This window comes from Pseudoalteromonas sp. S1650 (genome assembly GCF_005887195.1).
Lineage (GTDB): Bacteria > Pseudomonadota > Gammaproteobacteria > Enterobacterales > Alteromonadaceae > Pseudoalteromonas > Pseudoalteromonas simplex.
In genome coordinates this window covers 1-57,671 of sequence record NZ_PNDF01000065.1, presented here as the reverse complement: position 1 = coordinate 57,671, position 57,671 = coordinate 1, and the positions used below count along the sequence as shown (strand labels likewise).

General features: G+C 41.2%; 48 protein-coding genes. 20 read left to right on the top strand and 28 right to left on the bottom strand.

The window, feature by feature from the left end:
- Positions 1-170: 170 nt before the first annotated feature.
- Entirely contained in the window at positions 171-2,714 is a 2,544-nt protein-coding gene (locus CWB80_RS17480) for a TonB-dependent receptor plug domain-containing protein (RefSeq protein WP_138599361.1), read from the top strand.
- A gap of 191 nt (positions 2,715-2,905) precedes the next feature.
- On the opposite strand, the gene CWB80_RS17475 is transcribed toward CWB80_RS17480, so the two are convergent.
- Positions 2,906-3,226 (bottom strand): hypothetical protein, encoded by a 321-nt coding sequence (locus CWB80_RS17475; RefSeq protein ID WP_054553447.1) that lies wholly within the window; start codon positions 3,224-3,226, stop codon positions 2,906-2,908.
- A gap of 444 nt (positions 3,227-3,670) precedes the next feature.
- On the bottom strand, positions 3,671-5,548 hold the full coding sequence (locus CWB80_RS17470) for a monovalent cation:proton antiporter-2 (CPA2) family protein (protein WP_054553448.1): 1,878 nt from the start codon (positions 5,546-5,548) through the stop codon (positions 3,671-3,673).
- Between the two features lie 234 nt (positions 5,549-5,782).
- Between CWB80_RS17470 and arfA the strand changes: the two genes are divergently transcribed.
- The 5 genes from arfA to CWB80_RS17445 all read left to right on the top strand — a co-directional run bounded on the left by arfA (position 5,783) and on the right by CWB80_RS17445 (position 15,167).
- A complete protein-coding gene (arfA, locus tag CWB80_RS17465) occupies positions 5,783-5,974 on the top strand; it encodes an alternative ribosome rescue factor ArfA (protein WP_054553449.1) in 192 nt (63 codons plus the stop codon).
- Positions 5,975-6,436: 462 nt separating this feature from the next.
- Positions 6,437-9,601: a glycosyl hydrolase family 18 protein gene (locus CWB80_RS17460; RefSeq protein WP_138599360.1), complete on the top strand. Its 3,165-nt coding sequence runs from the start codon at positions 6,437-6,439 to the stop codon at positions 9,599-9,601.
- 52 nt (positions 9,602-9,653) lie between these two features.
- The gene (locus CWB80_RS17455) at positions 9,654-11,261 is read left to right on the top strand and encodes a lytic polysaccharide monooxygenase (RefSeq protein ID WP_138599359.1); all 1,608 of its coding nucleotides are present in this window, start codon (positions 9,654-9,656) and stop codon (positions 11,259-11,261) included.
- A gap of 65 nt (positions 11,262-11,326) precedes the next feature.
- Positions 11,327-13,960, top strand: coding sequence for a glycosyl hydrolase family 18 protein (locus CWB80_RS17450; protein ID WP_138599358.1), 2,634 nt, complete (start codon positions 11,327-11,329; stop codon positions 13,958-13,960).
- 454 nt (positions 13,961-14,414) lie between these two features.
- On the top strand, positions 14,415-15,167 hold the full coding sequence (locus CWB80_RS17445) for a substrate-binding periplasmic protein (protein WP_138599357.1): 753 nt from the start codon (positions 14,415-14,417) through the stop codon (positions 15,165-15,167).
- An 18-nt stretch (positions 15,168-15,185) separates the two neighbouring features.
- On the opposite strand, the gene CWB80_RS17440 is transcribed toward CWB80_RS17445, so the two are convergent.
- From CWB80_RS17440 to CWB80_RS17430, 3 genes are all read right to left on the bottom strand, one after another.
- Positions 15,186-16,691: a phospholipase effector Tle1 domain-containing protein gene (locus CWB80_RS17440; protein ID WP_138599356.1), complete on the bottom strand. Its 1,506-nt coding sequence runs from the start codon at positions 16,689-16,691 to the stop codon at positions 15,186-15,188.
- 129 nt (positions 16,692-16,820) lie between these two features.
- Positions 16,821-17,222, bottom strand: a complete 402-nt coding sequence (locus CWB80_RS17435) for an Hpt domain-containing protein (protein ID WP_138599355.1) — start codon at positions 17,220-17,222, stop codon at positions 16,821-16,823.
- Positions 17,223-17,276: 54 nt separating this feature from the next.
- Positions 17,277-18,218 carry a GGDEF domain-containing response regulator gene (locus CWB80_RS17430; RefSeq protein WP_138599354.1) on the bottom strand — a complete coding sequence of 314 codons (942 nt, stop codon included), beginning with the start codon at positions 18,216-18,218 and terminating at the stop codon, positions 17,277-17,279.
- 145 nt (positions 18,219-18,363) lie between these two features.
- Between CWB80_RS17430 and CWB80_RS17425 the strand changes: the two genes are divergently transcribed.
- Positions 18,364-20,811 carry an EAL domain-containing protein gene (locus CWB80_RS17425; RefSeq protein WP_249362631.1) on the top strand — a complete coding sequence of 816 codons (2,448 nt, stop codon included), beginning with the start codon at positions 18,364-18,366 and terminating at the stop codon, positions 20,809-20,811.
- Here the strand turns inward: CWB80_RS17425 and CWB80_RS17420 are convergent.
- The 3 genes from CWB80_RS17420 to CWB80_RS17410 all read right to left on the bottom strand — a co-directional run bounded on the left by CWB80_RS17420 (position 20,808) and on the right by CWB80_RS17410 (position 25,020).
- A complete protein-coding gene (locus CWB80_RS17420) occupies positions 20,808-21,380 on the bottom strand; it encodes a manganese efflux pump MntP (protein WP_054553622.1) in 573 nt (190 codons plus the stop codon). The two genes, CWB80_RS17425 and CWB80_RS17420, sit on opposite strands and share 4 nt — an antisense overlap.
- Before the next feature lie 85 nt (positions 21,381-21,465).
- Positions 21,466-23,595, bottom strand: a complete 2,130-nt coding sequence (locus tag CWB80_RS17415; RefSeq protein WP_138599353.1) for a hypothetical protein — start codon at positions 23,593-23,595, stop codon at positions 21,466-21,468.
- Between the two features lie 120 nt (positions 23,596-23,715).
- On the bottom strand, positions 23,716-25,020 hold the full coding sequence (locus tag CWB80_RS17410; RefSeq protein ID WP_054563253.1) for an NAD(P)/FAD-dependent oxidoreductase: 1,305 nt from the start codon (positions 25,018-25,020) through the stop codon (positions 23,716-23,718).
- Between the two features lie 258 nt (positions 25,021-25,278).
- Between CWB80_RS17410 and CWB80_RS17405 the strand changes: the two genes are divergently transcribed.
- Complete coding sequence (locus CWB80_RS17405) at positions 25,279-27,222, top strand: RecQ family ATP-dependent DNA helicase (protein ID WP_138599352.1); 1,944 nt, start codon at positions 25,279-25,281, stop codon at positions 27,220-27,222.
- Here the strand turns inward: CWB80_RS17405 and CWB80_RS17400 are convergent.
- From CWB80_RS17400 to CWB80_RS17385, 4 genes are all read right to left on the bottom strand, one after another.
- Entirely contained in the window at positions 27,212-28,132 is a 921-nt protein-coding gene (locus tag CWB80_RS17400; protein WP_054553460.1) for a nucleotidyl transferase AbiEii/AbiGii toxin family protein, read from the bottom strand. The two genes, CWB80_RS17405 and CWB80_RS17400, sit on opposite strands and share 11 nt — an antisense overlap.
- Before the next feature lies 1 nt (position 28,133).
- The gene (abiEi, locus tag CWB80_RS17395; protein WP_235372680.1) at positions 28,134-28,700 is read right to left on the bottom strand and encodes a type IV toxin-antitoxin system AbiEi family antitoxin; all 567 of its coding nucleotides are present in this window, start codon (positions 28,698-28,700) and stop codon (positions 28,134-28,136) included.
- 69 nt (positions 28,701-28,769) lie between these two features.
- Entirely contained in the window at positions 28,770-30,137 is a 1,368-nt protein-coding gene (locus tag CWB80_RS17390; RefSeq protein WP_138599351.1) for a TrkH family potassium uptake protein, read from the bottom strand.
- On the bottom strand, positions 30,134-30,793 hold the full coding sequence (locus CWB80_RS17385; protein ID WP_054553462.1) for a potassium channel family protein: 660 nt from the start codon (positions 30,791-30,793) through the stop codon (positions 30,134-30,136). Before CWB80_RS17385 ends, CWB80_RS17390 begins: the two co-directional genes overlap by 4 nt.
- 177 nt (positions 30,794-30,970) lie before the next feature.
- Between CWB80_RS17385 and CWB80_RS17380 the strand changes: the two genes are divergently transcribed.
- From CWB80_RS17380 to CWB80_RS17370, 3 genes are all read left to right on the top strand, one after another.
- Positions 30,971-32,275 carry a DUF4118 domain-containing protein gene (locus tag CWB80_RS17380; protein ID WP_249362629.1) on the top strand — a complete coding sequence of 435 codons (1,305 nt, stop codon included), beginning with the start codon at positions 30,971-30,973 and terminating at the stop codon, positions 32,273-32,275.
- Entirely contained in the window at positions 32,268-32,936 is a 669-nt protein-coding gene (locus CWB80_RS17375) for a response regulator (RefSeq protein ID WP_138599350.1), read from the top strand. The genes CWB80_RS17380 and CWB80_RS17375 overlap by 8 nt, the downstream gene beginning before the upstream one ends.
- Before the next feature lie 93 nt (positions 32,937-33,029).
- Positions 33,030-33,932, top strand: coding sequence for a diguanylate cyclase (locus CWB80_RS17370; RefSeq protein ID WP_138599349.1), 903 nt, complete (start codon positions 33,030-33,032; stop codon positions 33,930-33,932).
- A gap of 1 nt (position 33,933) precedes the next feature.
- Here the strand turns inward: CWB80_RS17370 and CWB80_RS17365 are convergent, their stop codons facing one another.
- The 4 genes from CWB80_RS17365 to curA all read right to left on the bottom strand — a co-directional run bounded on the left by CWB80_RS17365 (position 33,934) and on the right by curA (position 37,009).
- The gene (locus tag CWB80_RS17365) at positions 33,934-34,629 is read right to left on the bottom strand and encodes a class I SAM-dependent methyltransferase (protein ID WP_138599348.1); all 696 of its coding nucleotides are present in this window, start codon (positions 34,627-34,629) and stop codon (positions 33,934-33,936) included.
- A gap of 124 nt (positions 34,630-34,753) precedes the next feature.
- Positions 34,754-35,257: a GNAT family N-acetyltransferase gene (locus tag CWB80_RS17360; RefSeq protein WP_138599379.1), complete on the bottom strand. Its 504-nt coding sequence runs from the start codon at positions 35,255-35,257 to the stop codon at positions 34,754-34,756.
- 55 nt (positions 35,258-35,312) lie between these two features.
- Complete coding sequence (locus CWB80_RS17355) at positions 35,313-35,930, bottom strand: glutathione S-transferase family protein (protein WP_138599347.1); 618 nt, start codon at positions 35,928-35,930, stop codon at positions 35,313-35,315.
- A gap of 47 nt (positions 35,931-35,977) precedes the next feature.
- Positions 35,978-37,009: an NADPH-dependent curcumin/dihydrocurcumin reductase gene (gene curA, locus CWB80_RS17350; protein ID WP_138599346.1), complete on the bottom strand. Its 1,032-nt coding sequence runs from the start codon at positions 37,007-37,009 to the stop codon at positions 35,978-35,980.
- Positions 37,010-37,175: 166 nt separating this feature from the next.
- Here curA and CWB80_RS17345 point away from each other — a divergent pair, with 166 nt between their 5' ends.
- Positions 37,176-37,610, top strand: a complete 435-nt coding sequence (locus tag CWB80_RS17345) for a hypothetical protein (RefSeq protein WP_054553470.1) — start codon at positions 37,176-37,178, stop codon at positions 37,608-37,610.
- Between the two features lie 11 nt (positions 37,611-37,621).
- A complete protein-coding gene (locus tag CWB80_RS17340) occupies positions 37,622-38,464 on the top strand; it encodes an SMP-30/gluconolactonase/LRE family protein (protein WP_138599345.1) in 843 nt (280 codons plus the stop codon).
- Here CWB80_RS17340 and CWB80_RS17335 read toward each other — a convergent pair.
- The 3 genes from CWB80_RS17335 to CWB80_RS17325 form a co-directional block, all read right to left on the bottom strand.
- Positions 38,461-38,694 (bottom strand): helix-hairpin-helix domain-containing protein, encoded by a 234-nt coding sequence (locus tag CWB80_RS17335; RefSeq protein WP_138599344.1) that lies wholly within the window; start codon positions 38,692-38,694, stop codon positions 38,461-38,463. The genes CWB80_RS17340 and CWB80_RS17335 overlap by 4 nt on opposite strands.
- An 18-nt stretch (positions 38,695-38,712) precedes the next feature.
- On the bottom strand, positions 38,713-39,057 hold the full coding sequence (locus tag CWB80_RS17330) for a VOC family protein (protein WP_138599343.1): 345 nt from the start codon (positions 39,055-39,057) through the stop codon (positions 38,713-38,715).
- 136 nt (positions 39,058-39,193) lie between these two features.
- Positions 39,194-41,929, bottom strand: coding sequence for a TonB-dependent receptor domain-containing protein (locus CWB80_RS17325; protein ID WP_138599342.1), 2,736 nt, complete (start codon positions 41,927-41,929; stop codon positions 39,194-39,196).
- A gap of 259 nt (positions 41,930-42,188) precedes the next feature.
- Here CWB80_RS17325 and CWB80_RS17320 point away from each other — a divergent pair, with 259 nt between their 5' ends.
- Complete coding sequence (locus CWB80_RS17320) at positions 42,189-43,394, top strand: anhydro-N-acetylmuramic acid kinase (RefSeq protein WP_138599341.1); 1,206 nt, start codon at positions 42,189-42,191, stop codon at positions 43,392-43,394.
- 3 nt (positions 43,395-43,397) lie between these two features.
- Here CWB80_RS17320 and CWB80_RS17315 read toward each other — a convergent pair whose 3' ends face one another.
- Together CWB80_RS17315 and CWB80_RS17310 are read right to left on the bottom strand one after the other, a co-directional pair.
- Positions 43,398-43,874 (bottom strand): hypothetical protein, encoded by a 477-nt coding sequence (locus tag CWB80_RS17315; protein WP_138599340.1) that lies wholly within the window; start codon positions 43,872-43,874, stop codon positions 43,398-43,400.
- 191 nt (positions 43,875-44,065) lie between these two features.
- The gene (locus CWB80_RS17310) at positions 44,066-44,857 is read right to left on the bottom strand and encodes a helix-turn-helix transcriptional regulator (RefSeq protein ID WP_138599339.1); all 792 of its coding nucleotides are present in this window, start codon (positions 44,855-44,857) and stop codon (positions 44,066-44,068) included.
- Between the two features lie 147 nt (positions 44,858-45,004).
- Here CWB80_RS17310 and CWB80_RS17305 point away from each other — a divergent pair, with 147 nt between their 5' ends.
- Positions 45,005-45,904: a DMT family transporter gene (locus tag CWB80_RS17305; protein ID WP_138599338.1), complete on the top strand. Its 900-nt coding sequence runs from the start codon at positions 45,005-45,007 to the stop codon at positions 45,902-45,904.
- A gap of 8 nt (positions 45,905-45,912) precedes the next feature.
- Here CWB80_RS17305 and CWB80_RS17300 read toward each other — a convergent pair whose 3' ends face one another.
- Positions 45,913-46,797, bottom strand: coding sequence for a LysR family transcriptional regulator (locus CWB80_RS17300; protein ID WP_138599337.1), 885 nt, complete (start codon positions 46,795-46,797; stop codon positions 45,913-45,915).
- Positions 46,798-46,907: 110 nt separating this feature from the next.
- Here CWB80_RS17300 and CWB80_RS17295 point away from each other — a divergent pair, with 110 nt between their 5' ends.
- The 3 genes from CWB80_RS17295 to CWB80_RS17285 are packed head-to-tail and all read left to right on the top strand — an operon-like array spanning position 46,908 to position 49,403.
- Positions 46,908-47,813 (top strand): DMT family transporter, encoded by a 906-nt coding sequence (locus tag CWB80_RS17295; RefSeq protein ID WP_212751201.1) that lies wholly within the window; start codon positions 46,908-46,910, stop codon positions 47,811-47,813.
- A 15-nt stretch (positions 47,814-47,828) separates the two neighbouring features.
- Positions 47,829-48,155 carry a gamma-glutamylcyclotransferase family protein gene (locus tag CWB80_RS17290; RefSeq protein WP_054553479.1) on the top strand — a complete coding sequence of 109 codons (327 nt, stop codon included), beginning with the start codon at positions 47,829-47,831 and terminating at the stop codon, positions 48,153-48,155.
- Positions 48,156-48,185: 30 nt separating this feature from the next.
- On the top strand, positions 48,186-49,403 hold the full coding sequence (locus CWB80_RS17285; protein WP_138599336.1) for an MFS transporter: 1,218 nt from the start codon (positions 48,186-48,188) through the stop codon (positions 49,401-49,403).
- A gap of 65 nt (positions 49,404-49,468) precedes the next feature.
- Here CWB80_RS17285 and CWB80_RS17280 read toward each other — a convergent pair whose 3' ends face one another.
- The 5 genes from CWB80_RS17280 to CWB80_RS17260 all read right to left on the bottom strand — a co-directional run bounded on the left by CWB80_RS17280 (position 49,469) and on the right by CWB80_RS17260 (position 55,399).
- Entirely contained in the window at positions 49,469-51,811 is a 2,343-nt protein-coding gene (locus tag CWB80_RS17280) for an arylsulfatase (RefSeq protein ID WP_138599335.1), read from the bottom strand.
- 215 nt (positions 51,812-52,026) lie between these two features.
- Positions 52,027-52,269 (bottom strand): diguanylate cyclase domain-containing protein, encoded by a 243-nt coding sequence (locus CWB80_RS17275; protein WP_212751200.1) that lies wholly within the window; start codon positions 52,267-52,269, stop codon positions 52,027-52,029.
- Between the two features lie 149 nt (positions 52,270-52,418).
- Complete coding sequence (arsH, locus tag CWB80_RS17270; protein ID WP_054553483.1) at positions 52,419-53,129, bottom strand: arsenical resistance protein ArsH; 711 nt, start codon at positions 53,127-53,129, stop codon at positions 52,419-52,421.
- A gap of 63 nt (positions 53,130-53,192) precedes the next feature.
- Positions 53,193-53,729 (bottom strand): RNA polymerase sigma factor SigZ, encoded by a 537-nt coding sequence (sigZ, locus tag CWB80_RS17265; RefSeq protein WP_054553484.1) that lies wholly within the window; start codon positions 53,727-53,729, stop codon positions 53,193-53,195.
- 95 nt (positions 53,730-53,824) lie between these two features.
- Positions 53,825-55,399 (bottom strand): arylsulfatase, encoded by a 1,575-nt coding sequence (locus tag CWB80_RS17260; protein ID WP_138599333.1) that lies wholly within the window; start codon positions 55,397-55,399, stop codon positions 53,825-53,827.
- Between the two features lie 313 nt (positions 55,400-55,712).
- Here CWB80_RS17260 and CWB80_RS17255 point away from each other — a divergent pair, with 313 nt between their 5' ends.
- Positions 55,713-56,534 (top strand): hypothetical protein, encoded by an 822-nt coding sequence (locus CWB80_RS17255; RefSeq protein ID WP_249362627.1) that lies wholly within the window; start codon positions 55,713-55,715, stop codon positions 56,532-56,534.
- Between the two features lie 42 nt (positions 56,535-56,576).
- Positions 56,577-57,053, top strand: coding sequence for a hypothetical protein (locus tag CWB80_RS17250; RefSeq protein ID WP_138599332.1), 477 nt, complete (start codon positions 56,577-56,579; stop codon positions 57,051-57,053).
- 34 nt (positions 57,054-57,087) lie between these two features.
- On the opposite strand, the gene CWB80_RS17245 is transcribed toward CWB80_RS17250, so the two are convergent.
- Positions 57,088-57,423, bottom strand: a complete 336-nt coding sequence (locus CWB80_RS17245; RefSeq protein WP_054553487.1) for a hypothetical protein — start codon at positions 57,421-57,423, stop codon at positions 57,088-57,090.
- Positions 57,424-57,671 lie beyond the last annotated feature (248 nt).

Below are 57,671 nucleotides of genomic sequence, written 5' to 3'. Positions count from 1 at the left end.
CATTTTGTGGATTTGTTGATAGGATGTTTTGTAAAGGTTAACTCGCAGGCTTGAGTTAGCTTTCAAACTTGTGATTTTAAAATCAATAATACGTGCTTAGTGCTTTTCTAAATTTCTCCAAAAGGGGCGTCTTTTGTTTTAAGGAAAGCCAGAATATCAACAGGATACACATGACAACACATTCTTTAAGTATGCTGGCCGTTGCGGTCAGTGTGGCTGTTTCTGCGACTTCAGTGCAGGCAGCTGAGCAAGCACCTGCTGCCAAAGCAGATAAAAACATCGAACAAATCTCTGTATTAGGCTCTCGGGTTGCTAATCGTACGGCTACCGAATCAACATCACCCGTTGATTTAATTGATGCAGATGACCTAAACAAAGGTGGTTTTACTGAGCTCGGCCAAAGTCTGCAAGCGACGGCTCCTTCATTTAACTTTTCACGCACGCAAGTGTCAGATGGCTCTGACTTATTTAGACCAGCGACTCTTCGTGGTTTACAGCCTGACCAAACGTTAGTGCTTATCAATGGTAAGCGCCGTCATAACCAATCTATTTTTGGCTTAAATGGTACTGTAGGTGCCGGTGCTGCAGGTACCGATATGAACGCGATTCCGCTTACCGCTTTAAAAGGCGTTGAAGTACTTCGTGATGGTGCTGCGGCGCAATATGGCTCAGATGCGATTGCTGGTGTTATCAACTTATCGTTAAACGATTCAACTGGTGTAACAACGGGCTATGTGCAAGCGGGTAGTACAGGTGAAGGCGATGGTGACACTATTTCAATGGGTTTAAACCGGGGTTTTGATTTAGGTGATGAAGGCGGCTTCATTAACTTTTCTTTAGAATACCGTGATGCTGATGGCACCAACCGCGCAGAGCGTGATACTGGTGGCTCAGTTGATGTACCAGCAGGTACGCTGTCTGACGAGGTTCGTTGGGGGCAAGGTAATGCTGATAGCGAATTTACCTCTGTGTTTTATAACATGGCGTTACCATTTGGTGAGACTGAGCTTTACTCATTTGGCGGATACTCAAACCGTACTGCGCTAGGTAATGGTTTTTATCGTAACTTTGACCAAGCAGCGAAGAACGTGGTGCAAGTATATGGCGATGGCTTTTTACCTCGTATCGATAACGAAGCTGAAGATATTTCGTTTTCACTTGGTTTACGCGGTGAGTTAAATCCAGATTGGAGCTATGACGTATCTGCAGTATATGGTGAAAACAGTTATGATTTTACGTCAAAAAACACCCTAAATGCGTCGTATGCTGCTGAATATGTTGCGAATAACCCTGATGCAAGCGATGCTGATATTGTTGCAAATGCAGGCCCTAATGGTGGCTACTCAGGTGGCTTTAGGTTTGATCAAACAACAGTAAATGCAGACCTGAATGGTATTGTTGATATTGGCCGCAGTGAGCCTTTATATGTATCAGTGGGAGCTGAATACCGTAAAGAGAATTATGAAATCGTGCCGGGCGAAGAAGCGTCTTATGCGTGTGGTTTAGCTAATTCAGATACTTCATTCCCAGCGGTAAACGACAGCAGCGTATTTGCTGAGTGTGGTTTCCAAGCTTATAACGGTTTACGCCCTGAAGCGTCAAATAAAGAGAGTCGTCACAGCTATGCATTTTATGTGAATGCCGAAACGTTGATCACGGATGCATGGCAAGTAAGTACAGCGCTTCGTTATGAAGACTTCTCTGATGCCGGTGATGACATCATTGGTAAGCTAGCAACGCGCTATGAAATTACCGATGACTTTGCCGTGCGTGGTGCGATTTCGTCTGGCTTTAGAGCGCCATCATTGCAACAAAGTGCGTACACTGCTTACACTACAAACCTAGGTGCTGGTGGTGTGTTATTGCAGTCATTCACAGCAACTGCGGGCTCTGATTTCCCATCAGCACTTGGCGTTGATAGTCTAGGCCTTGAAAGCTCTGAAAACTTAAGTGCAGGTTTTGTTTATAACGTAACCAGCGATTTATCATTAACTGTTGATTTTTATCATGTAGAGATCAAAGACAGAATTACCCTTGGCAGCTTAATGTCGGCGGACGATGTGGCATTTAGTGCCGAGGCCGTGGCTGCGCTTAATGCAACAGGGGCACAGCAAGCCAACTACTTCTCAAACTCAGTTGATTCAACCACTAAAGGGGTTGATATTATTGCTTCGTACCGCACTGATTTGTACGACGGTAATTTCTCAGCAACTTTCGCGGGTAACATTAACGAAACTGAAATTGATGATGTAAATGCACCAGAGGGTATTCCTGAATCAATCGCCCTTGATGATTTACAACGTAGTTTCTTAACCGACGGTCAACCAGGTGAGCGTGCAACGCTAACGTTTGAATACGATCGTGGCGATTTCAACAGCATGCTACGCTTTAATTACTATGGTGAAACAGACGTTAAATACTTTGGTAATGACCACATTGGTTTGCCTGATGAGCTATCACCTACCGGTGAGTTTAAAGACACAAGCACGGTAGAATCGGCGGTATTAGTGGATGTTAATGTGGGCTATCAGCTAACTGACGAACTCATGCTATCGGCGGGTATTGATAATATCTTTGATGTAACGCCAGACGAGCTAGGTGAAGATGAAGCGCTTGATTTTATTACGAATAAAGCATTCAAATACCCTGTTCGAGCACTACCTTATGGTTTTGATGGTATGACCTACTACGCAAAATTAAGTTTTAGTTTTTAATTCCTAAGTTGATATGAAACTTAAATAGCGCCTAACGGCGCTATTTTTTTGCTGAATTGTAGTGTCCGACATTTGTCTTTAATTAGAGAGTTGCAAGGGGAAAGTTTGCGAGTTTCGAGATACTAGATGCGAGTCTGTAGCAGCGATTTCATATCGCGTTTTATTTCGCTTTTTTGAGTTTTCATCTGCATTTAAGCACTCCAGAATCTATTTAGTAGAATGCTTCCAAATAACAAAATCCAACCTGCAACTATAATTGTGTAGTAGACAGTCGAATTAATTATTGGCTCTAAAGTGAAGCGTGGTGAAAATAATTTTTTTACCGGTTTAAAGAATAGCTTTGGGTTTAAGCTACCCGCTAAAATTATAAGTGAAATTGCTAGACAACTAATGAACTCTAACCAGTCTAGGCCTTGTAATATAAGCGAATAAACACCGACAGTTAAATTAATAATTGCTGCCAATCCGAACAAAATTGATAGCAGCTTTTCCTTTTTATTAAGCCTTTCCATGCTGTAATACTCCTTATTACATTATTTAATATCTTCACATTCAGGTAAGTTACGAGAAACGAACTTGTAGCTGCGATTTTAATCTCGCACCTTATAATTCGCATCCATCACCAATGTCGCGGCATAAAGCCGCTGCTACGTAGGCGTTATGCTTGCATGGCGCGCGAAATAAATTTCACGCCTACGTCTAGTCGTTTTACATAGGTGTGGTGTTTAAGAGTTCATGGCTGAAGCCATTCCTACGAACGACATCAAATTTGTAGCAGCGATTTCATATCGCGTTTTATCCTATTCAATGCGCAGCCTCTTTGAGAGTTTTTGTTTTCTCTGTGTACCGCGAAGCGCCTCTTTGTTGTCTGTGGTTAAAATTATTTTCACAAAGAGAAGTTTATGAGAAGAAAAAGAGGAAGTGAAAACACCTCCTCCATAATTGTAATATTTTTGCTATTTCGAACCATTAACCACTCGGTCGCAAATCTCGCGCATTTGTTGTTTTATTTCGGGTTCTTTTTCATCGAATATCTTGTTGATCCGCTCGATATAGGCATGGTTTTCTTCGAATGGCACGCCGATTTCGTAGACATCGGCGGCTTCGCGTAGCATTTCTTTATCGAACTCACTGAAAATATCGACCATCTCTTGGGCTTTCTCTTGCTCAATACCGAGTGCTTCAAAAGCTGAGCGGCCCATACGCATGGTACTGTCGTATGTTTCGCGAATAATATCTCGACAGCCGTAAGCCCATAAATCGTATACATGATGGCGGTCTACAGCGCGGGCAACCACATGTAAATGCGGGTAATTTTGCATCGCATAACGAACTAATTTAGTGATTTGTTCGGCATCATCAAGCGCAACAACCAGCAGTTTTGCATCTTCAATGCCTGCAGCACTGAGTAAGTCTGGTCGAGTTGCATCACCAAAGAAATTACGAATACCAACACGCTCTAAGGCTTCGAGTTGCTTGTAGTTGTAATCAATCACAGTCGTTTTATAGCCGCCAGCTTGTAAAATACGGTCAACCAGCCCACCCATTCTGCCTGAGCCTGCAATGATCACATGGCTATCATCGGGAAACTCGTCTGTTTCTTTTCCTGGTTGCTCACAAATGAAACGGGGTGCTATCACACGCTGATAAAGGATATATAACCCAGGTGAAAGTAGCATGGATAAAGTAACAACCAGTAAAAGTTGGTCGGCGATGTTGTCTGCCAATACATTATTAGAGACACTGTAAGCAAGTAGTACAAAACCAAACTCACCAGCTTGAGCAAGCCCCAGTGCTAGCAACCAGAGTGCGGCGCCTCTAAGACCAAAAATACGACCTAAAATAAGCAGTACAGCTGTTTTTGTTACAATCAATGCACTGGTTAAGAGCACAATGGTAGCTAGGTTATCTGCGAGTAATTGAAAATTGATACTAGCGCCAACGGTGATAAAGAATAATCCTAGCAACAGCCCTTTAAAGGGATCGATATTACTTTCGAGTTCGTGTTTATAAGGTGAATTTGCAAGCACAACACCCGCTAAAAAAGTACCAAGTGCAGGTGATAAGCCTACTAACGACATCATCAAAGCGATACCAATAACAAAGAATAGGGCTGTTGCAGTAAATAATTCGCGAAGCCGTGCTTGTGCTACAAATCTAAAAATGGGTGCGGTTAAGTAGTTACCACCAAAAACAACGAGCGCTATCATACCTAAAGTAACCAGCGCTGCTTGCCAGCTCTCAAGACCCGCCACCAAGCTTAAACTAGCATGAGTGTCTTCACTTGTATGGGCTGTATCTGCAATGGCTGGCGCTAGTTCAGGTAAAGCAAGCAAGGGAATAAACGCAAGCATAGGAATAACGGCTATGTCTTGAGTAAGTAATACGCTAAATGAGGCTTGACCACCATCTGACTTTAATAGCCCGCGCTCTGAAAGCGTTTGCAGCACAATCGCGGTCGATGAAAGTGATAAAATTAAGCCTATTGTAAGTGCTGTTTGCCAAGCATGACCAAATGCTAAACCAATACCCGTAAAGGCGGCAGCAGATAAAACCACCTGTCCGCCACCAAGTCCAATAAGCTGTTTTCGCATTGACCAAAGCGCTTTGGGTTCAAGCTCTAAGCCAACAATGAACAGCATCATTACCACACCAAATTCAGCAAAATGCTGGATGGCAATCACATCAACATTTAAAAATGTCAGTGTTGGCCCAATAACAATACCAGCGAGTAAGTAGCCAAGTACTGAGCCTAACCCCAGTTTGCTGGCAATAGGCACGGCAATAATGCCTGCAATAAGGAAAATATAGGCGATTAAGAGAAAGTCAGTCATCGTAATCCTGTTTGTTTTTAATTAACTATGGATGGTTTCGCTAGTTTTGCCAGTAGTTAGGTAGTGAATGCAATCAAAAAGCGAATTTAGTCAGTAAAATGACAACAAGGAATGGTGTTTAGTCAAAACGAGTAAGACAAAATAAGGGGTAAAAAATCATCGTTTTTTTATTAAAAATACTTGCGTAGCGCTAGGCTAGGTATATACTCGCAGCACGTTTAATAGGAGTAAAAAATGAGTAAAAAGAAACAACGCGCGCAAGGCCAAGTTGATACTGGTCGTGGTGTAATCAACGACAATGTGTACGCCGCAATGGTGACATCTAAGCTGTTCACAGCAAAAGTAGAGAAACCTAAAAAAGGTAAAGGTGCATATCAACGTAAGGCTAAACACGCAGGACGAGAGTCCTATTTAATCGCTGCTTAATTAAGTTGTGATCAAATAGGATTTTTGTGAAAAGCAAACACTGAGTGTTTGCTTTTTTATGACTAAAATTCGTGTTAAGAATAAATTTCCCCCAATTTTAATAGAAATTTTTACCTAAAAACTAATTTATTCGTTATATACCCAGAATCGATACAGTAATTATTTTTGTTTTACCTCACATAACCTCTGACTATTTTGTGCGCAAACCAGATAAACCGTACTTTTGTGGTTAAAATATTGTTAATTTTATGTTCATTTTTACACTGTAGAATCATCCTCGTTTTTGCTTTTCAATAAAAATAATTAATTCTTTTTTAGTGTTTATATTTAAATTTTGCATCAAAAAGTGTGTTTATTTTACCCTTTATAGGTAAATGCAAACTTGACGTAATAGCACTTTGTGTTACTTTAAAGTTGGATTTGTAAAATAAATGTTATTAAAATTTTGGGCGGAGGGAGCGAATGAGCTCGCATAAATTAATAAAAAATGCCTTTAAACTGAGTGCGCTGTCACTAGGTTTATACGGCTTTACAGCACAGGCTGCGATTGATTGCAGCAACTTAGAAGTGTGGCAACAAGGGCAAACTCATGTTGGTGGTGATCAGGTTCAAGCACAAGGTAGCGCTTATGAAGCCAAGTGGTGGACGCAAACTAACCCTGTGGAGACTTCTGGTGTCGATCAAGAGTGGCGTTTATTGGGTGTTTGTGACAGCGTTGTCAATGAAAATAAAGCACCTCAAATTAGCAGCTTAACACCCGCAGAGGGTTCTTTATTTACCATAAGTGACAGCGTTGTCATAAGTGCGATCGCTGCTGATCCTGATGGTAGTGTGGCAAGTGTAGAGTTTTTTGTTGATGGTACTTCGCTGAGTGTTGTGACAAGCGCACCTTATTCAGCGAGCTGGCAAGCAACCCAAGGCAGCCATGTAATCAGCGCGGTCGCAACGGATGATTTAGGGTTAACCTCTACAGCGGTTGCACATTCAGTGAGTGTGTCTGATGACGTTGAGCCGGTTAACCAAGCGCCAGTAGCAAGCATTGAATTTAGCTCACTGCCATCACAAGTAACGGTGGGTGACAGTGTGGTGTTTGCGCTTTCTGGCACTGATAGCGATGGCCAAGTGACTGCGTTATCGTTAACTGAAAACAGCACTGAAGTTCATCAAGCAAGTGCCGCTTCTTCAAGTTACACGTGGCAGGCTCCAGCACTTGGGCAATTTTCATTTACCTTAACGGTGACCGATAACGAAGGCGCGACGGATACACAAAGCAAAGTTGTGAATGTTGTTGAAGCAACAGAGCCTGGCACAGATTGTAAACCGCAAGGTTTATACCAAACGCCGGGTGTAAATACCCCATACTGTAGCGTGTATGATGCAAATGGCCGCGAGAAAATGGGCCCAGATCATCCACGCCGCGTTATTGGTTATTTTACGAGTTGGCGAAATGGTGCCAATGGTCAGCCAAGCTACTTAGTTAACGATATTCCTTGGGACAAGATCACCCATATTAACTATGCCTTTGCGCATGTTGATGGTAATAACAAGGTCTCGATTGGTGATCCAAATGCAGCTGGCAACCCAGCGACAAACATGACTTGGCCGGGCGTTACAGGCGCTGAAATGGATCCAAGCTTTAGTTACACAGGTCACTTTAACTTACTCAATAAATTCAAAAAACAACACCCAGATGTAAAAACCTTAATCTCTGTAGGTGGCTGGGCTGAAACAGGTGGTTATTTTGGTGAAGACGGTACTCGCGTAAACAGCGGTGGTTTCTACACGATGACAACCAATGCCGATGGCTCAGTGAACCAAGCGGGGATTGATGCCTTTGCGAAAAGTGCCGTTGAGTTTATTGAAACCTACGGTTTTGATGGTGTCGATATTGATTACGAATACCCATCGTCAATGAATGACTCAGGCCACCCTGATGATTTTCCTATCTCTAATGCGCGTCGCGCAGGTCTTAACGCCTCGTATCGTGTATTGATGCAAAAACTACGTGAAGAGCTTGATATTGCAGGTGAAAAGGCAGGTAAACATTACTTACTAACGATTGCTTCGCCATCTTCAGGTTACTTATTACGTGGCATGGAAACATTCCAAAGCGTGAAGTATCTCGACTACGTTAACATTATGTCTTATGACTTACATGGTGCATGGAATTCACATGTAGGCCATAACGCAGCCTTGTTTGATACCGGTCTTGATTCTGAATTAGCGCAATGGGGCGTTTATACCACCGCTGAGTTTGAAGGTATTGGCTACTTAAATACGGATTGGGCTGTGCGTTACTTCCGCGGTGCGGTCTCTGCAGGTCGAATCAATATTGGTATTCCATATTACACCCGTGGCTTTAAAGATGTATCCGGTGGTACTAATGGTTTATGGGGCCAAGCAGCGCTGCCAGATCAATCAAAATGTGCGAAAGGGACTGGCGTTGGTGAGAAAAATCAATGCGGTAATGGCGCACTCGGCATTGATAACCTATGGCACGATAAGAACGATGTTGGTGAAGAAATGCCAGCAGGTTCTAACCCACTATGGCATGCGAAAAATCTTGAAAATGGCATTAACCCTTCTTACCTTGAAATCTATGGTCTAACGCCAGAAACCGATGCAGATGATGTATTAACGGGTACTTATACACGTTTTTACGATGATGTAGCGGTTGCTCCATGGCTTTGGAATGCAGAGAAAAAGGTATTCTTATCAATTGAAGATGAGCAATCAATGGCAACCAAAGTTGATTATGTTATCAACAATGGTCTTGGCGGCATCATGTTCTGGGAGCTTGCCGGTGACTATGATTATGACTCAGCGAAAGGTGAGTACTTCATGGGCTCAAGCTTAACCACACTTGCTTACGATAAATTTAACCAAAGTGGTGTGGCTTACAACACTCATCAAGGCAATGTTGATTTCACCCTGCCAAGCGAAGCGGTTGACGTAAGCTTTACAGTGAAAGACTTCCCAATTGGTGATGATAACTACCCAATCGCACCTACATTCGCATTCACCAATAACTCAGATATCGACTTAAGCGGCGCGAAAATCAGCTTTGATGTGCCCGTTTCTACCTCGGCAATTTTCAAATCAAACTGGAATGCACAAGAAAAGCTCGGTATGGCTGTTGAAGCAAATGGCTCTAATGCGGCTGGCGATAATATCGGCGGCTTTGAAAATGAGTTTCATCGTTTTTCAATCACCTTAGTGAATGAGTGGGGCGGTATCGAAAAGTCATTTAACACAGGTGAAACCGTTGAGGCGCAAGTTATGTACTACATGCCAATTACGGGGCCAACTAACTTCACGATTGAGAAAAATGGCAAAACTTACGCCTTCAAATACGAATACCCAATGCTACCAGATGGCACTGCAGGTAGTGGTGATACTGGCGGTGACACCGGTGGTGATACGGGTGGCGAGGGAAGCTGTAATGGTGTTGATGTAGCAAGCATCCCAGTGTATCCAAATTGGCCGCAAACTGATTGGGCTGGTAATCCAAGCCATGCTGTTGGCGGCGACCTAATGAATCACAACAACGTGATTTACGAAGCAAAGTGGTGGACGAGCACAGAGCCAGGCACATCTGCTGACTGGACGGTGAGTTGCACGCTTTAACCTACTAAGCGGAGCAAGGACTTTGCTCCGCATTTCTACAGCGAGAACAACAATGAAAGTAATGAAATCAAAGGCATTGTCTTTATCGGCAGTGGCAACCAGCATGCTGATTGCCTGTGCATCAAGCCATGTGAATGCCCACGGATTCTTAGAAAGCCCAAAGGCACGCCAAGCTTTTTGTAATGCCGATGGCGGGTACTGGTGGCCTGCTGATGGCACAGGGATCCCTAATCTTGCTTGTCGCGCAGCGTTTGTTGAAGCAGGACATGTGCAGTTTGTGCAAGATATTGAATACTCGGCAAATACGGTTAACTACACTGACCTTGAAGCCGTAAAACAAAGTGTACCTGATGGCCGATTATGTGCCGCAGGCGACCCAGAAAAACGCGGTATGGATTTACCTTCAGCGCATTGGCAACGCAGTGAGGTTATTCCTAATGCAAATGGCGATATTTTAGTGCGCTTTTTAGCGAGTACGCCGCATAACCCGAGTTTTTGGCAGTTTTATTTAACAAAACCGGGCTTTGATAGTGCGACTCAAGTGCTTACTTGGGATGACCTAGAGCTTGTTGAAGAGTACGGTAATCTTGATTTTAGTATTGATGCTAACAACGACCGTTACTATGAAATGAGCGTGTCGATTCCACAAGGGCGCAGTGGCGATGCCATATTATATACGCGTTGGCAACGAGATGATGCTGGTGGTGAAGGCTTCTACAACTGTAGCGATATCAATATCGTTAGCGATGCGACCCCAACAGAGCCAAGCGATTGGACAGCAATCAGCTACTTTGTTCGTCAAGGACAAGACGCAGAGGTTGGCGGTAGTGTGTCAGCTCGGTTATTTGATGAAAATGGCCAAGAGTTACTTACTCAACAAATGCAGATCACAGCTGATAATCAAGCTAATTGGCAGGCTGAATTTGCGGCGCTGTTAAACCTTAATTACGCGCACTTAGTTAATATTGGCGTGCAAAATAGCGCCGGAGATATTGCCTTTGATGCGTCTGATTTAATGACTAATCAGGTCTTTACAACGAATGCAAATTACAGCTTTGCACTAAGCGTACAAGCGGCTCCTGACAATACCGCGCCAATTATTCATCAACCAGATGACCTTCAAGTCGAAGAAGAAAGCAGCACCGCGATACACCTACACGCCTTTGATGATCAACAAAGCACATTAACTTATAGCTGGGATGTACCTTCACCACTGAGCTTTACGGGGAATGATGCCAACATCACGCTAAATGCCCCCTCTGTAGATGCTGATACAAGCTACACCGTAAGTGTATCGGTGTCAGATGGCGAGCTCACAAGCCAAGTAAGTTTTACAGTGACTGTGCTTAATAGCACTGTTGTCGACCCTGACCCTGTTGATCCGAGCGTGCCTGCTTGGAATAGCACAAGCCAATACAACACGGGCGATAAAGTGAGTTTCAACGGTGGAATCTACAGCGCGAAATGGTGGAACCAAGGCGCACAACCAGACAGTAGTGATTCATGGCTGCTTGAATCTGGCAGTGCATCAATCGAGTGGAACAGCGGCAAAGCCTATCAAGGCGGCGACGAAGTAACCTATCAAGGACAGCGCTATCGAGCGCAGTGGTGGACCCAAGGAGATGTACCGGGTGCCAGCCAAGTATGGACAGAAATCTAAAGTTTTGTAGTTCAAACTTTATCAATAACAGCGTAACGCTATATAAAAACAGATAAGAGAGAATCATGAATATAAAACAATTAAGCGCAGCCATTGGTGTTGCACTCTTTGCAAGTGCAGCGAATGCAGCACCTTCAACACCAACCATTATTTGGGAGCCACAAGAGTACTCATTTGTTGAGGTTGATCTTGAAGGTACAGGCTCATACAAGAGCTTAGTGAACCGCGTTGATGAAGTCACTATCAGCATTGAATGGAACGCATGGAGTGGGGATGGCGGCGACAGCTATAAAGTGTACTTCGATGATATGTTGGTTAATGAAGGCTCGCTGGCAGTAGGCACTAAAAGTGGTGTTATTAGCTTCCCGTATGATAAAGCAGGTCGTCACACATTATATGTAGAACTATGTGAAGGCGGTACCACCTGTGCGCGCAGTGAAGGTAAGCCAATTGTTATTGCCGATACAGATGGCGGTCACTTAGCGCCATTGCCGATGGATTATGATCCAAACAACCAAGATATTGGCACCAAAGATGGTCTTGTTACCGGTGCCTACTTTGTTGAATGGGGTATTTATGGTCGCGATTTCGACGTAACCAATATACCAGCACAAAACCTCAGTCATATCTTGTATGGGTTTATTCCAATTTGTGGACCTAATGACTCGTTAACAGGTGGCCCTAAAAACGCGTTAAATACTGCCTGTGCGGGTTCGCAAGATTTTGAAGTTGTGATCCACGACCCATGGGCTGCGATTCAAAAAGCGCTACCGGGTGTTGATAGTAATGACCCAATTCGTGGTACATATTCGCAGTTAATGGCGTTAAAGCAGCGCTATCCTGATCTGAAAATTTTACCATCAGTGGGTGGTTGGACTTTATCAGACCCATTTGCCTACTTTACCGATAAAGCAAATCGCGACACGTTTGTGGCATCAATGGAAGAGTTTTTAAGAACGTGGAAGTTCTACGACGGTGTTGATATTGACTGGGAATACCCGGGTGGTCAGGGTGCTAATCCAAACTTAGGCGACCCAGTTGCTGACGGCCCTGCATACGTTGCGTTAATGCAAGAGCTGCGCGCAATGCTTGATAAGCTTGAAGCCGAGACAGGTCGTGAGTATGAATTAACATCAGCGATTGGTGCGGGTTACGACAAAATTGAAGATGTTGATTATTCACAAGCTCAACAATATATGGATTACATTTTCTTAATGAGCTATGACTACTATGGTGCATGGAGCAATGTGACAGGCCATCAGGCTGCGCTTTATTGTTCATCGCATTTCCGTGTTGGTCAGTGTGATGGCACGGGTGTTGATGAAGAAGGCGTTCCATATAAAGGCCCTGCTTACACAACTGATAACGCAGTGCAAAATCTACTTGCGCAAAACGTACCATCGAAGAAAATCGTGGTAGGTGCCGCTATGTATGGCCGTGGCTGGGAAGGCGTTTATCCAGAAAATGCCACTATCGCTGATAACCCTATGACAGCACCGGGCAACGGCAAACTTAAAGGCACTACAGCGCAAGGCGTATGGGAAGATGGTGTAATTGATTATAAAGGCATCAAAACTTACATGTTGGGCGCTGCAGAAAATGGCATCAATGGGTTTGAAACAGGTTATGACGAACAAGCCGAAGCCGCTTATGTATGGAACCGCAGTAACGGTAAATTAATTACATACGATAACCGTCGTTCTGTTTTGGCAAAAGGTGCTTATGTTAATCAATATAATCTAGGTGGTCTGTTTGCATGGGAAATTGACGCTGATAATGGCGATATTCTTAACGCTATGCACGAAGCGCTTGGCGGTACAGTCACTGAGCCTAGCAATAGAGCGCCGGTGCTATCTGTATCAAGCACAGTATCTGTTAACTCTGGCGAAAGTGTATCTGTTAGTGCATCGGCAACAGATGCTGATAACGATCCACTAAGCTTTAGCTGGACAGCTGACAGTGCGTTAACAGTAAGCGGTGAAAATTCAAATACCCTTGTTATCACAGCGCCATCAGTGACTGCTGATACGCAATACACGGTTGCTGTGAGTGTGAGCGATGGTGAGGCAAGTGTAAGCCGTAACGTCACTGTTAATGTTGTAGCACCAACAACAGGTGAGAACCAAGCACCAGTTGTTGCGGCAATTGCAGATAAAACCGTAGCAGAGGACGCGAGTGTGGCAGTGGCGGTTTCGGCATCTGATGCTGATGGCGATGCACTCTCATACAGCTGGACAGTGCCAGCAGGTTTAACGTTAGTGGGTTCAGGTGCTGATGTGAGCTTACAAGCGGGCAGCGTTGATGCTGATACAAGCTATGTTGTGTCGGTTTCAGTAAGCGATGGGCAAACAGCGACTGCAGTGAGCTTTAATGTTACCGTAACAGATTCTGGTACAACAACTCCGCCAGATGGTGAAACCACATGGGATGCAGCGGCGACTTATGTTGGTGGTGATACGGTGATTTATAACGGCATAGAATACACAGCTAAATGGTGGACACAGGGTGACCGCCCTGATTTAGGCGGCCCATGGGAAGCTAGCTCACAACCAACAGATGGGAACGGTGATGTTGTATGGCAAGCTGCGGGTATCTATAACGGTGGTGACCAAGTCACTCACCAAGGTAATAAATACGAAGCGAAATGGTGGACTCAAGGAGACGAGCCAGGCGTCGCGGATGTATGGAAAGCACTTTAAGTGTAACAACCACATTTAATGCCCATCATTAAAATGTGATTTCCCTTTAAAGCAGCCGCATGGCTGCTTTTTTGTGGGGGAAGTAGGTTGGGTAGAACGGAGTGAAACCCAACATAATCCATGTAAACCTTTTCAAATTTCTTATCTTCAGACGCGCGAAACAAGTTTCACGCCTACGGAGGAAAACATAGGCGCTAGGGCGTGATGTAAAAACTCTGCTACAGACTCGTATCTCGCACCTCGAATCTCTTAACTTTACTCTTTCCCCTTGAAACTCGCTAACTTAAGACATTTCCGGGCTAAAGCCAGTCCCACGGGCTGCCACCTCGCATTTCGGAACTTTCCCCTTAAAACTTACTAACTTTCTGTTTCTCATTTCATACACTGATCTTTCAGGCATTATCAACCATACTTGAATAACATGATCTGTAAGTATTTAAGCTAAGGTGGATAAATGAGGTTAAGCGCGTTGTTTTTACTTACCGTTTTTGTATTTAGTAACTCGGTATTTAGCTGCGATAAAACCTTAAAAGTGGGAATTAGTCAGCAGTGGGCGCCTTATGTCTTTACGCAAAACGGTGAACTCACCGGCATAGATATCGATGTGGTCAACTTAGTACTAAATGAGGCAGGGTTTTGTGCAACATACGTCGTCATGCCTTCATCTAAACGCGGGTTTACAGAGCTTAAACACGGTAAAGTCGATTTACTACCTGCCGCAAGTTATAGCACAGAGCGTGACTCTTTTAGTTTCTTTTCAGAGCCTTACCGTAATGAAGTAATGCGCTTGTTTTGGTATCCTCATGGCCGGTTAGAGTCTTTAGACTTGCAAGGTTTGCTCGAACATCAGCAAGTTATTTTAACTAACAGCGGGAGCTACTTTGGATCTGACTTTACTCATTTAAAAGAAGAACCAAAGTATAAAGAGCTACTCGTTACTGTACCCTCTTTGCGCCAGCGGCTAGCTATGTTGGTTGCTAAGCGGGTCGATTTTTTTGTTGATGATGAATTAGCCGGTTTATATTTAATTCAAAAAAATAACCAGCAGGGGATCGAGTTGCATCCGTATATTGTCAATAATGACAGCGTTCATTTTATGCTGAGTGAAACAACCCTTTTAGCAGAAGACAGAGCAGCTATTAACTCAGCAATTATAAACAACCAGCAAGCGATAACCGAGATTATCGCTCGCTATGTTAAGCACTAAGCTAGCCTAATCACTAAATTATCCTAAACGAGTCACACGCAATTTAATTCGCCCCGCATTCGCCCCATAAAAGCGGTTTAGGTCGTTGGCAGAAGGACAAAACTCACCTGATTTAGCAATACGAATATCAGCACCCTCAGCAATTTCAAATAAATGATCGTCGTTGTTATCGATAGCACCAATTAGCGCAAACCATTGTGCGTGGGGTAAACGTCTAAACGGTTCAAGCACGGCCATTGGGATTTCTTTCACCCCAAGTTGGATATTGTCGCGGTGCCAACCTGCAGGTCCGCAACTAATGCCGTCGTCATACCAAGTTTGCTCTGGGTAAGGCGTAAATCGGTACGTGCCACCTTGCTCTAACATTAAGCCTGTGTGATTGTACTTTTCAGCGCCATACACAAACACATCTTTACTTTCGTCTATGCTCAGCACCGTCATATTTTGTTTATCAAGCGCAATATGTGGGCTTAAGCCTTTAAATTTCAAGCGGGTTTCATCGCTATAAAGTACATCGTAATGAAGGCTTTTTAACGACTCCGGACGATAGCTCGTTAGGCGATTAATGCGCTCTGCTACTGTGTAATGAATGGTTGGTGCGAGCGTGCTTTGTTCGTTATCAACCAATACACAGCATTCGCGATCTACCAGTTTGAACAACGGGTTAAACCAAAAATAGTTTTGCTGATGACTAAGAGCCAGCGGATCTGGGGTAACGGTTACATCATCTTGTGCAATGAGGTTACGATGCTCTTCTGGGAGCAGAGTGTTGTAATTGATATCCGCGCTGGTAAGTAAGTTTAATGCAACGGTTTGTTCAATCAGCCACTCAATCGCATAGCGCAGACAAATGTCTGCTAAGCCATCACGATAATAGCCGCCACCCACATCAGAATGGGCGCCTGCAAACCAGATCTCTTGCACATGCGGTGCACTGTTTATAAGTGTGGGTTCAAATGCACGGCGTTTTTCATCAAGTGCCACGCAATGAAGGGCAGCTTTTATATTGCTTGCTAGTGTGTAGTTTTCAAAAATGACATGCTCAGCACCGCGGGTTGCTTTTGTTACTTTCGAAAAGCCTATTGATGCAACGGTATCGAATACACATAAGTACACATCATCACTGATAAGTGGCTCTAAACATTTGGCAAAGCGCCTAGCAAGAGCAGCACCGCGGCTAAAACCAGTTAGAAGTACCTTGTCGCCTACATTGTAATAGCTTTTAAAGTCGCCCATAGCCCGGTTTAAAATGCTGGCAACATCATCACCTCTTGGCGCAAGGGCTTGATTGAATAAACGTCGAAAGCGACTACCTTGGGTGCCTATACCTTGATAATAAAAGCTAAGTTGAGTTGGAAATGGTGTTGCGGGTTCGCTATTGAGTGCGCCGCCAAACAATAAATGAAGTTTAAGAATATTAGAAATACTGGCGTCTTCTTTGAAATGTGCGGCGCTGAATTGTTCAGCATCACGAGGCTCACTGCCTGTGCCATCAAAGTTGAAAATCAGCGTTTTAGCGGTCATAGCGTCATTCCTTTAGTGGTTTGTATAAACATACTCCCACTTTATGAAAATTTGAAGACAAAGATTCACCTAGACGAGCATTTTTGATGTTACGCTAACGTGGTTGCTAAATTAAAACTAAGTGGTTTATCAAGAGGTGTATTTTTGTAAGATTGTCAGTAATACTTGGTAGTCTTTTTTTATTTCAAATAATTTCGATTGTATCTCCTCAAAAGGGTGACGCTCATTGGCGATTAATACAATTAATTCGCTTAGGTGTTGATCTAATCTTGTAGCACCTAAATCGCCGCAGGCTCCTTTAAGTGAATAACTGGCTGATGTAGTTGTTTTAAAGTCTCTGTTCTGTATGGACTGAGATAGTGACGCTAATTTGACATGAGAACTATCTAAAAACATTTTGCTTACTCTAATGAGCAAGACCTCATTGTTCATGAGTCGGTAAAGTGCAGCTTTTTTATTCCAATGGTTCAATTCTAAACTTTCGCTTTTCGAGTCTGTTGTTTGCTGCTTCCCTGACATCTCACTGTTCATTTTTTATTTGCCTTTATAGTTATGTCATTTTGAAGAAATCTACAAAAATTTAAATTATTCACTGGTTGCGATAATACAAACGCAGCGATTTCTTCCTTGTTGTTTAGCCTGATATAGCGCTGTATCTGCACTGTTGATTAAATTTTCTGGAGTAAAATTTTTATCATCTGACAGTGTTGCGCTTCCCACGCTTATCGAGACTATTCCTGACTCTGTAGTTGGGTGTTTAATAGCTAGATTTTTAATGTTGGCCAATAGCTTATGAGCAATAAACTGTGCTCCTTGAATATCGGTATCAGGTAAAATACAGAGGAACTCTTCACCACCGTAGCGAATAGTTGTGTCTGTTGGTCGGTTAATACTATTTTTGATTTCTGTAGCTACTTTTATTAAGCAGTTGTCGCCTTGTTGATGTCCAAGCTGATCGTTGTATTGTTTAAACCAGTCTATATCAATCATCAGCACAGATAGTGCCTGACTATGACGTTTCGCAAGTAATAGATTTTGCGTCAGAGTCGTATTTAAAGAACGGCGGTTTTTTAATCCCGTTAGGCTGTCTTGCTGTGTCTGTTGTTTTAAAAGATCTGCTTGTTTCTTTAATGTCAGGTGTGCAGTCACTCTGTTTAGAAGGGTTACACCATAGACTGGCTTAGCTACAAAATCCACAGCGCCGGCTTGCCAGCATTGGTTTTGATCTTCTTGATCCATAATTGCAGTGATGAATATAACCGGAATATCTTTATAAGAAGGGTGAGCTTTTAGCTCTTTACACACATCAAGACCACTCATAGACCCTAACATGACATCTAACAATATTAGATCGGGTTTAATAGAGTCACAAACAGACAACACTTCTTCACCACAATTAATCGTGTGGGTTTTAAAATGTGATGCTAGTAGGCCTTCAATGACAGTCGCATTGATTGGCTCGTCATCGACTATCAAAATGATGGAATCATCAATCAGTTTGTTGTTATTTACTTCATTAGATTGCAAATTATCTTCTCCCTAAGTGTTGATTAAGCATAGACTGAATTTTTAGAATTTCTACAACTAAAGAATGGAAAATTATATTTTTTATTGGCGCTACTGATGAGATAGGACTAGAGTTTTTTTAGTTACATTAATTGAGGTCATAGTCTTGCTTTTTTCTCATCTAAATAATCGGCAGAGTAAAATACTCGTTGTTGATGATGAACCTACAAGCCTATTGGTGATGACTGAGGCTCTTGGTGATTTAGGTGAAGTTATTGGATGTGCGTCAGGAGTTGAAGCCTTAGGCGTAGCATTTTCATTCAGGCCCGATATTATTTTACTTGATATTGAAATGCCAAATATGAATGGCTTCGAAGTATGTAAAGCAATTAAACAAAACCCACTAACAGCCCTATCAATCGTTATTTTTGTTACCTCGCATAATGAACAAATATTTGAGTATCAGAGTTTTGAGAATGGTGGAGTTGATTTAATTCATAAGCCTGTCGACTTAAATCTATGTCGGTTGAGAATAGTAAATCATCTAAAAATGAAGCAACAGGAAGCGCAAATAAGTACTGCAAAAGATGACGTTGCGGCACTAATAGCTCAAGTTCCGGTATTTATTTCTTATTGGTCAGTGCAAGAGCTAAACCTTTTTAATAATGACATGACTTGTCAGTGGTTTGCCGTAAGTGGCAATGAGATGATTGGCCACAGAGCTAAAGATATTCTTCCTGATGATCTATACCTTGCTTTGCATAACTGTTTAGAAGAGCAAAAGCCGCAGGAAGTGTTAAATGTACCGTTTGTCGATCCGAGCGATAATATTGAGCATGTTAGGGCACAAATTAATTTACAATTTCATGAAGGACAAGCGGTAGGCGTTATATTGACGCTTACGGATATTACATCAATTAAGCGCACTAAAAAGTTATTAGCTGCTGAGTCTGAGCGATTGCGAGTAATGCTCAACTCGATTGGTGATGCGGTTATCGCAACAGATAATGAAGCCCATATTACGTTTATGAATCCCATTGCTGAAAAGCTAACGGGTTATTCAGCACAGCAGGCTCAGGCAAAACATATTGATGACGTGATGAAGTTGACTGATGCGTATTCAGGACAAAACCTAGTTAATCCTATCCTACTTGCTTTGCGAGAAAATCGTATTGTTGCTATGTCGTTAAATACCCAATTAACAGCATTAGATAACCGTGTTTATCGAGTCGAAGATTCTGCTGCGCCAATTCGTGATGATGATGGTCGTGTCAGTGGTGGGATCATCGTTTTTCACGATGTTAGTGAGTCAGTGGCAATGGCAGTTAAAATGAGTCACCTTGCTAATCATGACTTACTAACCGACTTGCCTAATCGAGTCTTGCTTTATGATAGAGTCTCCCATGCTTGCAAAGTAGCCAAGAGCAAGGAGCAACAAGTTGCTTTAATTTTAATTGATATTGATCATTTTAAATACTTGAATGACACACTTGGTCATCAACAAGGTGATTTAATAATTAAACTTGTTGCGAAGCGATTAGAATCTTTAATTGATTTAAACTACACATTAGCGCGGATCGGCGGTGATGAATTTGCGATATTAATCCCTGAAATAAAGCTAACATCAATTATTGATGTGATTGCTACTGACATCATTAATACAATGAGTGAACCATTCAAAATTGATGAACAACCTTATATTTTGTCAGTGAGTGTAGGTATTAGCATTTATCCTAGAGAATCAGTGACAGCAGAAGATATGATGACTCATGCTGATGCCGCTATGTATAAAGCGAAAGAGCAAGGGCGTAATCGCTTTTGTTATTACTCAGATGATTTAGAGCATCAGTTTAAACAGCGCCAAAGTGTTGAAAAACTGATTCGTACTTCGATAGAAAACGACAAGATAGAAGTTTATTATCAACCCAAGGTCGCACTGGGTTCACAAAAAATAGTCGGTGTTGAAGCACTTGTTCGGTTACGAGATACTAATAATCAAATTATATTGCCAGTTGAATTTATTCCTTTAGCTGAAGAGACTGGACTTATTAACGCTCTTGGTGAGTCAGTTTTTAAGCAAAGTTGTTACGCAGCAAAGGAGTGGTTAGATAAAGGCTTTCGTATCAAGGTTGCTGTCAATATTTCAGCAAAGCAGTTTACGGATAAAAACTTTTGCAACTTTGTGGCGCAAACTCTCCAAATGTCGGGCTTACCGAGTGAATTGCTCGAATTAGAAGTTACAGAAAGTGCATTAATGGAAGATTTTGAAGTAACTAAGAGTATGCTGAATGATTTAGCGGTGCTTGGCCTGACTATTGCGATTGATGATTTTGGAACGGGTTATTCCAGTCTTTCATATTTAAAGCTTTTTCCGGTCGATGTTTTAAAAGTAGATCAATCATTTGTTAGAGACATGATGGTTGATTCGCAGAGTATGGATATAGTCAAGACAATAACAAGCTTAGCTCATTCATTAAGTCTATTAATTGTTGCCGAGGGAGTAGAAGAAAAACAGCACCTAAATAAGTTGATCGATTTAGGCTGTGAACTTGGGCAGGGGTACTATTTTTATAAGCCCATGCCCAAAGAAGAGTTTGATAAGCTATTAGTTTAAGTCACGGTATGGCTGTATAGGATGCCACAGCCGATAAAAATAAGTGCAACACCGCCAATTGCTTCGGCTTTTTTGCCTACCCAACCACTCATTACGTTACCAAGTAGCGCGCCGATGGTAACCATAATTGTGGTTGCTAGGCCTATCATGGCGGCAGCTAAGTAAATATTCACTTTCATGAAAGCAAGGCTGATACCTACTGTCATCGCATCTATGCTGGTGCCAACGGCAGTTAGTAGTGTGGCAATGAAAGAGCGCTTGGTATTCGGTGCAAGTTCCTCTTCATCGTCGTCATCTTCTTTACGACTCTCAAGCAACATATGAACACCTAAACCCACTAACAACACAAAGGCAATCCAGTGATCAAAGGCTTCAACGTAATCTGCACCGGCACTGCCAATCAGCCAGCCAACAATCGGTGCGATAGCTTCGATACAGCCAAACAATAAACCAAGCTTGATTGCACTCAGAACACGAGGATTTTTAAGTGTACTGCCTTTGGTGATTGAAGCTGCAAAAGCATCAGTCGACATAGCAAGCGATAAAACGCTTAGTGTAATAATATTCAATTTTTGCGCCCCACAAAAAGTGGGCATTATACGCGGCGAAGCTCAAAACAGATAGGTTAATTTACGGCTCAAATAGGTAAGGATCTTAATAAGCGCTGTACAGATAGTTATTCATTACAGTGCCATTTTTGGGTGCAAGTTTTGGCGCAAGTTTAATAAGCTCTTCATAAACATCAGGAACAAAAATTTTTAGACGCTCGGCACGACGAAAGTGGTTAGGCTCATATTGATCAACAAGTTTTAATGCGCTTGGCATATAGTCAGCGAGGGTTTGTGTGTTATAGCTTTGCTCCAGTGCTTGGTCGAGAATATCAAGCCCAGGTTTAGAAAAATCATGCGCAACTGCAAGGCTCATTAAAAACTTAACGGCTGCATTTGAATGCATGCTTGCATAAAAATACATGTCGTTGTTTTGCATGTCTTTTAATGAAAAATCAAAGCCGTTATCAGCTAATGTTTGCCATTGTGCTAATGGTAACTTAGTAAATAGATAAAGGTTTTCAGGTGCAGTTGGAGCGACTCTGTTTTGCCAAATAGACGTCAATTGTTGAGCGTTTTCTATTGTTGCTGCAAGCAACATATTTGTCTGGTGGGTACTGAGCTTTGCTGTTTGGGTAATCGTTGCAACAGTATTAAAGTCTTTTTCGACAATTGCTTCTTTATAGGTTTGATACTGCGTTGAGGTTTGATATTTATACTCATTTGAATGCAAGAATTGCCAATTATGAACTTGTACAGGGTCGATTTCTTGAAGGGTGCCGAGGGTAAGTAAGCCTTGTTGCGCTTCGAGTGTTTCTAATTCTTTGAGTGCTTGAGAGCGTGTTTTTATCGCTTCTAGTGAATTGATCCGCTGATCTATCGTTTCACACTCAGGAGGTATTTTTTTCGCTTGCTGTTTTTGTAGTTCATAGGCGCTGAGTGCTTTTGATATTACAGAGTTATCTTTTTCTTTACGTTTAAATGCTAGGTTATTTGGGATTAGCTTTAAACCTATAAACTGAGAAAAAGCATCATTAGCAACTTGGTCGCCAACAAATAAAAGGCTACTCGGTAAGAATGAAGATTTAAGCATCAGTAGTCTATCGTTCGGTGTGTCGCGCACAAGCTCGCCGTGAGCTCGATAACCTTTCTTTTTTAGATAATTTAGTGTTTCTATGTGTTTGCTCTCTAGTGGCTGGACTTCACTATTTGAGCTGCCTTTTAGGTTTATAATGGCAATATCCATCGCCGTAAATACATTTGGCTGATTAGTGGGCTCAATACCTCGCTCACTTAATAACTTTAAAATTGGTACGTTAAATTCACTCACAGCGACATCTGCAAGGTTTAAATACAGTTGTTCATCCATAAAGTCATCACTCATTGCTGTAGGCGAGCCGTTTAGCTGTGCTGTTTGAGAGATGAGCGCTGTTAGGTAATCATTAGGTAAGTTGCTTTTTAAAGCCACAGCAATGTCGTTAACAGTAAACTCTTTGCTAGATATTGCGTTTTCAAACTCAGTTAAACTAAGCGCATGAGTATTAACAAGAAACAAAATAGATGGTGAAATGAGCCTTGATGGGCCGATTTTAAACGGCGTTTTTAAATAGGTATTAAAATCATCGTTGTTATCCAATAGTTTGTACAATGCTGTTTTGTTTACTTGCTCAGGTAATGGCACATTAAACATCATTGAGCCAGTATTTTGACTAAGGGGTCCATCAATTGCCGTTAGTTGATTGATTGTATCTATTTCAAAATAATCAATGACCTCAATCCCTTGCCAGCTTTTTAATATGTTTACTGATGAGGCATATTGAAATTGCTGTTCTGCATTCTCTTTGATTGCGTTAATAACTAAGGTATTAAATGAACGGTAAGATATTTTCACAAGTTCCGAATAACTTAAAATATCTTCAAGGGAGTCGCCGTCTTTTAGTGCTTGTTTAATCGCTGCTTCTATTTGACTGTGATCAGCTGCAGCTTGAGTGGCTTTTAAACTTTGTTGCTTACACTGGCGTTTGGCTAGCTTGAGTTTAGCCAGCTCTGTTGCTTTGCTATTAGGCTGATTTGATGGTTTAAAGAGGCTCGTAGCCTTTTTTTGTTCAGCGACAGTAGCAGAAGATGTCGAGACTTCATTGCTTATCGCTTCGATGGGTGTGGGTTTATCTAATATCAGGTAGGCCCCACAGGCACAAAGCACTGCAAAAACGGTTAGCGAAATACCTTTTTTCATCTTCAATCCATGGAGCTATCTTGCTTGAAGTGTATGACTTTGTAGAGTGATGTCAATTACCTAGGGACGAAGTGCATAAATAGCCGACAAACAACTAATTTGCCGGCTTTATGCCGTAGCTTAATGCAGTTTCATTTTTGGCCTAACAACGCGGAGTACTTTTTCGCTGATCCACAGTGCAAAAGTTTTTGCACTGCCATGGATAGCACGTTGATGCATACGATAGAGCGAAATATACATAAATCGCGCTATTTTACCCTCTATAAAAAAGCTATTACTGGTTAGGTTGCCCATTAAACTGCCTACCGTGCTGTAGCGTGACAAATTAACTAAAGAGCCATGATCACTGTAGGTAAAGGCACTCAGAGGCTGGTCTTTGAGTGTAGCTATAAGGTTTTTTTCAACACATTGCGCCATTTGATGAGCCGATTGTGCTCTGGGTGGCACTTGTGTGCCATCTTCTTGAGTAAATGCACAGCAATCACCAATCACAAAAATATCGTCGTTAACGCTACTTTGCAGATATTGGTTCACCTTAATTTGGTTATTGCGGGTGAGCTCAAAGATACCAATATCTTTAATGAAATCAGGTGCTTTTACACCCGCAGCCCAAACCATAATGTCGGCTTTGATATGTTCATCGTTTTTGGTAATAAAGCTGTTTTCTGTGGCTTCTTTTACTTGCGTGCCTTCGCGGACTGTTACTCCTAATTTAACCAGTTCACGCTTAGCTGAGTTTGCAATGCGCTCGGGTAATGCGGGCAAAATTCGCGGCCCCGCTTCAATTAAATCAATGTGTAAGCGTTTCGCGGTCATTTTATTAAGGCCATACATTTTTAGCATGTCTGACACATGATAAAGCTCTGCCGACAGCTCAACCCCGGTTGCACCACCTCCCACTATAGCAATGGTTAAAGAATGCTGTGGGTCGTCATCTTGATGTAAACGGGTGAAGTTATCGAGTAGAGCATGCTGAAAGCGTTCAGCTTGCTGGTTTGAATCAAGGTAAAAACAGTGCTTGTTAACGCCAGGGGTATTAAAGTCGTTACTGACACTGCCTATAGCAAGTACAAGGTAGTCATAACTGACTTGGCGCTCGGGTAAAATTCGGTGGCCAAGCTCGTCTTTTAACTCGCTTAAAGTGATGGTTTTGTTGGTTTGATCTAAGTGGCAAAAGCTGCCGAGTTGAAAATTATAATGATGTTTTGCTGCATGAGCTGAGTATACAACGCCGTCTAAATCGGCATCAATCGACCCCGTCGCTACTTCATGAAGTAACGGCTTCCAAATATGGCTGCGGTTTTTATCGATTAAAAGTATCTCTGCTTGACGTTTTTTCCCGAGTTTGTGTCCTAATTGTGTTGCTAGCTCTAAGCCACCAGCGCCACCACCGACTATCACGATTTTAGGAGGTTGGTTAATCATTACGTTGCCCTCAAAAGTATAATACCTAAACACTCTTGCGAAAAAGCGCTTAGGTATTGCAAGTCCATCCATCAATACCCCATGGCAACGCGCCCATTGTGCGCCTTTTTACTGGTTTTGTCAGTACCTGTTAAGAACAATATAGTGCGCTTAGTTATATCAATGGCCTTGGGAGATTGAGTTAAACACGTTAACATGGCTAATTCGCAGTAAGAGACCTATCATTACCTGAAAAGGGAATGAAAGTGAGGGATCAGGATGACTACACCACTACACACTTCGTTGAATCAATACTTTGGCTTTAATGAGTTTCGCCAAGGTCAGCAACAAACCATTGAGCAGCTATTAAATCAGCAATCGTCGTTGGCAATTTTTCCAACTGGCTCAGGTAAATCTTTGTGCTATCAATTAACCGCATTGCACTTACCCAACTTGACCTTAGTGGTATCGCCATTATTGGCACTGATGAAAGATCAAATCAGCTTTTTAAATAGCAAAGGTATTTACGCGGCAAGCCTTGATTCAAGCCAAACCAGTGAGCAAAGCCATACGGTAATGAGTGATGTGCGAGCAGGGAAGGTGAAAATTTTAATGGTCTCAGTTGAGCGTTTTAAGAATGAGCGCTTTCGTGAATTTATTAAACAAGTGCCTATTTCGATGCTGGTGGTTGATGAAGCACACTGTATATCTGAATGGGGCCACAACTTTAGGCCTGATTATCTAAAACTGCCGCGCTATCGTGAAGAGCTTAATATTCCGTTGGTATTGCTACTTACCGCCACCGCAACTAAAAAAGTAAAGCGCGATATGTGTGAGCGTTTTGCCATTGCCCCAGAATGTGTAGTGCAAACAGGCTTTTACCGAAGCAACCTCGATTTATCAGTGCTCAGTGTTGCAAGCCAAGAAAAACCTCAGCAATTAGCAAATATCATAGCCAGCCAACAAGGGGCAGGGATTGTCTATGTCACCTTACAGCATACTGCTGAGCAAGTGGCCGAAGGCTTGGCAAGAGCGGGCTTTAATGCAGTGGCCTATCATGCAGGCCTTGAGGATGATAAACGCTGGCAAATTCAAGACGATTTTATGGCGGGTAAAATTAATATCGTCGTAGCAACCATTGCTTTTGGGATGGGTGTTGATAAGTCTGATATTCGTTTTGTGATCCACTATGATTTGCCAAAATCGATTGAGAACTATAGCCAAGAAATTGGCCGCGCAGGGCGAGATGGTTCGCCTTCAAACTGTTTTACCCTAGCAAACCTTGATGGCTTAAATACCGTTGAGAACTTTGTTTATGCCGACACGCCCGAGCAAAGTGGGATTGACTATGTCATTAATAACATTCGCAACGAACAAACGAACAACCAGTGGGAAATGCAAGAGTACAGCTTATCTAGCGAAAGTAATATTCGTGCTTTAGCGTTAAAAACCTTACTAGTGCAGTTAGAAATGCAAGGGGCTATTACGCCTTTATATGCCTATTACGCCGATTTTAAATATAAGTTTTTAACGGATCAAAACGAGCTACTTAGCCAGTTTGATGCTGACCGACAAGCGTTTTTACAACAGGTATTCAAACACACTGAGTTTAAGAAAATTTGGGGCACACTTAATTTTGATGCGTTAACCCGTGCCACTCAAGTTGATAGAAAACGTGTGGTTGCAGCGCTCGATTATTTGGCCGAGAAAGGTCATATAGCCCTTGAGACCAAACGCATCACGCAAGTGTATGAGGTGAATAACTCGGTAATAAACCACGCAGATTTAGCACCGCAACTTCACCAATATTTTATCGAAAAAGAACAGGCCGAAATTAAACGTATCGCCACTTTAGTGCGCTTTTTTGAGCTAGATAGCTGCTTAAGTTATAACTTAGCCCGCTATTTTGATGACCAGAATGCACCCCAGCAATGTGGCCATTGTTCAGTGTGTAGAGGCCAGCAAGTAAAGCTTAGCTATTCATTAGTGCATCAAATGCCTGAGCAAAATGTGATTGCCAGTAAAGTTGCAGAGCTTAAACAGCACTTAGCCGCTAAAGGAATTAGTGATGTCAGCATCGATACTCAGTGCCGCTTTTTAGCGGGCATGAGCGTGCCTTTATTTACCCGTAATAAAGTCAGGCAGCTTTCAGGTTTTGGCCTTTGCGAGCAGCAGCGCTACAGTGACATTAAAGCCTTGCTACAGCAGGGTCTTACATTTTAAAATCAGGCTCTTTAGCTTCGGTAAACATTTTTGACAGAACTGTCTTGAATAACTCTGTCAGGGTGTTTTGTAAGTACAACTGAAACTTTTCTTTACCGAGAGTTCTATCGAATACTTCGGTATCTAAAAAGCGTTTCATTTCACCGATAAACTCAGGGCTCGTGGTAAGTTCGGGTAACCTATCAATTAAATGAGAGAGCATGGGCTGATATTGCTCAAGTTGATAGTCAGCAACTTTATTTTTAACTAGTTCAATATCTAATTGAGCCCCTTGCTGTTGCAACCAAGCAAGATCCCAAATGTCTCGATGTCGCACATACTTTGTTGTGGCTGGTAATGAAATTATTTTGTCAGCCATCACCTCATCGAGTGTTTCAGCTAAGATCAGTGTATCGCTGTATCCATCAGGCAGAAAATCATAGTTCACATTCAGTGGTAAAGGCTGCTTTGTGTAGGCCGGAATATTGGCAACTTCTAACTTAATTTTTTGTTTGGGTAAATCCTTTCTTTGTGGTGCAGTTACTACTGCAACTTGCCACTTATCAATTTTTAATTCTGAGTATTTAGGGTCTTTTTTTAACTCTTTCGGTTCTTTAACTGTCACCTCAAGGCCATATCTTTCGCCAATATACTTTTCAATACATGCTTTGATATCTTTTAACATGAGTGAATTGAATTCTTTACCACCAGCAAAATCTAAATCTTCACTAAAGCGATTTCCGCCGTAACATAATCTTAAAGAAGTACCTCCTTGAAATACCAGCTTATCAAGGAATCCACCTCGTTCGAGAGCAAATAGGATGTCGTAATGCAATAACTCTTTTTCTATAACAGCTCGCATATGAGAAACATTTGTGGTTTGCATAGCGAGATTTACTAGTTGCGCAAAGTTCTCTTGTTCAGTTTTCATCTTATGCTTCCTCTGCAATTAAATGAGTATTTCGGCCAACTCTTTTTAAATCCCTTAGAGCAGTATTTTTCGTTGCAAATCTCAAAGAGCGATCTGTTTTCATTGTGTTTTCTAGAATGTCTAAACGGTCTCGCTTAGTGTGAGTAAATTCAATTGTACCAAAAGGCGTTTTATATTCACCCGAGCGTCCTGTTGTCATAATGGTCAATCTGCCAACGGGGATTTGTGAAATAATTCCATACTCTGAAAGTGCAGACTCTAAACTAACGTAATTGTACTCACCACGGCGGATTGTTTTTGCAATTAGCTCCAGCGTATCACTTCCTTTTGACTGAGCAAGAGCGTAAATAAAAATGCCATTTGCAACTCTAATTAAAAAGCCATCATCGATGAGTCGAGAAATCCCCGCTCTCAAGCTCCTATTAGTATCATCAAAAAAAATCTTTGCAAAATCAGACATTGTAAAAATATAACGTCCTTGTTTATCAAATTCTGATAGCTTTTTGATTGCATCTGACTTTTTCAATTTATTTCTCAAGTAATGATTAATGGCATATTTATATGTCATTATTGTAGACTTATTTTAGTGCTTTTCAAGTTCACAAATTTAACACTAAAAAGTGTCAAAATTGTACACTTAACCAATTTGAATACTGGTAGTCGGGTAGGTCAAAGGTTGGCCGTGCTGGCGAGCAAAACAATAAGCAAAGGTTAATGGCCCAACCCGACCTATCAGCATCAGCAGTATGATGATGAGCTGACTAGGCGCACTTAAATCCCCAGTTATACCCCGCGAAAGGCCTACGGTACTGAGTGCCGAAATTGCCTCAAAGGTGATATCAAGTAACGACCCTTGTTCAAGCTTGGTGATGATCATAATGCTGGTAAAAGCGATAAATAAGTACAGTATCATGACGCTTAATGCCTTGATCACTAACTTGTCGCTCAGCTGACGGTTAAACACGGTGACCGTGGTTTGCTGTTTTAAATAGCTGCGCATCGCTAAAATTAGGATCACAAAGGTGCCTAGTTTTATGCCGCTCGCCGTACTAACTGAACCACCGCCAATCACCATCAGCAGCATAGTCAAAAGCGTTGAATCTTGACTCAAGCCATCAATCGGTAAGGTATTGAACCCTGCGGTACGAGGTGTCACCGCTTGAAACCAAGTCGTTAATATTTGCTCAGACGTTGATAGCGGCGCTAATGTCGCGGGATTGGCGTGTTCAAAGAAAAAAATCAATATAAATGCGATGCAGTTGAGCACTAAGGTGGCAATTAGCACCAGGCGGGTATTGGTTGATAGTAATGACCAGCGCTTTTGTTTGTAGATATCAATCAGTACAGTAAACCCTAAACCGCCGATGATAAACAAAGCGGTGATCACTACGTTTACGGTTATATCGCCCTTGAATGCCGATAAGCTATCGCCACTTAGCGCAAAGCCCGCATTATTGAACGCCGAAATCGTATAAAACAGACTGTGATAGGCGCTTTTTAGTGCGCCATAGTCATCGAACCAACTAATAAAGAGTAAGCAAAATGCCACCGACTCAATCACTAATGAATACACTAAAACATACTTAGCAACTTTGATCACCGAGGTTAAATCGTTAGTGTCAAAAGCGCGGCTAGCGAGTAAGCGTTGTTGTAAGCCTAGGGTTTTTCCTAAACTTAAAATTGAAATCACCGCCACGGTCATAAAGCCAATGCCACCTATTTGAATCAGCAGCATGACCACGCTTTGACCAAATACAGTCAGATCAGTACCTGTGTCGATGACCACCAGCCCTGTTACTGTAACCGCAGAGGTTGCTGTAAATAATGCATCGAGCCAGCTGATCGGTTGGGTGCTTGCCATTGGTAGCATAAGCAAGCCCGTGCCGAGCATAATTAACACAATAAAGCCGATAGTAAGCACTAAAGGTGGGTTTATTTTTTGCCGCTTACGGCACTTTACACCGCTAAATTGTTTTGGATAAACGTTGGCTTGCCAGTTAATCATAATGCACGAAACCGTTTTGCTAATTTAGTTAAGTAAGTTTTAGAGCCCAGTAGCACCAGACTATCGCCGTGACGCAGTTCGGTGTCGTTAGTCAGCTCTGTATTGAAGTAATCATCACGTCGTAGTGTGAGTGGTTTAATATCGCTATTACGTTCTTTGAGTAGCCAGCCAATTTTGCGACCTGAAAGCTGCAGATCAATGCCTAGTTCAACAATAAACGTGGATTGGTTAAGCGGGAAATACTGATTAACCATTGGGTAGTTAAGCGCTTGCGCAACCCTCACGCCCATTTCTTCTTCAGGGTGAATTATGCGGTCAACGCCAAGTTTACTTAGTATTTGATGGTGGCTTTTGGTACAGGCTTTTACCCAAATTTGCTTTACGCCTAAGTTTTTTAAGTGCAATACACATAAAATACTGGCTTCAATATTCTCGCCAATGGCCACCAATACGGCTTGGCAACTGGGTAAATCGAGCCGTGCTAATTGTGTTTCATCACTGGCATCAACCACCACGGTAAAACTGAGTTGGTCGGCATAGTGATTAACGGTGCTTTCGCTAATATCGGCGGCACACACTGTATGACCTTGTTTTGAAAGTTCTAAACAGGCGGTTACGCCAAAACGTCCTAATCCGATTACTGCAAACTGAGCCATAGTCTTTCTCGCTATTGTGGGTACGCGCTAAATGCTAATGGCAAAAAAACAGAAGTCTCTAGAGAGCTTGAAAGCTTTATAAAGATTTTATGCCGAGATAAAAAAACTTTATAAAAACTTTATAGTGACAAAATTGAAAACCCTTTAATCTAATAGGGATAAACAATAAGTGAAAAGATGATGCAGTCAGTATTCAAAATACAGTATTTAAAAGCCGCATTTTTAAGTGTGTTTATGCCACTTGTGGTGGTGCTTGCGATATTCCCATTTCGAGAACTGTTTACAACCACCGATATTGTGATGCTTCAGCTTTTGTGGGTGACATGGGTTGCGGTGCGCAGTAATCGCCGTGTTGCAGCGCTTACCACCTTGGTGAGTGTTGCCTGCACGGACTGGTTTTATGTGGTGCCGTATTTCACTTTTCACATCGAAAATATTGAATATGTGGTCACCTTTTTAGTGATGTTGATTGTGGGGTTAGTGATAAGTCACTTAGCCGGGGAGCTCAATACTAAGGTTCGCGATGTGCAAGCCCATGCAAGTAATAGTCGCTTATTGTATGAGTTAGCAAAAAAGCTTAATGATCTCGATAGCCTTGAGGAGCAAAAGCAGCTGTTTTTAACAACCATGGCCGCGCATTTAAAGGTTGCGTGTGATTGGCAGCTAACAGCCTCTAAGCAGTTTATTTATTTAAACGAACAACAAGCTGAATTTGGCGGTATTGCGTTTACAAAAGCACTTAATGCAGAGCAACAGGCTTTGGCGAATACAGCGTGCTCTTTACTGTATCAGGTTCAAGAAAAAACCTTACTGCGAGAGCAATCAGCGGCGATAAAAGTACAGGCGGAGCTAGAGAGGTCAAAAAACACCTTGTTGCGCAGTTTATCCCATGACTTACGCACGCCATTAGCGACCATTATGGGCGCATCAAGCATGTTGGCTGATGATAATATCCAATTAAGCTCTGAGGTTATTAAAGAGCAAGCAGCTAACATTTATGAGCAAAGTAAAATACTTAATCAACACTTTGATAAAGTCATGGAGCTCAGTAAAGTTAATAAGTTAGCTGAGAATATTAAATGGCAAAAACTGCCTATTTTGACCTTAATTAGCGAGGCAAAATCTCGTCGTCAGCAGCAACTACAAAACTTTAAACTGAGCATCGAGGCTCAGCAACAAAGCATCTGTTTTGGCGATGAAACCCTACTAGAAATTGCCTTTGCCAATATGCTCGAGAACGCAGCTCGCTACGGAGATGGTTCGGCGAACATGCAATTTATTGAAACACGCAATGAATACCAAATTGTGTTAACCAATCCTTTTGCGAATAAGCATGAGACGAGTCAAGATGAAGGTGTTGGACTAGGGAGTGTGATTTGCGATGTGGTTGCTAAATGTCATCAAGGGCGCTTTGAATTAACCCTCAATGAGCAAACAAAGCAAGCAACAGCTATATTAATTTGGAGTAACAGTCGTGGCTAATATTTTGGTTTTAGAGGACTCACCACCTCTGCAAAGTTTTTTAAAAACACTATTAAAAGCCAGTGATCATGAAGTTAGTGTGTGCGCCAAAGGGCTTGATGCGTTTGAACTATTAAGCCAGCAGCAATTTGATTTAGTGCTGCTTGATTTAGGCTTGCTCGATATGGATGGGCAAGATTGGCTGATGGAGTTTAGGCAGTGGAGTCTGCTCCCTGTATTAGTACTTTCTGCACGGGATGGCGAAACAGAAAAAGTCACCGCCCTTGATAACGGCGCCAACGATTATCTAACTAAACCATTTAGCGCAAACGAATTACTAGCGCGCATTCGGGTGCTACTTCGCACACAAACAACACCCAGCCTAACTTTGCAATGTGGCGATATTCACATCGACCCACATAAGCACGTGGTCCGTAAAGGCGCTGAAGAAGTCAAACTAACTAAAAAAGAGTACGCTATTTTACTGTTGTTGTTTCAGCAAAAAGATAAGGTGTTAACACATAACGCTATTTTATCTGAAGTGTGGGGAGAGCAGTATATTAACCGTCCTGAATACGTGCGTGTACATATTGGTCAGTTAAGACAAAAACTTGAACAAAATGCGGCGAGCCCTAAACATATCTTAACCGAGCCCGCCGTAGGTTACCGCTTAGTTGAATAAACTATCTCTTTACATCGCTTTGGGTTGAGTTTGTAACATTCCTTAGGTACTGTTTTAGATAATAATAATAAAGCGGAAGTCCCTTCATTGGCCATGCATCAAATTAACAGACAAGGTATTAGTTCATTGTCGAATACACAGCTCGAAGATGTGATTGCAGAAATTGACCAAGCTATTGAGTGGCACCAGTCATGGTATAAAAACTTATTAAGGTGTCTAATTGCAGATACTCCCGCAAATGAACAAGATTTAGCAGATAATGCTCATAACTTTTGTCGCTTTGGGCAGTGGTTTAATAAGCTACCTGATCAGACTATAAAGCTTCACCCTCACTTTTCTGAAATCGCTTCTGCACATAAAAAAATGCATCAAGGAGCGAAAGTCTTGTTGTCGTTAAAAGAGTCTAAGACTGTTATTCCAGTAAACTTATTAGACCAATTTCATGCGGATTTAGATAGATTACGCGAGTTATTTGACTGCCTTATCGATGAGTTTACTGAAGTGCTTCACACACGCGACCCTTTAACGGGTGCATCAAATCGTACGAACTTATTAGAAAACCTGCAAAAAGAACACGAGCTGTGTAAGCGCAAATCACTGAGCTGCGCACTGATAATGATCGACCTTGATCACTTTAAGCAAGTAAATGATGAATTTGGTCATGCTGCGGGCGATAAGGTGTTAATAGCCCTCGTGAAATGCATTAAATCTCAGCTAAGAAAATACGATCAATTATATCGCTATGGTGGCGAAGAGTTTTTAGTCTGCTTACCACAAACAGAGCTTGATGATGCTAAGTCATTTTCTGAACGGCTAAGAGCTGGCGTTGAGGCTTTAAAAATCGACATTAGCAACGATAATCACATTAATGTTACAGGCTCATTTGGCGTAACGCTGATAAGCGCCGATGATAATATTGAAACGGCAATCGAAAGGGCCGATGAAGCTATGTATCAAGCTAAAAAGTCAGGCCGCAATCGAGTGTGTGTGGCTTAAACTATTCTTTAACGGCGGTAAATGCTTTTATTAGGCCAGCTTGATAAAAAGAGTAAACGCCTGTAAAGCCTGATTCGGCAATGATGTTTTCGATGACTTGAGATTCTTTTAAAGCAACGTCATTTTCATAAGCTAGTTTTACTCTTTCAATTTGTTCAGGACTGACTGCGGCTGATGACATAACGCTTAACCAGTGACTAAGCAACATTGGGTAAGTTTTGTCACTTTGATTAGCACTTAAGTCTGCGCTGACAAGTAACCCACCTGCTTTTAAACGTTTTTGAATATCAGCAAAAAATGCCACTCGTTTAGGTTCATCCACAATAAACTGCGATACTAACACGGCTGTCGCTGCATCAAAGGGCATCAAGTTTTTAAGTGAATCTACGTAACCATTATGAAACTGGCAGCGATGTGCCACCCCTGCTTGCGTTAAATTGTGTTTGCATACTTTGATCATTTCACTCGAGGGTTCGACTGCGGTGAAACTAAATGTGGGGAAGGCCTGTGCTAAATGCAAAATTTCATTTCCGGTGCCCGCTCCAACGCAAAGAATATGCGCATTGCTTGGTAGTTTGCTGAATAAAGGTGTCATCATAAAATACAAGGCCTGGCTAATGGGGGCCATGTTTTGCCATTGTGAATCATAATTAGCTGCTTGTTGATCAAATAAGGCGGTGACTTCGTGTTGTTGCATAGTAAAAACCTAGTAGGTAACTTTAAGTGTTACAGAAGTGGTTAGCTTACTTTATTTTAGGAAACTTTAAAAGTTACTTAATAGGGCATTCAAATGATATGGTGATGTATGCATACTCATTTGCTTAATTTTTAGGTTTTAACAATGAAAAAAGGTGCGCATTAAATAAGTGTCCTTTCTTGAACATCGCGTTTTTTAAAACTGCATCTTGTTCGAAGCCTAATCTTTGCAGAACCTTCATTGAGGCAGGATTATCTTCGCACACGTAAGCAAACACTCTGGCGATTTTCGTTTTAGAGAATACTGTTTCGAGTAGCATAGATGCAGCTTTTACAGTGATACCTTGCCGCCAGTACTCTTTTGCCAGCCAGTAACCTAACTCACCTGAGCGATCAAATTCAAACTCACCTGGGTGCACACTCACGCATCCAATAAGTTTATCGTTAAATATAACGGCTTTAATGAGCTGACTTTGACTACCTTCATTAATCCACCACTGAGCATCCTCGTAACTATAAGGAGAGGGGATTTTAGTTGATAGGTATTGTGTAACATCCATGTCGTTAAGAATTGCAACAAGTTGTTTTGCATCTGACTCTACGAAGTCTCGAAGTGTAATCACGCTCATCCTTTGGAGTTTTGTAAGTGTGTGCGAAGGCATTGGAGTATGCCTTTGCTTGTCTTTATCCGTATTTGGCTTCTAACTCATTTGCTGTGCGATAGCTCTCATAGGTGTTTAATCGCTCGAAATACCGCTCTATTTCTGCAAAATGAGACAGCATGCCAGACTCAGCGACTTTCTCTATGACGAATGACATCATAAAATCAGCGCCAGTAAGGTTGTCATCAACAAAGTACTTTCTACCTTTCAAATGTTGATTAACATAGCTGAGTATTTTACCAATTTCATGGTCGGCATAATCAGCAATGAAGTTAGTTTTACAGCCATCTTTTGTAATAAATAGTTTTAATAAAAAAGGCACCATTGCTGAGCTTTCAGCAAAATGGAGCCATTGTTGATAATCAATGAAACTCTCACTTTGCTGGTTTGGCATAAACTTACCTTTGCCATACTGAGTTATTAGGTAGTCAGTTATCGCACCCGATTCAGTAATTACTTTACCGTTATCTTCAATCACAGGAGCTTTACCGAGAGGATGAATTTGTTTTAACTCATCAGGTGCTAAAAATGTCTCTTTATTACGTTGGTAGGCAATAATGTCGTAATCAACGCCAAGCTCTTCGAGCAGCCAAATAATCCGCTTAGAGCGTGATTTGTTTAAATGGTATAATTTAATCATTTGTTATCCTTAATAGTGGCGCAACATTATTTGTTGCGCCTAATTTTTTAAATTGGCTGCTGAACTTGCACCACGGTTTTACCAAAGTTTTCACCATTTAACATGGCGTTAAAAGCGTCTAGAGTATTTTCGAAATCAGTTTCAAGGTGCTCTTTGTATTTTATCTTGCCGTCGTTCAGCCATTGTTGCATATCTTGTGCAAACTCACCGTAACGATCGCTGTAATCATCAAAGATAATAAAGCCTTGTACTTTAATACGTTTTCTAAGAATTAAGCCCATCAACATAGATAGGCGATCAGGCCCTGGTGGTAACTCAGTTGCATTATATTGTGATACTAAACCACATAGTGGGATTCGTGCTTTTGTGTTAAGTAAAGGCAGTACCGCATCTAAAACATGACCACCGACGTTCTCGTAGTAAACATCAATACCTTGATCACAGGCGTCCTTAAGCTGTTCTTCAAAGTTATCGGCTTTATGATCTATGCATGCATCAAACCCTAAGTTCTCAATCGCATGCTTACATTTTTGTGAGCCTCCAGCGATACCAACGACTTTACAACCTTTTAATTTGGCTATCTGACCGACGGTTGCTCCCACCGGCCCTGTTGCTGCAGCTACAACCACTGTTTCGCCTGCTTTTGGTTCACCAATATCTAGTAGTCCCATATAAGCAGTAAACCCTGGCATACCTAAAATACCGAGTGCATAGGAAGGAGTATCTGGACTTTCTCCTAACTTCATCAGTCCTTCAGTATTACTTATCGCATACTCCTGCCAACCAGTATAGGCAAGTACCCATTCACCTACTTTATAATCAGGGTGCTCTGATTGCTCTACCTGACACACTGTCGCACCAACCATCACATCGCCAACTTCAACAGGGTCAGCATATGATTCTGCATCGCTCATACGGCCTCGCATATAAGGGTCAAGAGATAAATAAATTGTTCTTAGTAAAACTTCACCTTGTTTAGGTGAGGCAAGAGTAGATGTTTTTAAAACGAGGTTATTCTCTGTTGCAGGGCCTGTTGGACGTGATTCAAGAATATACTGACGGTTTTTAATTTCAGTCATACTTATCTCCTATGATTTGTTTTAAATCCTGTTTAATAAATAGGTGCGGGCATGTAATTAGAAATCAATGGCGAAATTGTTACCGAGTAGAAAATGATAATTTCATTCAAACGACAATCCATTTTGCACGGTATAGTGTAAAGGTGTATGCTGGAAAAATAATCAAATGGCGAAACAAATTGATATGAAAGGTATTTCTCTTATAGCTTTTACGCTTGTTGCGGGTTTTATGGCAAGGAGTGCGCATGCTAATACAAGTGTTTTATCGGTTGATCCTATCACTCCAGGAAACGTATTTGCGTTTGAAAACGACGCAAGACGTTATCCAAAGCAAAGTGAGTTTAGTATTGTTCACAGTGTTTCGATGAGCAGTGAAAGCGGCCGACGATTAGCTGTCGTAACTGTTGAAAACAAAGCATCAGGATCGCGTATCTTACAAGCAGACCATATTATGGCTTTATTTGCCGATGGGCGTCGCTTACACCCGTTAGCTTTTGATGAAGGTATCAAGTTAGATGATGGTGAAAAGCGCTCACTGACTTTATCTTTTGGTGAAAATGAATACCCCATTTTAGCGGTATACACGAGTTTAGATGAGTAAAAGGCAGGCCCATGAAATTACCTAAGCCACTGGCAATAACACTACTTTTAAGCTCACCGTTAGGTTTTGCTATTGATAGCCAAGACTTTGTTAAAGATAACGTGTTCACGCAAGGCATTGAAGGGCCAACCATGTATAACGGTGCCCTATACGCGGTGAACTATGCCCAGCAAGGAACGATTGGCCGCGTAGATAACATGGGCAAAACATCGTTGTTTGTGCGGTTACCGAATGACAGCGTTGGTAATGGCTTACAGTTTGACTCACAAGGTAATTTATTTATTGCCGATTACGTTAACCACAATATTTTAAAAGTACCTGCTGGCAGCAATAAAGCAGAAGTGTTCGCCCATAATAGCAAGATGAATCAACCCAATGACATTGCTATCACCAAAAGTGGGGCGCTGTTTGCAAGTGACCCTAACTGGGCGAACGAAACGGGTCAGCTATGGCGTATTAATGCGGATGGCAGCACCCATTTACTCGAAAAAAACATGGGGACTACCAATGGAGTAGCGGTTAATAACGACAATACCAAGCTCTATGTGAACGAAAGTGTGCAACGAATCGTTTGGCAATACGACTTAGATGACAACTTAAACATTAGTAATAAAAAAGTTTTGATTAAATTTGCTGATCATGGCCTAGACGGCATGCGCGTTAATAATCAAGGGCATGTGTTTATTACTCGTTATGGCGCAGGGAAAGTGCTTGAAGTCTCGCCTACCGGCAAGCTTTTAAATAGCTATCAATTAAAAGGCCAGCATCCAACGAATTTGGCTTTCAACGAAACTCAAAACAAAGTGTATGTCACCATGCAAAAGCGCGGGGCAATCGAAGTGATTGAACTTTAGCCTTGCTTTGCTCGCGTAATAGCAGCGGTGATTGCCGCTTTTGCTTGCGGACTATTCTTCCAGCAATTTGAATGCAGCATCGACGCTACTCGCTCAGCAATAGTGTTGGCATCAAACCCAGCTAAGTCTTCAAACGATTCAATACCAATTTCTTCGAACCGTTTTATAACCGTTGGCCCAACACCCTTGAGTGCTAAAAGCGCGTTGCGTTCTTGTTCGTTAAATGGCATGTTTTTGTTCCTTGTTCATTAAATAAATTCAATGATTTGCCATAACTCGCCTGCAGGACCCCAAAGACTGAACTCTTTTCCCCAAGGCTTTTGCGTTATGTCGCTGTACTTCACATTAAAGTCATTTAGTCTACGTAGTTGTGAATAGACTTCATCAATATCTAATACACTCAACTGCAACATCAGGTTGTTTGCTAATTGAGGTTGATAAAAATCTTGTAAGAAAAATCCGCATTCCCCACTTTCACATAGACAAAGTGTGTCTGAAACGGAGGTTAACTCAAATCCAAATGCTTTGTAGAAAGCTTGAGATTGTTGGTAGTTCTTACTTGGTACAAAAGCACGGATGTCATCTACTTGCATAATTTTCCTTCCATATTGAAGGTACTTTGCCATATTAATTTTACATAGCAAATCTAATTTTTAGGCAATAAAAAAGCGCACCGGGCAGGGTGCGCTTGAGGGGATCAATCCTGTGTAGCTAAAACAGTAGGATTAATTAGAAGCTTGGTGCATATCTCAGTGAAACACCGACTGAACGGCCAATCACACTGTAATCACTCACGGTGTTAAAGTGGTTTGCGCCTACCTCAGGTGTTGGTGGTTCACGATCTAATAAGTTATCGACACCAAAGTTAACAGCAAGTTCCTCGTTAACTTGCCATGCAGCAGCAAAATCTAAGTAATTTTGTGCTGAAATTGTTTCTGAACGGTCGACAGCATACTCTACTTCACCTATTCTGCGCCAGCCAAGTTGGAAGTTCATGTTATCTAACTGCCAATCAATGCTTGCGCGATGTTTGTAGTCAGCTTGTAAAATGCTCGCAAAGTCACCCGAACAGGCGCTGCCGTAAGTTCCCTTACAGTCAACTTCAGGCACTGTGCTGTTGTTTTGACGGGTTTGTTTAGTAACAAAGTTACCTTGGTACGAGAATCTAAAACGACCACCCATTTGCTCTGGTGCATCAATCACATAATTTGCTGCAACGTCGATACCTTCTTGCTCAATGGCGGCTAAGTTAAAGTCATTAACGATGGCTGTGCTAATAAACCCCGTGTTTGGATCGCGAAGTACCGCACCACACAATGGGTTGTTCGGATTCGGGTCATCAACATAACAGCTTTGTAGTGCCGCACCTGGCTGAATTTGGCTTACCGCATCTGTAACACGAATACTGTAGTAATCGAGTGATAAATCAAAGCCTTCTAAGTAGCCAGGTGTATAAACAATGCCTAATGTATCTGATTCGGCTTGCTCAGGTTTAATATTTGGGTTACCACCATAGGTGTACTCTGCGGTACTTGAATCGAACTCAGTGCCAACAGGTGGCGCACCAAACGCAGCACATTGAGTTGCATCACCGGTGCCAAGTAAACATGGATCGCCGTTATAACGCCCTGCTAGTCGTGGCACAAACTGGTCGCTATTTTGGTCAAATAACGATAACGAGAGCGCTGTGATTGGGCTGGCAAACTCACCTAAGTTAGGTGCTCTAAATGCGGTTAAGCGGTTGGCGCGAATACGAATGTCGCTGTTTATTGCCCAGTTGATACCTAGTTTGTAAGTGTCTTCTGCTTCGGTATTTGAGTAATCAGAAATACGGTAGGCACCTTCAAAGCTAAGCTCTTCAGCAAAAGGTTTATCAACTAAAATAGGCACTAAAATTTCGGCGTAGAACTCTTCAGAGCTAAAGCTTGCATCCATATCAAATGCGCTAATAGACGCAAAGCTGGTGCCGTTTCTAAATGCATCGCCCGGTGTTTGTTTACCTGTTTCTTTACGGTATTCATAACCGATTGCAAAATCGATAGCACCGGCTGGTAATTCAAATAAGAACCCAGAATCACCCGATAGTGTTGCTGAGATCACACTTTGAGTACGGTCGCGAGTGGTATAAAGCAGCGGATCGCTAAAGTCGCTGAAATCAAGGTTTGGATCAAAAATATCCACTGAATTTGCAAGGGCAGCAAAACGACTATTACCGTTGTTATCATTGCGGTATGCGTTGTTGTAAATGGTGGCTACTTCGTCCGTTTTGCCGTACTGACCATATACGTCATAACGTAAGTAGTCAGTTAAATCACCTTTTAAGCCCAGTTGAAATTGCATTGAATCACGCACCGCTTCGGTGTGTTGCACGCCTAAACCTAGGTTACGTTCAACATTAACAAGGGCATTGCCTTCGCTATCAAACGTAAGTTGGTCGCGTAGTTCATCTGGAATATACGCATTGTCTTGCGTGAGGGTCACTTGCTCGTTTACAAAAATCGGTGTTTGACCACTGGCACCCGCACCATTTACGGTCACTTTAGAATACATTGCGCGGCCATAGGCAATGGCACTGTCGCTTACATCAACGTCAAATAATAAGCCCGCAGAAAAACGGTCCATCGGTTGAGTTAAATAACGGTCAGCTGTGAAATCAGTTGTTTGACGCTCACTTGTTACAGCACCAGAATCAGCAATACCGATGCTGTTGCCAGAGGCAACGTCAGTATAATAACCACCGCTGTTGATCATTGCCGTTGAGTTTTCAAGCGCATAGTCACGCTCGCCGGCTAATAGCTCTTTTCGTTCGGTGTAACCAATATAGCCTGTTACATGGCCGCGACCGTCGGCGATGTCACCACCAAAAATTGCTTCAAAGTTAAGCTTTTCGTTACCGCCGTCAGCACTTTCGTAACTGGTTGAGAATTCAGCGCCAGTAAAATCATCGTCTAAAACAAAGTTAACAACACCAGCTACCGCATCGGCACCGTAAACCGCTGCTGCACCACCTGTTAATACATCAACGCGTTTTATTAACCCGGCTGGAATAGTATTTACATCAACCGAGTTACGAAAACTAAATGGTACCGCGCGAGTGCCGTCAATAAGAACCAATGTGCGGTTTTGACCAAGGCCGCGTAAATCAATCGTTGATGAGCCAAATGAGTCACCGACTGTGGCGCCGGTGCTGTTGGCACCCGCCGCAGCTTGTGGCAGTTTCGCGGTAATATCTTCAACGTTCACTGCACGGTCTAGGTGAATTTGTGCTTCATCAACGCTCACTACAGGACTACTTGAGACCAGCTCAGTACGTTGAATACGTGAACCTGTTACGGTGATCACTTCAGGTTTTTTTGCTTCAGTGCTTTGCTCTGCGTGTGCATAACTAATTACTGAACTTACAGCGAGAGCTAAAGGTGATAGCAGCAATAGCGAGCGATGCCCTGTTGATGTATTTGCTTTCATGATGATTCCCTTGCGTTTTATCATTTAAATCAACGCAGGTTGGTGTCTGACCTAGACCATTTAGTTAATTTAATGAGTCATACTTTTTGTTATGATGCTTGTGTGCTCTCCTTTTGGGGAGCTCACCGGTACAGTTTTAAAGCAATTTAAAAGTCTTTGCAATAATTATTCTTTAAATCTATTATTTTAAAATATAAACTATTCCAAGTCGTTAACCCGCTTATTTACATCTAATAAGCTGATTTTAAGTGATTTATTTATGCATCAACATATTGAAAAACTGTATTTAAGCGCAAAAAAAGAAAGAAAATTAATAATTGGTCTAATGAGTGGCACCTCATTAGATGGTCTTGATATTGCGCTATGCGAAGTATCAGGGCAAGGCATGGATACTCATGTCGAAGTCGTAAAGTTTACGACGGTCGACTACGACGATGATTATAAAACGCGTGTAAAGCGAGTGTTCGCCAAACGCGAATGTGACCTTGAAGAAGTCACTTTACTCAATCCTTGGATTGGCCAATTACATGGGGAAATGGTTGCCAAAACGTTAGCCAGCTGGGGAGTAGCAAAAGAACTTGTTGATGTGATAGCTAGCCACGGACAAACTATTTATCACTGCCCTAAAAACCAACACAAACGCCCTGAATATGGTAATGCAACACTACAAATTGGTGATAGCGATCATTTAGCGGTGACTGCAGGTATTACAACCATAGCTGATTTTAGACAAAAGCACATTGCAGCGGGTGGTGAAGGTGCACCGCTTGCTGTATATGGTGACTACTTGTATTTCACAAGCTCCAGCGAAAACCGCATATTGCTTAATATGGGCGGCATTGCAAACTTAACCTATTTACCTAAATCGGCAGATGCACGAGCGGTTTTTAGCTCTGATATAGGCCCCGGCAATACCATTATGGATGCTTATGTGCAGCGTTATTTTGCACCACTTCATTATGATAAAGATGCCGCTATTGCAACAAAAGGCGCGGTAAGTGAAGATTTGCTCGCAGCGCTGTGTGATGATGCATTTTTTGCTTTAGGGTTTCCAAAAACCACCGGGCCAGAAGTGTTTAATCTAGCCTATTTAGCTGCAGCACAAGCACGCTCGAATACGCATAACTTATCGCACTTTGATGTAATGGCAACCTTAGTGCAGTTTTCAGGGTTAATGATTGCTAAAGCAATTAACCAATGCAGCGAAGGTTTGACCGATGTGGCTGTATACGCCAGTGGTGGTGGGGTTCATAACCCATTATTAATGGACATTATTTTGGCTAATTGCCCAGCGCTTTCTGAGATAAAAAATACCGATTCGTTGGGGATTAATCCAGATGCAAAAGAAGCCGTGTTATTTGCTATTTTAGCGAACGAATGTCTGTCGGGCGGGCAACAACGCTTTGGTAATACCGAGCAAGGGATCCCCGATATTACCATGGGTAAAATTAGCTTTGCTGACTAGGCTCTAGAAAAAGGCTAAAAAGCTTGCGCCAATATTACTAATGTAATGGCGTAAGCCCTGGTTTTTAGCTTGCTCAGAAGGTATCAGTTCTGGTGATGTGCTCGCTGCAATGCTGACATCAAACTGGGCGCTGTCTTTAAGTGTTGCATGCATGCCGTGTAGCATTAACTGCAATACAAATTCACCACTGTGAGTAACGTTTTCTAAGGTAAGCATAATAACGTGCTGCTCTAGATCGTGTTGCGTTAAAGTGTGTGCAGTAAAATACGCAGACTCGCGTGCATCAGGGCGCGTTGCACTGATAGAGATCACGTCACCTTCATGGGCATCATCTGGTAGCACACAACAAAACACAACACGCTTTTGCTCATTAGCCGCAAAATGCAATTGTTCGTATTCCATAGTATGCGCAAGTGCAGCACATAAAGGGTCTTCACTAGAGGGGAGTGCAAACGAAAGTTGCACCAAGGCACTGTCCATTACTTCTTCATTACGTTAGGTGATTAAATTAGCGTCAATTATTGATCAGTTAAATGACAGAATTATGACTATTGTCATATTGCGGATTATATATTTTAGAAACAGAGAAAAGTTGTACTTTCTAGAACGAGTAGCAAGACTAATTTCAATTTGCTCAATTATTTGTAGTATTAATAGTCATATTGATTAAGCTACGGGTTTGATAATTTTTCTTTACTTTCAATATAGTAAATAACAAAGGTATTAGAATAATGTTCGGGTTTTAATGATACATATTTATAGTGCCTAAGTGTTCCTTTGTCATCTAGCACAGACTTTTCTCCTTCCCGAATTCTCTTTACTTCATAGTCTTGCCACATTTGGCAAAACAACTCACTACGAGATTTAAGATCGTCTAAGACGGCTTTAAAGGCTGATTTGTCTGTAGCTAAAGCAAAGTAAGAGCGGAATGAGGCAATAGTGTTTTTTGCTGCCTGCTCCCATTGAGGAATACGTCGCTTATACTCATCATTTAAGAACATAAGCTTTAATGAGTTTCTATCAGCTTTAGGAAGGGTAGACCAATCGAATATCTTTTTGGAAGCCGCCTCATTCCAGTACTCTATATCCATATTTTCTCTGCGAATAAATGCAGGATTCGGTTCAAGTGCACGAATTAGCGCTTTTAATTCTTCCGACACTTCCTCTTGCTCTTCTAGAGCAGGTTTATTCCCGAAAACAATCGCGTTTAAATACTCTTGTTCATCGTTAGTCAGTTTTAAGACTGTGCCAATGCGATTAATAGCTGCACGCGATATACTGATTTCTCGTCCTTGCTCTAACCAAGTGTACCAACTGACACTTATAGCAGCCAATTGCGCGACTTCCTCTCGACGAAGCCCTTTTACACGCCTTCTTCCATTGGTAAAACCATAATCTTCAGGGTTTATTTTTGCACGGTGTTTGGTAAGGAAGGTTTTTAAGTTTTCGTGTTTAGTCGTCATAAAATGTTTAGCCTATGACTATTTATCACAGTATAAATGCCCATATTTTACGCTTATCTTGACTGCTATATAGTGCCACCATCTTACACCTTCCACTGCTTTTGAGCTAGTTAGGTCCTTACAATTCAATGAGTCAGAGGTGGATCAATGTCTCAAGAAAATGTTTATTCGGCATCTCCAAATTACTGGAAACCTATCTTATTTGTTGCAGCACCATGGGTATTTGTTTTTTTATGGAGTACAGGGTTTGTTGGCGCAAAATTTTCGCTTCAATATAGTGGTCCATTTCACTTACTGTTTTTTAGAGGGCTATTTTCATGTGTTATTTTTTTATTTTTATCGGTTGTGCTAAAGGTTAAGTTTCCTTCATTGAAGAGCGTTAAACAGCAATTAATAGTAGGGCTTTTTCTGCAAACCTTTTTTCTAGGTGGCTGTTTTTTCGCAATTAACAAAGGGCTTCCTGCATCAGTTGTGGCATTAATTACGGGTTTACAACCAGTGTTAACGGCGGTGCTGGCATCAATAATACAAAGCAATCAGTTAAAGAAGTTGCAATGGCTAGGGATTGTAGTCGGGTTTTTAGGTGTTTTTCTTGTGCTTTCGCCAACTAAATTAGGAGGTGAATTAAGTTTAATTGGTCTACTTGCAGCATTTTTTGGTTTAACAGGTGTGACGGTTGGTGCAATGTATCAAAAGAAAGCGGTAAGTGATGGGCATATTTTTGCATCTACTTTCTTTCAATATATTCCCCTTGCTGTCGTGATGGGAGTGGTGTCATTTTTATACGAGCCAAACACACCGACTTGGAACGCACCTTTTATTATTAGTATATTGTGGCTTGTGGTTGGTGTGTCTGTAACGGCCATATTGTTGCTTATGTTTATGATAAAAAATGGAGAATCGACAAAGGTAGCATCCTATTTTTATTTAGTACCAGTACTCACAGCTGTCGAAGCATGGATTTTATTTGATGAAAAAATCAGTTTTGCAATGTTGTTAGGGATGGGCTTATCAATAATAGGGTTACTGCTTGTACACAGAAAGTAGCGACCAAGCTATGGCTCTCCTCTTAAATGGTCAATTAAAACTTTAGATAGCGCACCAATTTGTGCACCTTTTTTAATACAAAGAGTTAAGTTTCTTTTTGACCATTTTTCATCCACTTCTATGATTTTTATATCTAAAGAGCGCCAGCAGCCTATTGAATCATATGGCAATAAGGCAATGCCCACACCAGAACCAACCATTCTACATACAGCATCAAAACTTTTAACTTGCGCTCGAATATTTAGGTGGCAATTTAGGCCTGCGGCTTTATTCATCATAAAAGTATGGATTGCAGATCCTTCGTTCAAGATTACAAATGGAAAACTAACAGCTTGAGAAAACTGTATTTTGCTAAATTTAGCAAGAGAATGCTCGCTTGGAACAATGATGACCAATCGATCTTTCTTATAAGGATAAAACTCCACATTATCATAAAGGCCATTTTCAGCGACGATCCCTAACTCAACTTCTCCTTGTGCTACGGCTGTAATTATTTCTTCGCTTGTGTGTTCCTCTAAAGCAACTCTAACACCCTGATTATTTTCTAAAAAGGTCCCAAGATCTTCTGGCAAGTATGTATGAATAGCATTGGTGTTTGCCCATAATTTTACTTGCGATAATGCACCTTTAGTAAAAGGAGCAATATCAGATTGCATTTGCTCTAACGTAGCTAATGTTCTTTTGGCATATCGAAGAACGATTTCACCTGCTTTTGTAGCAGACACACCTCTTGGTTGACGCTCCAATAATTGAGTACCTAAATTATTTTCGAGTAGTTTAATTCGATGGCTCGCTGATGATGGTGCCAAGAATACTTGCTTAGCTCCTTGAGTTAAGTTCTTTTGTTCTACCACAGCGATAAATAGTTTTAAGTCAGTAAGATCAAATTTCATTCTAAGTTACCATTCGTTATTAACGAACTCTTATTGGTTAATTAGCAATTCTAATGTTGAGCAGTTATGTGGCATTGTAGCGTCACTTTTTACAATGAAAAAGAAATTCTGTGGGTTTAAATCGTTTAACAAGCAATGAAATCGGTATTATCTTAGCGGTTCTTTCTGCTGCAGGTTTTTCTCTAAAGGCAATATTTGTAAAACAAGCTTACTTAATTGCTAATGTTGAACCTATTACTCTTCTTAGTTTACGAATGCTTTTTTCATTCCCTTTATTTATTCTTATTGGCTATTCAAGCTTAAAAACAGGCTTTTCATTGACCAATAAAGAAGTTCTTTTACTTATTTTGCTCGGTGTTGCCGGCTATTACGGCGCATCAATTTTGGATTTTATGGGCCTAGAGTATATTTCAGCAGGATTAGAGCGCATTATTTTATTCTCATATCCCATCCTCACGATTTTTATGGGGGTTTTATTTCTGGGTAAACAATTTGAAAAGCGGTTGGTTGTACCTACAGTGCTATGCACATTAGGGGTTGTTTGCGCATGCTTGAGTGATTTCAAATTTGCTGGAGGTAGTCACAGCATTTGGCTTGGCGCTGCTTTAGTCTTTGGCTCTGCGCTATGCTACGCATTTTACCAAGCTTTTTCAGAGCCAATGATTGTGAAACTAGGCGCAATGCGGTTTTCTTTATTGGCTATGTTTGTATCTATTTTTGCCGTTCAGCTACATTTTTTTATTCAATTACCAATAGAGAGCCTAATCCAACCTACTAAAATTTATACAATTTGCTTTATGATGGCTTTATTCTCAACTGTTCTCCCTGTCTTTTTGCAATCAAGCGCTATTAAATATATAGGAGCGGCAAGGTCTGTACTTGTAAGTACTTTAGGGCCTATTTTGACTTTAATTCTAGGGTGGATATTACTTGATGAAAAAATCACTTTGTTGCAAGTGTTGGGTATGTGTTTAGTTTTAATTGGTGTTTTGGCTATAAAACGTAAGAGAGCTTAATTTAAGAGGAAACAGATGGAATCATTATTTATATACGGCACCCTTCGTAAAGGTTATCCAAATGAACACATACTAACTAACATTGGCGGTAAGTTCACAGATGCTTCTGTATTTGGTCGTTACATAAATGTTGGGTGGGGAGTCGAAATGGGCTGCCCTGCACTGAGTCTAGATCCTCAGGGCGAGGAAATTAGAGGGCAAATATTTAGTTCATCACATTTAACTAAACATTGGGAGTTTTTGGATGAATTTGAAGGCAGTGATTATCATCGTGTTGAAACAAGTGTAAAGCTTGAAAATGGCCAAATGTGCACTGCGTTTGTTTATGTTGCTAAAGAATAAGACTAATTAACAGAATACAGAGGAACTAATATGTCTGCCCCCATCAAGCTTTTGAGCTTTTCTATTGCCTTTGTTTGTATTTTATTATCATTAAACTTTGGCCTGAGATCATCAATGGGCTTTTTTATGGCCCCGATTTCTGATGAATTTGGTTATGGTAGAGAAGTTTTTGCTTTCGCACTCGCTTTACAAAACTTATGGTGGGGTTTATCACAACCCTTTGCAGGAGCACTCGCTGATAAATATGGAACATGCAAAACAGTCATTGTTGGCGCGCTTTTATATGCAGGTGGTCTTTATGTAACAGCATCATCAAATTCCATATTGAGTTTGAATTTGGGTGCAGGCTTACTCATGGGGATGGGTATTGCTGCAACAGGGTTTGGCGTTGTTTTACCTGCTATGGCAAAAATGGTTTCTCCGGATAAGCGAGCATTTGCACTTGGCTTAGGGAGTGCTGCTGGCTCCGCAGGGCAATTAATATTTGTTCCCGTTGCACAGGATTTTATTGCAGCTTATGGCTGGAGTAATGCTCTAATGTTATTAGCTGGTGGTGCATTATTAATGGCTTTAATGGCTGGGGTATTTAAAGAAAATACAGACCCTGAACAAATGTCACAACCAATCACTGTAAAGCAAACAGTAAAAGAAGCGTTAAATGAAGCACTCAGCTATCCACATTACTGGTTAATAATGATCGGCTTTTTTGTATGTGGTTTTCAATTAGCGTTTATTACAGTACATATGCCAGCATTTTTAAGTGACAGAGGTTTTACCGCAAACGTTGCCGTAGCAAGTTTAGCTCTTATTGGCTTGTTTAATATTTTCGGTTGTTTGGTCTCTGGGGCTTGGTCTGGTAAGTATTCTAAAAAGAATTTATTAACGCTTATTTATGCACTGAGAGCTATTGCTATAGCGCTATTTATGCTTTTACCAATGACTGAAACATCAGTAATTTTATTCTCAATCTTAACAGGCTTTTTATGGTTGGCCACTGTACCGCCAACTTCCGGACTCGTAGCACAGCTTTTTGGTTTGCCACATATGGGGTTACTTTACGGTATCGTATTTTTAAGTCACCAACTTGGTTCATTCAGTGGTGTTTGGCTAGGCGGTTATCTATACGACTTAACAGGATCATATGATGTCGTTTGGTGGAGTGCTTGTGTAATTGCACTGGTTACGGCTGCAATTCACGTGTTTATAGATGAGAGACCAGTTGAGCGGTTACGTATTACTACAAATTAAATAACACCTAGTCTTGTTTTCATAAAGTGAAAGGTGTGCTGCAGCACACCTTTTAATTTAGTTATTTACTTCAAAACATATTCAATTTTATGTAATTGACCAGTAAAAGCGAATGGTGCTTTATCGTAGTAGCTTCGGGTAACTGTTGAGCCAAGATCCTGACCAACATCAAGCGTTTCAGTGGCTGAATAGCGAACCGGAGGCACTTTATCCACTTTGCCAGAGGCAACTTTCTTACCGTTTACTATCAGTGTCGCTTGGCCGCCGTTAGGTGCTTTTCCTTGTTGGGTATATTCAAGGGTAAGCGTGACCTCGCCAGTAGGTAAAGCTTGTTCAGATTTAACAACATAGTGGTGCTCGTTAAAGAAATTCATCACGTAAACAGGTTTACTGTCTTCAACATATAAGCTGTAGCCAGCGCTTGAACCTCCTACAGCAACTAATACACCTTCTACACCTTGCTTTGGTACATTAAACGTTGCCGTAATAGAATGCGAACGGCCATAAACAGCAGGTGCGCTCCCTTCAGGGATACGATTAGTACCAGCTAAATAAGTAAACTGAGTTTTTCCTTTGGTTACACTGGGGCGTTCAGGATTAGTTGCACGTTCAACAAAGCGGTCATCTAATGGGTAAACATTAAATTTTTTCGCTTCTTGATCAAAAATTGAAATTAAAGTTCTTAATTTATCTGGGTATTTAGCAGATAAGTCAACAGCTTCAGAAAAGTCTTCTTCAATATTGTAAAGCTCCCATTTATCATTATCGAAACCAACAGAACCATTCAAAGCCCATGGTACTCCATGAAACGAAGCAGCCACCCAACCGTCATGATAAATAGCACGATGACCACCGGTTTCAAAATACTGAGTCGTACGTTTGCCTTTAGCATCTTTATCGTTCAGCGAGTACAGCATGCTCACACCAGCCATCGGCGTTTGCTCTACACCGTTAACAACTTTAGGCTCAGGGATGTGGGCTGCATCAAGTATGGTTGGTGCTATATCAATCACGTGATGAAACTGTGAGCGCAAGCCACCATGCTCTTTAATATATTTAGGCCATGACACAACAAGCCCATTTCGGGTGCCACCAAAATGTGAAGGGACACGTTTCATCCACTGGAATGGTGCTGAGCCTGCCCATGCCCAGCCAACAGGGAAGTGGTTCTCGTGCAGCGGGCCACCTAGCTCATCTATTTTAGCTAGTTGCCCTTTGATTGTGTCGGCAATGCCATTTTGCGTCATCATATTGTTAAGTGTGCCAGTGACGCTGCCTTCAGCACTTGGGCCATTATCACCAGCGATAAAAACAATCATGGTGTTATCAGCATCAGGTAACTGCGAAACCGCATCCAGTAATCGACCAACATGATAATCTGTGTGCGCAGTAAAGCCTGCGAACACTTCTTGGTGACGGCTAAATAGCTTTTTCTCGTCAGCAGAAAGAGAGTCCCATGCTTTTATTTCTTTAGGTCGTTCTGTAAGTTTAGTATTCTGTGGGGCTATACCAAGCGACTTTTGCCGATCTAATGTTTCTTCGCGAACTTTATCCCAACCCTGATCAAATTGACCTTTAAACTTGTCGTTCCACTCTTGTGGTGCATGAAGCGGGGCGTGTGTTGCGCCTGTCGCAAAATACATAAAGAACGGCTTTTCGCTATCGATAGATTCTTGTTGCCCCATCCATTTGATTGCGTCATCAACCAAGTCTTCGGTTAAATGATAACCTTGCTCAGGCTTTTTAGGTGGTTCAACCGGTGTGGTGTTTCTGAATAATTGCGGTTCCCATTGGCTAGTTTCACCTCCCTGAAAGCCATAAAAATATTCAAAACCTAGGCCTGTCGGCCAATGGTCAAATGGACCAATAGGGCTGGTTTCCCAGTCTGGAGTGTTGTGCCATTTACCCCAAGCCGCTGTGTTATAACCATTTTCTTTTAGAATCTGGGCAATACTCGCAGTTTCATCAGGCCAAACACTATGATAGCCAGGGTAGCCTGTTGAAAGCTCAGTAATTGTTCCCATGGCAACTTGATGGTGGTTTCTACCAGTAAGAAGAGCTGCGCGTGTTGGCGAACAAATAGCTGTGGTATGAAAGCGGTTAAACTTTAAGCCTTCATTGGCTAGTTTATCGATTGATGGGGTTGGAATTGGGCCGCCAAAAGTACTTGGGTGACCAAACCCAAAATCATCTAATAAAATAACCACAACATTAGGTGCACCTTTTGGTGCTTTTATTGGTTGTGGATAATCTTGTTTAGAGTTTTCAAACGTTTTGCCTATCTTTCCCTGAAACTCTGGTGCGGCTATTGGTAAAACACTTCTATCTATTTCAGATGCGTTCACTTGGCTAAACCCAGAAAGCAATAGCAATGAAATAATACTACCTACTCGTTTTAAACGATTCATCCCTTTCTCCATGGTAATAATTACCGACATGTTGGTATGTAATAGTGAGTATTTAGTCACTAACTTAGTAACTATAGTCCAAGGTAATTGTTTAAATAAAGTACGTTTTGTGTTTTTAAAGGTTGTTTTTAGTGGTAATTCATTTTGATTAATCCATTAGGGTTGGTTCTTTGGATTTGAGCTTAATAACGGTTTTTAAATTTAATTTGAATCTATTAAAGTTGAGAAAAGACAGTATTTCTGCCGCCTCTTTTTGCTTCATAAAGGTGTAAGTCGACTCTTTTGGCTGCCTGTTCTGACGTTTCGTTTGGTGCAATTTCAATAACACCTAAGCTTATCGTTGCGCTTATATCCTCGGCTTTTGTTGTAAAGCCTTGAAAAACTTTGTTTATTTCGTTTTCTACTTCAGTAGCAGCAAGCTGAGAAGAGAATAATAGAAAGCAAAAAATCCTAAACATTTTAAATGTTACTCCGTCAGGAATTATTATCCATAATATTAATTTTGCAGATGTTCTGGCTAGCATTCATAGTGAATGTAGCAGGTTTGTTTTGGTCAAATAGCATAAGGCTGAACTTCATTGAACAGCCTTGTGGAAAGTTGTTAAAGTTAAGAGTTTGGTTCAAGCACTTTACTGTCATCCACTAATTTAGTTGTTTGTAAGTTCGCAGCCGCTTGCCTTTCGCTATATCGGTCTACGAGCCAGTCCAACTTGTCTCTGGTTAGTAAAGTAAATTTAATTAACTCTTCCATCACATCGACAATGCGCATTCTAAACGACGACTCTTTCATATTGCCAGCCTCGTCAAACTCTTGCCAAGCTTTTGCGACTGATGACTGATTTGGTATCGTTAACATACGCATCCAGCGACCAAGAATGCGCATGTTATTTACAGCATTAAAGCTTTGCGAACCGCCAGATACCTGCATTACGGCTAGCGTCTTACCTTGTGTTGGTCTAACAGCACCATCAGTGAGTGGGATCCAATCTATTTGATTCTTGAGCACAGCTGACATATTGCCGTGAATTTCAGGTGAGCACCAAACTTGTGCTTCGGACCATTTCACAAGCTCTCGCAGCTCTTGTACTTTTTGATTGTTTACTGACTCTCCATTATCAAATAATGGTAATCCATCTGGGTTAAATATTTTAACTTGAGCACCTAAGTGTTCAAGTATTCTTGCGGCTTCTTCACTCGCAAAACGGCTAAACGACGTTTCTCGTAAAGACCCGTATAAAATTAAAACTCGAGGTTTGCTTGTGCTTGCATTATCGAAAGTCGGGGTTACGTCAAACTTTGCATCATTTAAGTATTTCATTACATCTCCTGAATGATTGAGGCTTACCTAGTAAGACGTAATGTTTTTCAAAAAGACGAAGTGTTAGCAGAACTTTTTTTGCTTGGGATGGTAATCAACTAAGTTGCCGTACTTATCGATTTCAAAGTCACAACAACAATCGAATAATGCCTTCAATTTTGAGCGACTTTTTTGCAGCCTTGATTTGTAGGTTGAGTAACTGATGTTTAACTTCAAAGCTTCCTCTTTTTGAGAGTATCCTTCGAGATCTATTTTTCTAATTAGATCCGCTTCTTCTTCAGGCATAGCTTGTAAAAAAGGTTCAATGCACTTTATGAGTTCAGCTTTTACGGTTTTGTTTTCTTGTTGCGAAATAATATCATCAAGCTCTATTTCTACATGCTTATTTTGACGCCTATAAAAGTCAACAATAACATGGTGTGCTATTTGAAATAACCAAGCCTTTAAACTTCGCTGATCTTGTAAGTGATGAATATTAAGATGTGTTTTTAACAGAATATCTTGTAAAAGCTCTTCAACATCAGCAGGGTTCGATATTTTTGTGGTTAAAAAAGCACGTAAACTATTTTTGTATTCAAGCCAGATTTGTTCGATGGACATGATAGTATCGTTGTTGGGATTTAATCGTTAGTTTATCAAAAATAGTACAGAGCCTGCATGTGGCAGGCTCATTTTAATTACTATACCAAATAAGATTAGAGTCCGAGACCTATATCCGTATTTGGGTATTTTTTCATTGTGGCTATGTGTGCTTTCATAAACTTAGTCGCTTGAGGCATGCCCCATTCAAAATATTGGTGCCCTGTGCTTGCCATTTCTTTAGGGTCCATATTTAAATTGAAAACCCAAGGCGCCGTTCCGATATCTAATAAGAATGATGCATCAATGTTGCGTCTTGGCACTGCAGTATTGAACACTTTAAAATGAATTTTGTAGTCTAACCAGCGAAGTGCTGTGAAATCTTCACGGCTCCACATATACACAACTTGACGTCGTGATTTGCCATTATCAGCTAGTAAGAAAGCTGTTTGATCTATGCCATCGAAATACATATTACTTGGAAGCTCATCAATAACACCACCTAATCGTAAAGAAGTCATGTAGATATCGGTGAGGTCCATTAAGCCATTATTGACCTGCCCAGCAGATATCATGCCTTTCCAGTAAGCAATGCCGGGAATTCTAACTCCTCCTTCCCATGTTGTTCCTTTACCACCACGCCACGGCGAATAACCACTATCTGGCCAAGTATCTTCATTAGGGCCATTATCTGAAGTGAAAATAATTAGTGTATTTTCTAGCTGCCCTTTTTCTTTTAATAGAGCAACAAGTTCACCTGTAATATCATCAACTTCGACCATTGCATCGCGAACGGGCATTGCAGCTGGGCTTGCGCCTTTGTATTTTGGAGCTGGGTAGTTGTCGTTATGGATCTTTGAAAAAGAATGAATTAAATAAAATGGTTTCCCTTCATCAACAGCTTGGTTTATAAATTTTACAGACTCATCTCGCAATACCTGATCAATCATTGAGATATCTTCAATACTATTAATTGGATACGCAACTTCACGCTTACCACCTTTGCGGCCTTTTATCAGGCCTTCAGGACGCAGCTGAGAAGCTTTAGTGTAAAGCTCTTTGTTCGTCATCATGTCGGCATATTGGCGCTCTACCAAAAATTGGGTGTAATCTGATTGAACTGATGGGAGGCCATAGAAATAATCAAAACCTACCTCATGAGGAAGCATTCCCTCAGCTTCACCAACATGCCATTTACCGATTAGCGCCGTTTTATAGCCCACTTTAGATAATAGCTTACCTTGAGATACTTCTTTCTCCCACGGATTTTGTGTCACTTTATCGCCAGTTAGAATAGGGCGAACTAAGCCACTTCTTACGGGTAATCTACCAGTTGTCAGTGCAGCTCGAGAAGATGTGCAAGTTGGTTGTGAATACATTGATGTGAGGCGAAGCCCTTCGTTTGCCAGTTTATCTATATTAGGAGTGGGAGCACCTATCGCTGCACCGCCACCATACACTCCAGGGTCACCCCAGCCTAAATCATCTACTAGTAAAACAAGAACATTTGGTTTTCTGCCTTGCTTAGCTTCGAGATTCTTTAGCTTTGAGGCCGCAACTTTCTCTTGTTCAGGGCGAGGAATGGCTGGCTCCATATTTGCCTTTTCAACGATTGCATCATTGAATACATTTTTTTCTGCAACCACAGAAAATGATGCGATTAACAGACTGAGAACTAAAAACCTTTTCATACTTTACTCCTTGTTAAGAGGGATGAATTCACTCATATATATTAACTATTTGATATAAATCTAGTTATTCTGAATTTTTAGTCTTTATTAAGAATATCAGCTGTTGGAAATATGGCCAGTTTTATTGTGCTAGTTTTGCGAGGAACTGAACTTAATGGCGAGTTTATTAATTCTAGAATGAAATATGAGTTCATGTTTTTTTATTATTACTAAAGGTATGGCGCTGCTATAAGTTTTATCTCAAAAATATGATTTTTGTGCCTTAAATGGTATTGTCCTCAGTGTAAATTTAATTAAAAGGAATTACTTTTTTATGCTAAATAAGATGCTTCTTAGTGGTGCTTTTCTATTTTCTGTTACTGCAATGGCTGACATGCCAGCCTACTTTAATAATGAGATAGATCAAGAGTATCGCGCGGTTTTAAAGCACATGGATGAAATGATGCCGCAAACCGATTTAGAGCTTGCTTACTTACCCTCTTTTTACCCGTTTAGTATCTTTGATATTCATGCCACAAAATTGAAAAATGACAAAGATAAGCAAGCGTTTACTAGCTTTAATTTAGGCGTGCTTGGTAGTCAGTTTTTAAATGTAGAACCGCAGGTTGGAACAAAACTTCCTAATTTAGTTATTTGTAAAAAAGATAAGTGTACGGAACAAAGGCTAAAGCAAATTAGCTCATTTTTAGCTGTATCGGAGGAGCAAATCTTAGCTTTTAAAAATAACATTAGCTTGAACCTTGTACAATTAACTGCGCCGAATGTTTATCGTATTAACAATACTTTTTACTCCCCAACTCAATTATTAAGCTATACACCATCAAAGTATGCGGGTTTTGTACCATCTGCCGATTATAAAATTCTATCACCTGATACAGCCTCTAGTTTGATGGAGCTATCAGCTTATTCTCAAAAGCTCAGAGATTTAATGATTAAACATAAAGTTGCAGCTGTCACAAAAGATAAGAATGACAGCGTAAATGTAATTTTTGGCGGCCTTAGCGATAATCATTGGGGGGTGGTACTTTTAGACAAAAGTAATATACCTAGGAAAGGTGATAGAAATGCAATTGGCCTTGAGTATGACGTAATAAAACCACTCTCTGAGACAAGCTTTTATTATCAAACAAATTAAGTCTATTTTTATCAAAAAGTGTATAAATCAATAGAGTGAATTATGAGCTCATTTAAAAAATATAGATTAAAGAACTCTCGGTTTGGGTTGAAAAGTTTTGGTTTAATAGCACTATTTGTATCTTTAACAGGGTATGCCACCGAGCAGCAAATACAGCAGCAAGTTGATGCGTTTATTCAAAGCCAATATAAAGATCATTTTCCAGAGTTAGTCTCTGATGATGAAGTTGGCCGGTTAAAGCGTTTTTATGAGCATATTGATGGCAGAGTCTCTATATTTTGGACTTATCAATCAGGCAATGTTTGGTTAGAGAAGCTGACTCTTATTAAGGTTCAAAATGACGGTTATAACGAGTTGTCGTCTATTTCTTTTAACGGAGTTGTAGAAAGTACAAATAAGGTAGGCGAAGAGCTTGTCATACAATTACGTACATATGATGAAAATGATCCTCGTTGCTGCCCCAGCAAGAAAACCACGTTACGCTACCGTATTTATAATGGTGAGCTAATTGAGTTATAGCCTGATAATTTGTCACCAGGCTATAAATCAAGAATTAGCAAATATGATATTCACCACGTGGTTTGTTGCTGAACATAAAGGCCTGTAACTCAGATTTGAGTACTTCGATAATATCAGTTGTAAAGGGCGTTCTGATTTCGCCAGAGTCTAAATATCTAAGCAGATCAGTTTCATGCTTGAGTGCCGATTGAATAGAGTAGCTAATAGGATAAGTCACTTTAAACTGTTTGCGCGATATCACGTTATCGTGGTTTTCAATATCAACATAAAAAGTTAACTGTTCGTCTTCTTCGCAAATATCACTGCAGGTGCCTTGTTCGCGAATACAATCTAAGACAATATTTCTGATGAAAATATCAAATTCGTTCATATTAATCCTTTAATCTTTGCCCTTCCATTGGGTACAAATAAAACTAGCAAAAAGTAATTAATTTAGCCAATCCAATTTTGCATCTTTTGGATTAACTCTTTCTGAATGGGTTGATTTAATAGTATTAGGGGGTGGGCAGTAGTTAGTTGATAGAGGATAGGATGCGCGATACACGTTTCACGCCTACGTTGTAGCAACGGCTTTATGCTGTGGCATTGATAAATTTTTACGAGAAACGAGAAACGAGA

What these genes read in the sequence shown, in the direction of transcription:
- CWB80_RS17460 (WP_138599360.1), top strand. Translation starts at nt 6,437, where the DNA reads ATGAGCTCGCATAAATTAATAAAAAATGCCTTTAAACTGAGTGCGCTG.
- CWB80_RS17335 (WP_138599344.1), bottom strand. Translation starts at nt 38,694, where the DNA reads ATGCCATTTAACGAACAAGAACGCAACGCGCTTTTAGCACTCAAGGGT.
- CWB80_RS17450 (WP_138599358.1), top strand. Translation starts at nt 11,327, where the DNA reads ATGAATATAAAACAATTAAGCGCAGCCATTGGTGTTGCACTCTTTGCA.
- CWB80_RS17345 (WP_054553470.1), top strand. Translation starts at nt 37,176, where the DNA reads ATGGCGAAACAAATTGATATGAAAGGTATTTCTCTTATAGCTTTTACG.
- CWB80_RS17360 (WP_138599379.1), bottom strand. Translation starts at nt 35,257, where the DNA reads ATGAGCGTGATTACACTTCGAGACTTCGTAGAGTCAGATGCAAAACAA.
- CWB80_RS17405 (WP_138599352.1), top strand. Translation starts at nt 25,279, where the DNA reads ATGACTACACCACTACACACTTCGTTGAATCAATACTTTGGCTTTAAT.
- CWB80_RS17305 (WP_138599338.1), top strand. Translation starts at nt 45,005, where the DNA reads ATGTCTCAAGAAAATGTTTATTCGGCATCTCCAAATTACTGGAAACCT.
- CWB80_RS17440 (WP_138599356.1), bottom strand. Translation starts at nt 16,691, where the DNA reads ATGACCGCTAAAACGCTGATTTTCAACTTTGATGGCACAGGCAGTGAG.
- CWB80_RS17260 (WP_138599333.1), bottom strand. Translation starts at nt 55,399, where the DNA reads ATGAAAAGGTTTTTAGTTCTCAGTCTGTTAATCGCATCATTTTCTGTG.
- CWB80_RS17320 (WP_138599341.1), top strand. Translation starts at nt 42,189, where the DNA reads ATGCATCAACATATTGAAAAACTGTATTTAAGCGCAAAAAAAGAAAGA.
- arfA (WP_054553449.1), top strand. Translation starts at nt 5,783, where the DNA reads ATGAGTAAAAAGAAACAACGCGCGCAAGGCCAAGTTGATACTGGTCGT.
- CWB80_RS17480 (WP_138599361.1), top strand. Translation starts at nt 171, where the DNA reads ATGACAACACATTCTTTAAGTATGCTGGCCGTTGCGGTCAGTGTGGCT.
- CWB80_RS17475 (WP_054553447.1), bottom strand. Translation starts at nt 3,226, where the DNA reads ATGGAAAGGCTTAATAAAAAGGAAAAGCTGCTATCAATTTTGTTCGGA.
- sigZ (WP_054553484.1), bottom strand. Translation starts at nt 53,729, where the DNA reads ATGTCCATCGAACAAATCTGGCTTGAATACAAAAATAGTTTACGTGCT.
- CWB80_RS17410 (WP_054563253.1), bottom strand. Translation starts at nt 25,020, where the DNA reads ATGATTAACCAACCTCCTAAAATCGTGATAGTCGGTGGTGGCGCTGGT.
- CWB80_RS17250 (WP_138599332.1), top strand. Translation starts at nt 56,577, where the DNA reads ATGAGCTCATTTAAAAAATATAGATTAAAGAACTCTCGGTTTGGGTTG.
- abiEi (WP_235372680.1), bottom strand. Translation starts at nt 28,700, where the DNA reads ATGACATATAAATATGCCATTAATCATTACTTGAGAAATAAATTGAAA.
- CWB80_RS17455 (WP_138599359.1), top strand. Translation starts at nt 9,654, where the DNA reads ATGAAAGTAATGAAATCAAAGGCATTGTCTTTATCGGCAGTGGCAACC.
- CWB80_RS17310 (WP_138599339.1), bottom strand. Translation starts at nt 44,857, where the DNA reads ATGACGACTAAACACGAAAACTTAAAAACCTTCCTTACCAAACACCGT.
- CWB80_RS17290 (WP_054553479.1), top strand. Translation starts at nt 47,829, where the DNA reads ATGGAATCATTATTTATATACGGCACCCTTCGTAAAGGTTATCCAAAT.
- CWB80_RS17340 (WP_138599345.1), top strand. Translation starts at nt 37,622, where the DNA reads ATGAAATTACCTAAGCCACTGGCAATAACACTACTTTTAAGCTCACCG.
- CWB80_RS17300 (WP_138599337.1), bottom strand. Translation starts at nt 46,797, where the DNA reads ATGAAATTTGATCTTACTGACTTAAAACTATTTATCGCTGTGGTAGAA.
- CWB80_RS17355 (WP_138599347.1), bottom strand. Translation starts at nt 35,930, where the DNA reads ATGATTAAATTATACCATTTAAACAAATCACGCTCTAAGCGGATTATT.
- CWB80_RS17400 (WP_054553460.1), bottom strand. Translation starts at nt 28,132, where the DNA reads ATGAAAACTGAACAAGAGAACTTTGCGCAACTAGTAAATCTCGCTATG.
- curA (WP_138599346.1), bottom strand. Translation starts at nt 37,009, where the DNA reads ATGACTGAAATTAAAAACCGTCAGTATATTCTTGAATCACGTCCAACA.
- CWB80_RS17370 (WP_138599349.1), top strand. Translation starts at nt 33,030, where the DNA reads ATGCATCAAATTAACAGACAAGGTATTAGTTCATTGTCGAATACACAG.
- CWB80_RS17445 (WP_138599357.1), top strand. Translation starts at nt 14,415, where the DNA reads ATGAGGTTAAGCGCGTTGTTTTTACTTACCGTTTTTGTATTTAGTAAC.
- CWB80_RS17415 (WP_138599353.1), bottom strand. Translation starts at nt 23,595, where the DNA reads ATGAAAAAAGGTATTTCGCTAACCGTTTTTGCAGTGCTTTGTGCCTGT.
- CWB80_RS17325 (WP_138599342.1), bottom strand. Translation starts at nt 41,929, where the DNA reads ATGAAAGCAAATACATCAACAGGGCATCGCTCGCTATTGCTGCTATCA.
- CWB80_RS17365 (WP_138599348.1), bottom strand. Translation starts at nt 34,629, where the DNA reads ATGCAACAACACGAAGTCACCGCCTTATTTGATCAACAAGCAGCTAAT.
- CWB80_RS17285 (WP_138599336.1), top strand. Translation starts at nt 48,186, where the DNA reads ATGTCTGCCCCCATCAAGCTTTTGAGCTTTTCTATTGCCTTTGTTTGT.
- CWB80_RS17380 (WP_249362629.1), top strand. Translation starts at nt 30,971, where the DNA reads ATGATGCAGTCAGTATTCAAAATACAGTATTTAAAAGCCGCATTTTTA.
- CWB80_RS17330 (WP_138599343.1), bottom strand. Translation starts at nt 39,057, where the DNA reads ATGCAAGTAGATGACATCCGTGCTTTTGTACCAAGTAAGAACTACCAA.
- CWB80_RS17245 (WP_054553487.1), bottom strand. Translation starts at nt 57,423, where the DNA reads ATGAACGAATTTGATATTTTCATCAGAAATATTGTCTTAGATTGTATT.
- CWB80_RS17390 (WP_138599351.1), bottom strand. Translation starts at nt 30,137, where the DNA reads ATGATTAACTGGCAAGCCAACGTTTATCCAAAACAATTTAGCGGTGTA.
- CWB80_RS17275 (WP_212751200.1), bottom strand. Translation starts at nt 52,269, where the DNA reads ATGTTTAGGATTTTTTGCTTTCTATTATTCTCTTCTCAGCTTGCTGCT.
- CWB80_RS17255 (WP_249362627.1), top strand. Translation starts at nt 55,713, where the DNA reads ATGCTAAATAAGATGCTTCTTAGTGGTGCTTTTCTATTTTCTGTTACT.
- CWB80_RS17435 (WP_138599355.1), bottom strand. Translation starts at nt 17,222, where the DNA reads ATGAACAGTGAGATGTCAGGGAAGCAGCAAACAACAGACTCGAAAAGC.
- CWB80_RS17315 (WP_138599340.1), bottom strand. Translation starts at nt 43,874, where the DNA reads ATGGACAGTGCCTTGGTGCAACTTTCGTTTGCACTCCCCTCTAGTGAA.
- CWB80_RS17385 (WP_054553462.1), bottom strand. Translation starts at nt 30,793, where the DNA reads ATGGCTCAGTTTGCAGTAATCGGATTAGGACGTTTTGGCGTAACCGCC.
- arsH (WP_054553483.1), bottom strand. Translation starts at nt 53,129, where the DNA reads ATGAAATACTTAAATGATGCAAAGTTTGACGTAACCCCGACTTTCGAT.
- CWB80_RS17470 (WP_054553448.1), bottom strand. Translation starts at nt 5,548, where the DNA reads ATGACTGACTTTCTCTTAATCGCCTATATTTTCCTTATTGCAGGCATT.
- CWB80_RS17280 (WP_138599335.1), bottom strand. Translation starts at nt 51,811, where the DNA reads ATGAATCGTTTAAAACGAGTAGGTAGTATTATTTCATTGCTATTGCTT.